This is a genomic window from Isoptericola sp. NPDC057653 (genome assembly GCF_042799955.1).
Classification (GTDB): Bacteria; Actinomycetota; Actinomycetes; order Actinomycetales; family Cellulomonadaceae; genus Isoptericola.
Genome location: NZ_JBHVHP010000003.1, coordinates 478,780 through 533,356, shown reverse-complemented (window position 1 = coordinate 533,356; position 54,577 = coordinate 478,780). Strand labels below are relative to the sequence as shown.

53 protein-coding genes and 2 pseudogenes (2 of these 55 running past the window's edge) are annotated in these 54,577 nt (G+C 75.4%); 29 read left to right on the top strand and 26 right to left on the bottom strand.

Annotation, left to right across the window (positions count from 1 at the left end):
• The 5 genes from ACFU9A_RS19520 to pgi all read right to left on the bottom strand — a co-directional run.
• On the bottom strand, window positions 1–621 hold the 5' portion of the coding sequence (locus ACFU9A_RS19520) for a SpoIIE family protein phosphatase (protein ID WP_430576946.1). 423 nt of this gene lie to the left of the window's left edge; only the first 621 of its 1,044 coding nucleotides appear in the window; its start codon is at window positions 619–621; its stop codon lies beyond the left edge, outside the window.
• Window positions 618–1,037 carry an ATP-binding protein gene (locus ACFU9A_RS19515; protein WP_430576945.1) on the bottom strand — a complete coding sequence of 140 codons (420 nt, stop codon included), beginning with the start codon at window positions 1,035–1,037 and terminating at the stop codon, window positions 618–620. The genes ACFU9A_RS19520 and ACFU9A_RS19515 overlap by 4 nt, the downstream gene beginning before the upstream one ends.
• Window positions 1,034–1,438, bottom strand: coding sequence for an STAS domain-containing protein (locus tag ACFU9A_RS19510; protein WP_430576944.1), 405 nt, complete (start codon window positions 1,436–1,438; stop codon window positions 1,034–1,036). Before ACFU9A_RS19510 ends, ACFU9A_RS19515 begins: the two co-directional genes overlap by 4 nt.
• Entirely contained in the window at window positions 1,435–2,268 is an 834-nt protein-coding gene (locus tag ACFU9A_RS19505; RefSeq protein ID WP_430576943.1) for an STAS domain-containing protein, read from the bottom strand. The genes ACFU9A_RS19510 and ACFU9A_RS19505 overlap by 4 nt, the downstream gene beginning before the upstream one ends.
• Before the next feature lie 141 nt (window positions 2,269–2,409).
• Window positions 2,410–4,119 carry a glucose-6-phosphate isomerase gene (gene pgi, locus ACFU9A_RS19500; RefSeq protein WP_430576942.1) on the bottom strand — a complete coding sequence of 570 codons (1,710 nt, stop codon included), beginning with the start codon at window positions 4,117–4,119 and terminating at the stop codon, window positions 2,410–2,412.
• A gap of 184 nt (window positions 4,120–4,303) precedes the next feature.
• Between pgi and ACFU9A_RS19495 the strand changes: the two genes are divergently transcribed.
• The gene (locus tag ACFU9A_RS19495) at window positions 4,304–4,789 is read left to right on the top strand and encodes a DUF1269 domain-containing protein (protein WP_430576941.1); all 486 of its coding nucleotides are present in this window, start codon (window positions 4,304–4,306) and stop codon (window positions 4,787–4,789) included.
• A gap of 72 nt (window positions 4,790–4,861) precedes the next feature.
• On the opposite strand, the gene ACFU9A_RS19490 is transcribed toward ACFU9A_RS19495, so the two are convergent.
• Entirely contained in the window at window positions 4,862–5,149 is a 288-nt protein-coding gene (locus ACFU9A_RS19490; protein ID WP_430576940.1) for a hypothetical protein, read from the bottom strand.
• A gap of 211 nt (window positions 5,150–5,360) precedes the next feature.
• Here ACFU9A_RS19490 and ACFU9A_RS19485 point away from each other — a divergent pair, with 211 nt between their 5' ends.
• The 3 genes from ACFU9A_RS19485 (at window position 5,361) to ACFU9A_RS19475 (ending at window position 7,331) form a co-directional block, all read left to right on the top strand.
• Window positions 5,361–6,080, top strand: coding sequence for a copper homeostasis protein CutC (locus ACFU9A_RS19485; RefSeq protein WP_430576982.1), 720 nt, complete (start codon window positions 5,361–5,363; stop codon window positions 6,078–6,080).
• A gap of 86 nt (window positions 6,081–6,166) precedes the next feature.
• Entirely contained in the window at window positions 6,167–6,790 is a 624-nt protein-coding gene (locus ACFU9A_RS19480; RefSeq protein ID WP_430576981.1) for a DedA family protein, read from the top strand.
• Between the two features lie 22 nt (window positions 6,791–6,812).
• A complete protein-coding gene (locus ACFU9A_RS19475; RefSeq protein WP_430576939.1) occupies window positions 6,813–7,331 on the top strand; it encodes a hypothetical protein in 519 nt (172 codons plus the stop codon).
• A 21-nt stretch (window positions 7,332–7,352) separates the two neighbouring features.
• Here ACFU9A_RS19475 and ACFU9A_RS19470 read toward each other — a convergent pair whose 3' ends face one another.
• Window positions 7,353–8,402 (bottom strand): LacI family DNA-binding transcriptional regulator, encoded by a 1,050-nt coding sequence (locus tag ACFU9A_RS19470; RefSeq protein ID WP_430576938.1) that lies wholly within the window; start codon window positions 8,400–8,402, stop codon window positions 7,353–7,355.
• A gap of 196 nt (window positions 8,403–8,598) precedes the next feature.
• On the opposite strand from ACFU9A_RS19470, the gene ACFU9A_RS19465 reads away from it, so the two are divergent.
• Genes ACFU9A_RS19465 through ACFU9A_RS19440 form a run of 6 tightly spaced genes read left to right on the top strand, consistent with a single transcriptional unit; the run spans window position 8,599 to window position 15,516 of the window.
• Entirely contained in the window at window positions 8,599–9,918 is a 1,320-nt protein-coding gene (locus ACFU9A_RS19465) for an ABC transporter substrate-binding protein (protein ID WP_430576937.1), read from the top strand.
• A gap of 7 nt (window positions 9,919–9,925) precedes the next feature.
• Complete coding sequence (locus ACFU9A_RS19460) at window positions 9,926–10,897, top strand: carbohydrate ABC transporter permease (RefSeq protein ID WP_430576936.1); 972 nt, start codon at window positions 9,926–9,928, stop codon at window positions 10,895–10,897.
• Window positions 10,894–11,727, top strand: coding sequence for a carbohydrate ABC transporter permease (locus ACFU9A_RS19455; protein WP_430576935.1), 834 nt, complete (start codon window positions 10,894–10,896; stop codon window positions 11,725–11,727). Before ACFU9A_RS19460 ends, ACFU9A_RS19455 begins: the two co-directional genes overlap by 4 nt.
• A complete protein-coding gene (locus ACFU9A_RS19450; protein WP_430576934.1) occupies window positions 11,724–14,207 on the top strand; it encodes a beta-glucosidase in 2,484 nt (827 codons plus the stop codon). The genes ACFU9A_RS19455 and ACFU9A_RS19450 overlap by 4 nt, the downstream gene beginning before the upstream one ends.
• Before the next feature lie 50 nt (window positions 14,208–14,257).
• Window positions 14,258–14,755 carry a nitroreductase family deazaflavin-dependent oxidoreductase gene (locus tag ACFU9A_RS19445; protein ID WP_430576933.1) on the top strand — a complete coding sequence of 166 codons (498 nt, stop codon included), beginning with the start codon at window positions 14,258–14,260 and terminating at the stop codon, window positions 14,753–14,755.
• A 26-nt stretch (window positions 14,756–14,781) separates the two neighbouring features.
• Entirely contained in the window at window positions 14,782–15,516 is a 735-nt protein-coding gene (locus tag ACFU9A_RS19440) for a class I SAM-dependent methyltransferase (protein WP_430576932.1), read from the top strand.
• Here ACFU9A_RS19440 and ACFU9A_RS19435 read toward each other — a convergent pair.
• Window positions 15,464–16,060, bottom strand: a complete 597-nt coding sequence (locus ACFU9A_RS19435; RefSeq protein ID WP_430576931.1) for a TetR/AcrR family transcriptional regulator — start codon at window positions 16,058–16,060, stop codon at window positions 15,464–15,466. The genes ACFU9A_RS19440 and ACFU9A_RS19435 overlap by 53 nt on opposite strands.
• On the opposite strand from ACFU9A_RS19435, the gene ACFU9A_RS19430 reads away from it, so the two are divergent.
• Together ACFU9A_RS19430 and ACFU9A_RS19425 are read left to right on the top strand one after the other, a co-directional pair.
• Window positions 16,008–17,756, top strand: a complete 1,749-nt coding sequence (locus ACFU9A_RS19430; RefSeq protein WP_430576930.1) for an MFS transporter — start codon at window positions 16,008–16,010, stop codon at window positions 17,754–17,756. The two genes, ACFU9A_RS19435 and ACFU9A_RS19430, sit on opposite strands and share 53 nt — an antisense overlap.
• An 89-nt stretch (window positions 17,757–17,845) precedes the next feature.
• Window positions 17,846–18,094, top strand: a complete 249-nt coding sequence (locus tag ACFU9A_RS19425) for a DUF2630 family protein (protein ID WP_430576929.1) — start codon at window positions 17,846–17,848, stop codon at window positions 18,092–18,094.
• A gap of 10 nt (window positions 18,095–18,104) precedes the next feature.
• Here the strand turns inward: ACFU9A_RS19425 and ACFU9A_RS19420 are convergent, their stop codons facing one another.
• From ACFU9A_RS19420 to ACFU9A_RS19410, 3 genes are all read right to left on the bottom strand, one after another.
• Window positions 18,105–19,091 carry an aldo/keto reductase gene (locus ACFU9A_RS19420; RefSeq protein WP_430576928.1) on the bottom strand — a complete coding sequence of 329 codons (987 nt, stop codon included), beginning with the start codon at window positions 19,089–19,091 and terminating at the stop codon, window positions 18,105–18,107.
• A gap of 55 nt (window positions 19,092–19,146) precedes the next feature.
• Window positions 19,147–20,589, bottom strand: a complete 1,443-nt coding sequence (locus tag ACFU9A_RS19415) for a DUF2252 domain-containing protein (RefSeq protein WP_430576927.1) — start codon at window positions 20,587–20,589, stop codon at window positions 19,147–19,149.
• A gap of 86 nt (window positions 20,590–20,675) precedes the next feature.
• Window positions 20,676–21,041 (bottom strand): DUF2255 family protein, encoded by a 366-nt coding sequence (locus ACFU9A_RS19410; RefSeq protein ID WP_430576926.1) that lies wholly within the window; start codon window positions 21,039–21,041, stop codon window positions 20,676–20,678.
• On the opposite strand from ACFU9A_RS19410, the gene ACFU9A_RS19405 reads away from it, so the two are divergent.
• Complete coding sequence (locus ACFU9A_RS19405; protein ID WP_430576980.1) at window positions 20,931–21,230, top strand: glycine zipper domain-containing protein; 300 nt, start codon at window positions 20,931–20,933, stop codon at window positions 21,228–21,230. The two genes, ACFU9A_RS19410 and ACFU9A_RS19405, sit on opposite strands and share 111 nt — an antisense overlap.
• On the opposite strand, the pseudogene ACFU9A_RS19400 reads toward ACFU9A_RS19405, so the two are convergent.
• The 3 genes and pseudogenes from ACFU9A_RS19400 to ACFU9A_RS19390 form a co-directional block, all read right to left on the bottom strand.
• Window positions 21,206–21,886: pseudogene (locus tag ACFU9A_RS19400) on the bottom strand (carboxymuconolactone decarboxylase family protein); the annotation flags it as partial. The gene ACFU9A_RS19405 and the pseudogene ACFU9A_RS19400 sit on opposite strands and share 25 nt — an antisense overlap.
• Window positions 21,887–21,889: 3 nt before the next feature.
• Window positions 21,890–22,780, bottom strand: a complete 891-nt coding sequence (locus ACFU9A_RS19395; protein WP_430576925.1) for an aldo/keto reductase — start codon at window positions 22,778–22,780, stop codon at window positions 21,890–21,892.
• Window positions 22,781–22,854: 74 nt separating this feature from the next.
• Window positions 22,855–24,261, bottom strand: coding sequence for an MFS transporter (locus tag ACFU9A_RS19390; protein WP_430576924.1), 1,407 nt, complete (start codon window positions 24,259–24,261; stop codon window positions 22,855–22,857).
• Between the two features lie 102 nt (window positions 24,262–24,363).
• Here ACFU9A_RS19390 and ACFU9A_RS19385 point away from each other — a divergent pair, with 102 nt between their 5' ends.
• Entirely contained in the window at window positions 24,364–25,275 is a 912-nt protein-coding gene (locus ACFU9A_RS19385) for a helix-turn-helix transcriptional regulator (RefSeq protein WP_430576923.1), read from the top strand.
• Window positions 25,272–25,688, top strand: a complete 417-nt coding sequence (locus ACFU9A_RS19380) for a cupin domain-containing protein (protein WP_430576922.1) — start codon at window positions 25,272–25,274, stop codon at window positions 25,686–25,688. Before ACFU9A_RS19385 ends, ACFU9A_RS19380 begins: the two co-directional genes overlap by 4 nt.
• A 7-nt stretch (window positions 25,689–25,695) precedes the next feature.
• On the opposite strand, the gene ACFU9A_RS19375 is transcribed toward ACFU9A_RS19380, so the two are convergent.
• A complete protein-coding gene (locus ACFU9A_RS19375; protein WP_430576921.1) occupies window positions 25,696–27,003 on the bottom strand; it encodes an anaerobic C4-dicarboxylate transporter in 1,308 nt (435 codons plus the stop codon).
• Between the two features lie 131 nt (window positions 27,004–27,134).
• Window positions 27,135–28,580: pseudogene (gene aspA / locus ACFU9A_RS19370) on the bottom strand (aspartate ammonia-lyase); the annotation flags it as partial.
• A 162-nt stretch (window positions 28,581–28,742) separates the two neighbouring features.
• Between aspA and ACFU9A_RS19365 the strand changes: the two are divergent.
• From ACFU9A_RS19365 to ACFU9A_RS19345, 5 genes are all read left to right on the top strand, one after another.
• Window positions 28,743–29,684 (top strand): hypothetical protein, encoded by a 942-nt coding sequence (locus ACFU9A_RS19365; protein ID WP_430576920.1) that lies wholly within the window; start codon window positions 28,743–28,745, stop codon window positions 29,682–29,684.
• 192 nt (window positions 29,685–29,876) lie between these two features.
• The gene (locus ACFU9A_RS19360) at window positions 29,877–30,113 is read left to right on the top strand and encodes a hypothetical protein (protein WP_430576919.1); all 237 of its coding nucleotides are present in this window, start codon (window positions 29,877–29,879) and stop codon (window positions 30,111–30,113) included.
• A gap of 12 nt (window positions 30,114–30,125) precedes the next feature.
• Window positions 30,126–30,386 carry a hypothetical protein gene (locus ACFU9A_RS19355; RefSeq protein WP_430576918.1) on the top strand — a complete coding sequence of 87 codons (261 nt, stop codon included), beginning with the start codon at window positions 30,126–30,128 and terminating at the stop codon, window positions 30,384–30,386.
• On the top strand, window positions 30,383–30,982 hold the full coding sequence (locus ACFU9A_RS19350; protein ID WP_430576917.1) for an NADPH-dependent FMN reductase: 600 nt from the start codon (window positions 30,383–30,385) through the stop codon (window positions 30,980–30,982). Before ACFU9A_RS19355 ends, ACFU9A_RS19350 begins: the two co-directional genes overlap by 4 nt.
• Window positions 30,983–31,039: 57 nt before the next feature.
• Window positions 31,040–31,402 carry an RNA-binding S4 domain-containing protein gene (locus tag ACFU9A_RS19345; RefSeq protein ID WP_430576916.1) on the top strand — a complete coding sequence of 121 codons (363 nt, stop codon included), beginning with the start codon at window positions 31,040–31,042 and terminating at the stop codon, window positions 31,400–31,402.
• Between the two features lie 21 nt (window positions 31,403–31,423).
• Here ACFU9A_RS19345 and ACFU9A_RS19340 read toward each other — a convergent pair whose 3' ends face one another.
• Window positions 31,424–33,358 (bottom strand): GTP-binding protein, encoded by a 1,935-nt coding sequence (locus ACFU9A_RS19340; protein WP_430576915.1) that lies wholly within the window; start codon window positions 33,356–33,358, stop codon window positions 31,424–31,426.
• Window positions 33,359–33,546: 188 nt separating this feature from the next.
• On the opposite strand from ACFU9A_RS19340, the gene ACFU9A_RS19335 reads away from it, so the two are divergent.
• Both ACFU9A_RS19335 and ACFU9A_RS19330 read left to right on the top strand, forming a co-directional pair.
• Window positions 33,547–34,752 carry a dipeptidase gene (locus ACFU9A_RS19335; protein WP_430576914.1) on the top strand — a complete coding sequence of 402 codons (1,206 nt, stop codon included), beginning with the start codon at window positions 33,547–33,549 and terminating at the stop codon, window positions 34,750–34,752.
• A 68-nt stretch (window positions 34,753–34,820) separates the two neighbouring features.
• On the top strand, window positions 34,821–35,501 hold the full coding sequence (locus tag ACFU9A_RS19330; protein ID WP_430576913.1) for a response regulator: 681 nt from the start codon (window positions 34,821–34,823) through the stop codon (window positions 35,499–35,501).
• A gap of 8 nt (window positions 35,502–35,509) precedes the next feature.
• On the opposite strand, the gene ACFU9A_RS19325 is transcribed toward ACFU9A_RS19330, so the two are convergent.
• The gene (locus ACFU9A_RS19325) at window positions 35,510–37,210 is read right to left on the bottom strand and encodes a GAF domain-containing protein (protein ID WP_430576912.1); all 1,701 of its coding nucleotides are present in this window, start codon (window positions 37,208–37,210) and stop codon (window positions 35,510–35,512) included.
• Between the two features lie 168 nt (window positions 37,211–37,378).
• Here ACFU9A_RS19325 and ACFU9A_RS19320 point away from each other — a divergent pair, with 168 nt between their 5' ends.
• Entirely contained in the window at window positions 37,379–38,266 is an 888-nt protein-coding gene (locus ACFU9A_RS19320) for a universal stress protein (RefSeq protein ID WP_430576911.1), read from the top strand.
• Window positions 38,267–38,333: 67 nt separating this feature from the next.
• Here ACFU9A_RS19320 and ACFU9A_RS19315 read toward each other — a convergent pair whose 3' ends face one another.
• On the bottom strand, window positions 38,334–38,621 hold the full coding sequence (locus ACFU9A_RS19315) for a hypothetical protein (RefSeq protein WP_430576910.1): 288 nt from the start codon (window positions 38,619–38,621) through the stop codon (window positions 38,334–38,336).
• Between the two features lie 144 nt (window positions 38,622–38,765).
• Here ACFU9A_RS19315 and ACFU9A_RS19310 point away from each other — a divergent pair, with 144 nt between their 5' ends.
• Window positions 38,766–40,880, top strand: coding sequence for a hypothetical protein (locus ACFU9A_RS19310; RefSeq protein ID WP_430576909.1), 2,115 nt, complete (start codon window positions 38,766–38,768; stop codon window positions 40,878–40,880).
• Here the strand turns inward: ACFU9A_RS19310 and ACFU9A_RS19305 are convergent.
• Window positions 40,764–41,342, bottom strand: a complete 579-nt coding sequence (locus ACFU9A_RS19305; RefSeq protein ID WP_430576908.1) for a GNAT family N-acetyltransferase — start codon at window positions 41,340–41,342, stop codon at window positions 40,764–40,766. The genes ACFU9A_RS19310 and ACFU9A_RS19305 overlap by 117 nt on opposite strands.
• 10 nt (window positions 41,343–41,352) lie before the next feature.
• Complete coding sequence (locus ACFU9A_RS19300; RefSeq protein WP_430576907.1) at window positions 41,353–41,916, bottom strand: TetR/AcrR family transcriptional regulator; 564 nt, start codon at window positions 41,914–41,916, stop codon at window positions 41,353–41,355.
• Between the two features lie 83 nt (window positions 41,917–41,999).
• Between ACFU9A_RS19300 and ACFU9A_RS19295 the strand changes: the two genes are divergently transcribed.
• On the top strand, window positions 42,000–42,902 hold the full coding sequence (locus ACFU9A_RS19295; RefSeq protein WP_430576906.1) for an SDR family oxidoreductase: 903 nt from the start codon (window positions 42,000–42,002) through the stop codon (window positions 42,900–42,902).
• Window positions 42,903–42,930: 28 nt separating this feature from the next.
• Here the strand turns inward: ACFU9A_RS19295 and ACFU9A_RS19290 are convergent, their stop codons facing one another.
• Window positions 42,931–43,512, bottom strand: a complete 582-nt coding sequence (locus tag ACFU9A_RS19290; protein ID WP_430576905.1) for a 1-acyl-sn-glycerol-3-phosphate acyltransferase — start codon at window positions 43,510–43,512, stop codon at window positions 42,931–42,933.
• 83 nt (window positions 43,513–43,595) lie between these two features.
• On the opposite strand from ACFU9A_RS19290, the gene ACFU9A_RS19285 reads away from it, so the two are divergent.
• The 3 genes from ACFU9A_RS19285 to ACFU9A_RS19275 all read left to right on the top strand — a co-directional run bounded on the left by ACFU9A_RS19285 (window position 43,596) and on the right by ACFU9A_RS19275 (window position 45,929).
• Window positions 43,596–44,255: a TetR family transcriptional regulator gene (locus ACFU9A_RS19285; RefSeq protein ID WP_430576904.1), complete on the top strand. Its 660-nt coding sequence runs from the start codon at window positions 43,596–43,598 to the stop codon at window positions 44,253–44,255.
• A complete protein-coding gene (locus ACFU9A_RS19280) occupies window positions 44,252–45,277 on the top strand; it encodes a formyltransferase family protein (protein ID WP_430576903.1) in 1,026 nt (341 codons plus the stop codon). The genes ACFU9A_RS19285 and ACFU9A_RS19280 overlap by 4 nt, the downstream gene beginning before the upstream one ends.
• Window positions 45,278–45,548: 271 nt before the next feature.
• Window positions 45,549–45,929, top strand: coding sequence for a VOC family protein (locus ACFU9A_RS19275; RefSeq protein WP_430576902.1), 381 nt, complete (start codon window positions 45,549–45,551; stop codon window positions 45,927–45,929).
• Between the two features lie 18 nt (window positions 45,930–45,947).
• On the opposite strand, the gene ACFU9A_RS19270 is transcribed toward ACFU9A_RS19275, so the two are convergent.
• A complete protein-coding gene (locus tag ACFU9A_RS19270; protein WP_430576901.1) occupies window positions 45,948–47,135 on the bottom strand; it encodes an SLC13 family permease in 1,188 nt (395 codons plus the stop codon).
• Window positions 47,136–47,237: 102 nt separating this feature from the next.
• Between ACFU9A_RS19270 and ACFU9A_RS19265 the strand changes: the two genes are divergently transcribed.
• Window positions 47,238–47,825 carry a hypothetical protein gene (locus ACFU9A_RS19265; protein ID WP_430576900.1) on the top strand — a complete coding sequence of 196 codons (588 nt, stop codon included), beginning with the start codon at window positions 47,238–47,240 and terminating at the stop codon, window positions 47,823–47,825.
• A gap of 54 nt (window positions 47,826–47,879) precedes the next feature.
• On the opposite strand, the gene ACFU9A_RS19260 is transcribed toward ACFU9A_RS19265, so the two are convergent.
• The 3 genes from ACFU9A_RS19260 to ACFU9A_RS19250 form a co-directional block, all read right to left on the bottom strand.
• Window positions 47,880–48,743, bottom strand: a complete 864-nt coding sequence (locus ACFU9A_RS19260) for a phosphotransferase family protein (protein WP_430576899.1) — start codon at window positions 48,741–48,743, stop codon at window positions 47,880–47,882.
• A 9-nt stretch (window positions 48,744–48,752) separates the two neighbouring features.
• Window positions 48,753–52,124: an ATP-binding protein gene (locus ACFU9A_RS19255; RefSeq protein ID WP_430576898.1), complete on the bottom strand. Its 3,372-nt coding sequence runs from the start codon at window positions 52,122–52,124 to the stop codon at window positions 48,753–48,755.
• 92 nt (window positions 52,125–52,216) lie between these two features.
• A protein-coding gene (locus ACFU9A_RS19250) for an FG-GAP-like repeat-containing protein (RefSeq protein ID WP_430576897.1) crosses the window boundary here: on the bottom strand, window positions 52,217–54,577 show its 3' portion. It continues 570 nt past the right edge of the window; 2,361 of the gene's 2,931 nt are visible here — the last part of the coding sequence; the start codon falls outside the window, past its right edge; the stop codon is at window positions 52,217–52,219.

Here is a 54,577-nt window from a genome sequence, read left to right as displayed (position 1 = left end):
CCGGACGGCGGCCTGCGACGCGGCGGCGGCCAGCGGGCCGTGCCCGAGCCCGTCGGCGACGAGGACGGTCGTCGCCCCCGCGTCGTGCCGGATCGCGTGGGCGTCGCCGCTGACCGGCTGCCCGGTCATGGCGCGGACGAGCCCGGCGGGCTCGGCGGGGTCCGGCCGGGCGCCGGGAGAGGCGAAGGTCGCCGCGACCACCGTGCCCTGGCCCGGCGACGACCAGGCGTCCCACGTGGTCGTGAGCCGCGGCAGCGTCCCCAGCCCGATGCCGAGCGTGCCGCGCGACGAGACGCCGTCCCGCATCGCGGCGCCGAGGTCGCGCATGCCCGGCCCCGCGTCGACGGCGAGCACCTCGAGCGCCGCGTGGCCGTCCCAGCGCCGGACGCGCAGCAGCACGGAGCCCGAGCCCGCGTGGCGCGACTGGTTCGTCGCGAGCTCCGACACGACGAGACCGGCCTCCGCGGCCCGGGCGTCGCCGAGCCCCAGCCGGGTGGCCGCCGTCGTCGCCGCGCGGCGCACCGCTCCCACCGCCGACGCGTGGTCGACGGTGTGCCAGACGCCGGCCTCGGAGGCGATCGTCGTCGCGTCCGTCGCGGCACTTCCGGGCCCCGACGTCATCGCGACCAGGTCGCGATCTCGACCCGTGTCCCGGCGCCCGGGCGGGTGTCGATCGAGAAGTGCTCGACCAGCCGGCGGGAGCCGGACAGGCCGAGACCCAGCCCGCTCCCGCTCGTCCAGCCGTCGGTGAGCGCCAGGTCGAGGTCGGGGATCCCCGGCCCCTCGTCGGAGAACACCGCGCGGACGCCGGAGCGCCCGCCGTCGGCGAGGAGCTCGACCTCGACCTCGCCGCCGCCCCCGTACACGAGCGTGTTCCGGGCGAGCTCGCTCGCCGCCGTCACCAGCTTGGTCTGGTCGACGAGCGACAGCCGCGCCTGCTGGGCGACGGCACGGACCAGCTGCCGCACGCGGACGACGTCGGCGTCCGCCCGCACCGCCAGGGTCTCCACGGTCGAGACCGCGGGGGCCGTCGTCATCTCGCCTCGCGCTCGGCGGCGGCGAGCAGGATGTCCTCTGCCGACTCCTCCTCGGGCGCGAGCAGGGCGAGTCCACGCTCGACGTCGAGCGCCGTGCGCACCCCCCCGAGGGAGAGGCCCAGCTCGACCATGGTGATCGCCACGGCGGGACGCATGCCGACGACCACCGTGCGGGCGTCGAGCACGCGCGAGATCGCCGCCACGGCCGCCAGCATGCGGCCGATGAAGCTGTCCACGATCTCCAGGCCGGAGATGTCGATGACCACGCCCCGCGCCCCGGTCCGCGTGATGCGGTCGGCCAGGTCCTGCTGCAGGGCGAGCGCCGTGTCGTCCTGGAGGTCGACCTGGATCGAGACCAGCAGCGTCGACCCGATCTTGAGGATGGGGACCGCGTCGCTCACGCGAGCACCCCGGCGGGGGAGCGGCGACCCTCCCGCAGCGCGTCCACGAGGGCGTCCGCCAGGGTGGCGCGCGTACGGATGTCCCCGAACTCGATGCCGAGGGCCACGATCGTCTGCGCGATCTGGGGCCGGATGCCGCTGATCGTGCACTCCGCGCCCATGAGCCGGGCCGCGACCACGGTCTTCAGGAGGTGCTGCGCGACCTGCGTGTCGACGGCCGGGACGCCCGTGATGTCGATGATGGCCTGCGTGCTGCCGGTCTCCACGAGGGAGTTGAGCAGCTTCTCCATGACGACCTGGGTGCGCGCCGAGTCGAGCGTGCCGACGAGCGGGACCGCGACGATGCCCTCCCACAGCTTCACCACGGGCGTCGAGAGCTCGAGGAGCTGCTCGGCCTGCTCGCTGATGATCGCCTCGCGCGCCGCCGCGAACGTCTCGAACGTGAACAGCCCGAGCTCGTCGACCAGGCGCAGGAGCGGCAGGAGGTCGGTGGAGCCGCCGGAGCCGTCCGCCAGGGCGTACAGGCCCTCCTTGAGGGCGAAGACGCCGACGGCGGTCTCCCGGGGCGTGAAGCCGAGCCGGGCACGGGCCGCGGAGACGTCCGACAGGATGCCGCGCAGCTGGTCGAAGGCCTCGGCCCCGACCGTCGTGGCGCCGGCGCGGAGGCCGTCGACGAGGGCGTCGAAGATGTCCGACTGCTCTCGCTCGAGCTCGCCGCGCGTCGTGCGTCCGCGCAGCTCGTGCGCGGCGGCGTCCAGCCAGGCGGAACGGACGGTCTCCGCGCGGTCGGTGAGGGACTGTGCCAGGTCGGCGGGCGCGAGAGTGGGCATCGCGGATCCTCCCGGAGGTGCAGGGGGGTGGCGGCCGGCTGCTCGACCGCGGATCAGTGTACGCAGCGGCGGGCGGGGTGCCGCACCGTGCACGGCACCCCGCCCGCCCCCTGCCGGGATTTCACCCGCCCGCGACGTGGCTCAGGCGCGGTGCTCGCGGTAGTAGCGGATCAGCGCCTGGGTGGAGGAGTCCTGCGCGGCGAGGGCGGCGTCGTCGCCGGAGACCGCCGGCGCGATCTCGAGGGCGAGCTTCTTGCCCAGCTCCACGCCCCACTGGTCGAAGCTGTCGATGCCCCACACGACGCCCTGGACGAACGTGATGTGCTCGTACAGGGCCACGAGCTGGCCCAGCACCGACGGCGTGAGCGACGGCGCGACGATCGACGTCGTGGGCCGGTTGCCGGAGAAGACGCGCGCGGCGACGATCTCCTCGGGCGTGCCCTCGGCGCGCACCTCGTCCGCCGTCTTGCCGAAGGCCAGGGCCTTGGTCTGGGCGAAGAAGTTCGCGAGGAACAGCTCGTGCACGTCGGCGCCCGGCGCCACGGCCTTGCCGTCGCCCTCGGCGTCCGCCAGCGGGTAGGCGGGGGTCGCGACGGCGATGAAGTCGGCGGGGATGAGGCGCGTGCCCTGGTGGATGAGCTGGTAGAACGCGTGCTGCCCGTTGGTGCCCGGCTCGCCCCAGAAGACCTCGCCCGTCTGCGTCGTGACCGGGGAACCGTCCGAGCGCACGGACTTGCCGTTCGACTCCATCGTGAGCTGCTGCAGGTAGGCCGGGAACCGGTGCAGCTGCTGGGCGTAGGGCAGCACGGCGTGCGTGTGCGCGCCGAGGAAGTTGCCGTACCAGACGTTCATCATCCCCATGAGGACGGGGACGTTGGCCTCGAACGGCGTGCTGCGGAAGTGCTCGTCGACGGTGCGGAAGCCCGCGAGGAGGTCGCGGAAGACGTCGGGGCCGAACGCGATCGCGAGCGACGTGCCGATCGCGGAGTCCACGGAGTAGCGGCCGCCCACCCAGTCCCAGAAGCCGAAGGCGTTGGCCGGGTCGATGCCGAAGGCCGCGACCTTGTCGAGCGCGGTGGAGACGGCGACGAAGTGCTTCCCGACGGCGGCCTGGCGGGCCTCGTCCGTGTCCTCGATGGCGCCCGCCGCGACCAGGCCCTCCCAGAGCCAGGCGCGGGCGAGGCGTGCGTTGGTGAGCGTCTCGAGGGTGCCGAACGTCTTCGAGGCCACGATGAACAGCGTGGTCTCCGGGTCGAGGTCGGCCGTCTTCTGCGCGACGTCCGTCGGGTCGATGTTCGACACGAAGCGGGCCTCGAGGTCCGCGCGGCCGTACGGCTTGAGCGCCTCGTAGACCATGACCGGCCCGAGGTCGGAGCCGCCGATGCCGATGTTCACCACCGTGCGCACCGGCTTGCCGGTCACGCCCGTCCACGACCCGTCGCGGACCTGGTCGGCGAACGCGCCGAGCTTGTCGAGCTCGGCCTGCACGTCGGCGTCCACGTCCTGCCCGTCGACCACCAGCCGCGGCTGCGTGCCCGGCGCGCGGCGCAGCGCCGTGTGCAGCACCGCACGGTCCTCGGTGACGTTGATGTGCTCGCCGGTGAACATCGCCTCGATGCGCTCCGGCAGGTGCACCTCGTGGGCGAGCCGGACCAGCAGGTCCAGGGTCTCGTCCGTCGCGAGGTTCTTCGACAGGTCGACGTGCAGGTCGCCCGCGACGTGGGTCATGCGCTCGGCGCGGCCCGGGTCGTCGGCGAACCAGCCGCGCAGGTCGCCCCGGAACTCCTGGTAGTGGGCGTAGAGGTCGCCCCAGGAGGTCGTGGTGGTGGGATCGACGGGGGAGGAGGTCATGGGCTCAACGGTACTGACCTCCCCGGCGGCCAGCCACGGCGACCGCCTGTCGGCCGCGCCCCGGGGGCGGCGCCGCTTGGAACGGTTCAGGAGTCCACCCGCCGCAGCGGTTGCGCGGCCCGCGCGCGCTGCCAGGATGACGACCAGCCGGGAACGGGCCCGGCCTGGCGTAGGAGAGGGACGCATGGCGAATTTCACGGTCTGGAAGTTCGACGACCCGGACGGCGCCGACCGCGCCTTCAAGGCCCTCAAGGGCGGCGAGGCCGACGGCCTCGTGAAGGTCGTCGACCACGCGGTGGTGACCTGGCCGGAGGGTGCGGCGAAGCCGGACACCCACGGCTCGCACGACGACACCGCCAAGGCCACCGGCTGGGGCGCCGTCTGGGGCCTCCTGCTCGGCGCGCTGTTCTTCCTGCCGGTCCTGGGCGCCGCTGCGGGCGCCGTGATCGCCGGCATCACCCGGTCGCTGTCCGACGTGGGCATCACCGGCAAGGACCTTGAGACGATGAAGAAGGAGATCGTGCCCGGCACGTCGGCGCTGTTCGTCGTGACCGAGCCGATCGACCCCGACCGCCTGGGGGAGCGCCTGCACGGCATCAATGCGACCCTGGTCAGCACCAACCTCACGGACGAGGAGCGCAGGATCCTGCTGGAGTCCTTCGGCCAGTGAGGCCCGGCCGGCCCTCGCGCCGCCCGGCCGACGAGCCCGCCGCGCCCCTCGGGGTCGGCGGGCTCGCCCGCGTCAGGCGGGCTGCCAGCGGTTGCCCCACCGGCGGGTGAGCACGGCGCCGAAGGTGTCCGCCAGCGCGTCGACCCGGTCGTGCACGGCGTCCGCCACGCGGTGCGCGGCCGCGTCGTCGTCGGCCGTGAAGCGCACCGTCACGCGCGCCCGCCCGCGCACGACCCCGACGTCGAACGCCTCGACGGTCACGAGGTCGCGGGCCGCGCCGGCCGCGGCCGGCAGCACGTCGGCAGGGTCGACGCCCGGTTGCAGGAGGCCGACGCCGAGCGTCACGCGGTAGGAGGGCACGCGGCGATCCTGCCACCCGGGGACGACGGCGGACCTCCCGGCCACCCCGCGTCGCGACCCGTCCGACGCGCACCGTCCCGTCACAGGTCGCCCCGGTCGCCGACACGCCCGCCCCCGTAGACTCGCCGCCGTGACTGCCGACCCGTCGACCTCACCCTCCCCCGCGCCGGTCCCCGGCCCGGCGACCGGCCCCCGGGCCGTCGCCCTCGAGATCGCCGTGCAGGACGTGGCCGGCGCGCGCGTCGCCGCCGCGGGCGGGGCCGACCGGCTCGAGCTGTGCGCGGCGCTCGCGGGCACCGGCGGCCTCACCCCGTCCACGGGGATGGTCGCCGCCGTCGCCGACGCGCTGCGCGGCACCGGCGTGGGCGTGCACGTGCTCGTGCGGCCCCGCGCCGGCGGGTTCGTCTTCTCGGCCGAGGAGACCGACGTCCAGGTGCGCGACGTGCGCTCCGTGCTCGACGCCGGCGCCGACGGCGTCGTCGTCGGCGCGATGACCCCGGCCGGCGAGGTCGACTCCGCGGCGCTCGCGGCGTTCGTCGCCGCGGCCGGCGACGCCGAGGTGACCTTCCACCGCGCGATCGACCAGGTCGCGCGGCCCGTCGACGTGCTGGAGGTGCTCGCGTCCGCCGGCGTGCGGCGCGTGCTGACCTCGGGCGGGGCGCCGCGCGCGGGAGAGGGCCTGGACGCGCTCGCCGCCCTCGCCGGCCGCGGCCGCGAGCTCGGCGTCGAGATCATGGCCGGCGGCGGCGTCCGGGTCGAGGACCTGCCCGCCCTCGTCGCGGCCGGCGTGCACGCCGTCCACCTCTCCGCGCGTCGCACCGTGGTCGCCGACGGCGGCCCCGGCGGCGGCGGAGCCAGCGGCTACGACGTCACCGACCCCGACGTGGTCGCCGCGACCCGTGCCGCCCTCGACGCCGGGACCGCCCCGTGAGCGGCGCCGTCCAGGCCCTGGCCGTCGCGGCGACGACCGACCCCGCCCAGGGGTACGACGGCTTCATCGGCTGGGTGCTCGGCCTGATGACCACGCTCGGCGAGGTCGGCGTCGGCGCCGCCGTCCTGCTCGAGACGTTCATCCCGCCCATCCCGTCCGAGGCCGTGCTGCCCGCCGCCGGCTTCCTCGCCTACGACGGCCAGATGAACGCCTGGCTCGCCATCGCCGCGGCGACCGCGGGCGCCGTCGTCGGCGCCTGGATCTGGTGGGGCCTGGGGCTCGCGCTGGGCCGCCACCGCACCCGCGCCATCGTCGACGCCATCCCCCTGATGGACGGGACCGACTTCGACAAGGCCGAGGCGTTCTTCGCCAGGTGGGGCCGCATCGCCGTGCTCGCCGGCCGCTGCGTGCCGCTGGTGCGCAGCTTCATCTCCATCCCCGCCGGCATCGAGCGCATGCCGTTCTGGTCGTTCACGCTCTACACCGCCATCGGCTCCGGCGTCTGGAACGCCATCTGGGTGGGCCTGGGCTACGCCTTCGGCCCCGCCATCGAGCCCGTGCTGGAGCAGTGGAGCGGCATCATCTCCAACGCCGTGCTCGTGGTCATCGGGCTGCTCGTGCTGTGGTTCGTCGTGGTGCGGCTGCGGCAGCGCTACCTCGCCCGCCGCGGCCCGCGCGAGCCCGAGCGCCGGCACGGTCGCACGCGCTGACGCAGCGTCCTACGCTCCCGTCATGCGGAGCACCGGTGCGCGCGTGGTGGGCGGCGTCCTCGGACTGACGGCGCTGCTGGCCGGCTGCGAGCTCCTCGACGACGACGCCCTGGACGACGAGGCCGTCGGCTTCGGCACGCCGCAGGTCGGGGCCCTCGACGAGCCCGAGCTGCGCCCGCACTTCCAGGCGGACCCTGTGCCGCTCGACGGCGAGCTGCGTGCGCCGGAGGACGGGTGCCTGGTCGCCGCGATCGACGGCGTCGAGCACGTGGTGTTCTGGCCGGACGGGACGGAGGCCGTCGACAGCGCCGAGCCCGTCGGCCGCTACGTCGTCACCCTGCCCGACGGGACGGTGCTCGAGGCCGACGCCACCGGCGGCGCCCGGTTCTCCGCGGCCGGCGTCGTGGCCGACGCCGGCGGTGTGGTCGCCGTCGACCCCGAGCATCCCGACGGCGGCTACGCCCGCAGCTACCTCTCGTTCTGCGGCGTCGACGCGCCGCCGGTGATGTTCCCGGACGCCGCGACGTTCGTCGTCCGCTGACCTACCTCGGCACGATCGGGACTAGCTCGGCGGGGGCGCCGTCGAGGAGCGGACGACGAGGGACGTGGGCAGGCGCAGGTGGCGCTCGCGGGCGGTGCCCTCCAGGAGGTCGAGGACGAGGCGCAGGGCCTCGGCACCCATGCGGTGCATGGGCTGCGCGACGGTGGTGAGCGGGGGAGTGCTGCCCCAGGACTCGGGGACGTTGTCGAAGCCGACGACGGACAGGTCGTCGGGGACGCGCAGGCCCAGCTCCTGGGCGACCTCGAGCACGCGGATGGCGGACAGGTCGTTGGCGGCGAACACGGCGGTGGGCCGGTCGGGGCGGTCGAGCAGGGAGCGGACGGGCGCGTCGGCGAGGTCCGGGCGGTAGCCGCCGACCTTGACGAGCAGCGGGTCGACCGGGATGCCCGCGGCATCCAGGGCCTGCCGGTAGCCGAGCTCGCGCAGGCGGGCGGACTCCAGGTCCGGGCGGCCGCCCAGGTGGGCGATGCGCCGGTGCCCGAGGGCGATGAGGTGCTCGACGGCCTCGCGGGCGCCGGTCGTGTTGTCGGAGTCGACGGTGGGGGTGCCCTCCGGCCCGGTGTGCGGGTCGACCGCGACGACGGGGACGGGGGAGTCGGGCGACATCACCATCGTGGGCGTCACGACGATCGCCGCGTCCACGAGCGTCCCGGCGAGCCGGGACAGCGACCGCCGCTCCCAGCCGGCCTGCGCGCCGCCGTCGGTGCGGCCGGCGTAGGCGAGGAGCTCGTACCCGGTGCCGTCGACGGCGGCGGAGATGCCCTTGAGCAGCTCGGTGGAGTACGGCTCGAACTCGGCGACGAGGACGCCGATGACGTTGGTGCTGGTGCGGCGCAGGCTGCGCGCCACCAGGGAGGACTCGTAGCCGAGGTCCTCGACGACGGCCAGCACCCGCTCCGAGGTGGCCGCCGCGACGCCGTACCGGCTGTTCACCACCTTCGACACGGTGGCCACCGAGACGCCGGCGACGCGCGCCACGTCGGAGATGGTGACGCGACCCGGTGCGGGGGCGGGGACACCCGCGGCGGGCGGGTCGGCGGCGGTGCTCACGAGTCGACAGTATGCGGCACGGGCGCGCCCGTCACGCGGCTCGCCCGCCGTCTGGAGGGCGAAGGGGTGAGGTTTCGAAATCGTTATCGACAACGATTGACGAATCGGCCGGGCGCCTGCCACTCTCGTGCTCAGGCACTCACCACCTCGCGGCAGCGCCGCTGCCGTGCCCGTCGACGAAGACAAGGGATCGATGATGACGAGGACGAGGATCATGCGCGGCGCCACCGCGGTCGCGCTCGGGACCACCGTGGCGCTCCTGGGCGCCGCCTGCGCGGGCCAGGGCAGCGGCTCCCAGGGCGGCGACGACGGCGGCAGCACGGCCGACGCCAGCACGATCACGTGGTGGCACAACTCGAACACCGGCGAGGGCAAGGAGTACTACGACAAGGTCGCCGCCGACTTCGAGAAGGACCACCCCGGCACGACCGTCAAGGTCAGCGCCATGCAGCACGAGGACATGCTGACCAAGCTCGACGCCGCCTTCCAGGCCGGCGACGCCCCCGACGTGTTCATGGAGCGCGGCGGCGGCGAGCTCGCCTCCCACGTCGAGGCCGGCCTGCTCAAGGACATCTCCGAGCCCGCCGCCGACACGATCAGCACCATCGAGCCGTACATGTCCGGCTTCCAGGTGGACGGCGCGTCCTACGCGCTGCCGTTCTCCATCGGCGTCGTCGGCTTCTGGTACAACAAGTCGCTCTTCGACAAGGCGGGGATCACCGAGACCCCCACCACGATGGACGAGCTGTACGCCGACTTCGACAAGCTGAAGGCCGCGGACGTCACGCCCGTGTCCGTGGGCGCCGGCGACAAGTGGCCGGCCGCGCACTACTGGTACTACAACGTGATCCGGCAGTGCTCCGCGGACACGCTCGACGCGGCGATCAAGGACGTCGACTACTCCGACCCGTGCTTCGTCAAGGCCGGCGACACCCTCGACGAGCTCATCGCCACCCAGCCCTTCAACAAGGGCTTCCTCACCACCCCGGCGCAGTCCGGCCCGACGTCGGCGTCCGGCCTGCTCGCCACCGGCAAGGTCGCGATGGAGCTGGCCGGCCACTGGGAGCCCGGCGTCATGCAGGGCCTCACCGAGGACGGCAACGGCCTCGGCGACGACACGGGCTGGTTCCCGTACCCGTCCATCGAGGGCCAGCAGGGCACCGACGGCGCCCAGATGGGCGGCGGCGACGCGTGGGCCGTGTCGAAGGACGCGCCGGACGTGGCGGTCGACTTCGCGCAGTACCTGCTGAGCGACGAGGTGCAGAAGGGCTTCGCCGAGCTCGACATGGGCCTGCCGACCAACCCGACGGCGTCGTCGTCGGTCTCCGACCCGGCGCTCGCCGAGCTCCTCGACGTGCGCGACAACGCCCCGTCGATCCAGCTCTACCTGGACACGCTGCTCGGCACCTCCGTGGGCGGCGCGATGAACGACGAGATCGCCCTGCAGTTCGCCGGCAAGGCGACCCCGCAGGACGTCGTCGACGCGGTGCAGTCCGCGGCCGAAGCGGACCAGTGACCGGCCGATGACGGACACCGTCCTCCGGTCCGCCGACCGTGCCTCCGCACGGTCGGCGGACCGCCGTCCGCACGGGCACCGCAGCACGGCCGCGGTGTGGCGCAAGCGGGCGGAGATCGCCCTCTTCGTGACGCCGGCCCTCGCGCTCCTGGTGGCCTTCGTGGTGGTCCCGATCGCCACGGCCGTGCAGATGTCGCTGTACAGGTGGAAGGGCTTCGGCCCGATGGTCGACTTCGTCGGCCTGCGCAACTACGTCTCGGTGCTGACCAACGAGGTCTTCACGGACGCCGTCGTGCACAACCTCGTCATCGTGGTGGGCTCGATCCTGCTGCAGCTTCCCCTCGGCCTCGCGATCGCGCTGCTGCTCAACCGCAAGATGTGGGGCCAGGGCCTGCTGCGCACCATCATCTTCGTCCCGTTCGTGCTGGCGGAGGTCATCGCGGGCGTCGTCTGGTTCCAGCTGCTGCAGCCGGAGTACGGCGTCATCGACACGATGCTCGCGGCCGTCGGGCTGCACGGGCCGGAGCAGGGCTTCCTCGGCACCCCCGAGTACGCCCTGTGGACCGTGCTCGTCGTGCTCACCTGGAAGTACCTGGGCCTGGCCGTGATCCTCTTCCTCGCCGGCCTGCAGGGCGTGCCCGAGGAGCTGTACGAGGCCGCCCAGCTCGACGGCGCCACCTGGTGGCAGGTGCAGCGCCGCATCACCATCCCCCTGCTCGGGCCGACCATGCGCACGTGGGGGTTCCTGTCGATGATCGGCTCGCTGCAGCTCTTCGACATGGTGTGGATCCTCACCGGCGGCGGCCCCGCCAACGCGACCACCACGATGGCCACGTTCCTGGTCAACGAGGGCACCAAGCGGCAGAACTTCGGCATCGCCGGCGCCGCCTCGGTGGTGCTGTTCGTCGTCGCCCTGGTGCTCGCCCTCGCCTACCAGCGCTTCGTGCTGCGCCGTGACACCCAGGAGGCCGACCGATGAGCCGCAGACGCGCCGGCGGCGGCAACGTCCTCGTCTACGCGATCGCCCTCGTGGTGGTGGCCGTGACCCTCGGCCCCGTGCTCTACGGGGTGCTCGGCGGGTTCCGCACCAACGCGCAGATCGCCGAGGACCCGGCCGCGATGCCCAGCCCCTGGGTGCTGTCCAACTACGCGAAGGTGCTCGCGCCCGGGTCGCCGTTCTGGGGCTACTTCCTCAACTCGACGATCATCGCCGTGCTCACCACCGCCGTCGTGGTCGTGTTCGGCGTGATGGCCGCGTACCCGCTGGCGCGCTACCGGTTCAAGGGGCGCGAGGCGCTGTTCCTGGTGTTCGTCATCGGGCTGCTGTTCCCCGCCACGGTGGCGATCATCCCGCTGTTCATCCTCGTGACGCAGAACTACCAGATGGGCAACACCTGGTGGGGCGTCGCGCTGCCGCAGGCGGCGTTCGCGCTGCCCATGACGGTCGTGATCCTGCGCCCGTTCCTCATGGCGCTGCCCGCCGAGCTCGAGGAGGCGGCGCAGCTCGACGGCGCCAGCCGGATCGGGTTCTTCTGGCGGATCCTCGTGCCCCTGTCGGGGCCCGGGATGGTGACCGTCGGCGTGCTCGCGTTCGTCGGGTCCTGGAACGCCTACCTCCTGCCGCTGCTCCTGCTGCAGGGCGACATGCGGACGCTGCCCCTCGGCGTCGCCGACTTCTCCTCGGAGCACTCGGCCGACACCGCGGGAGTGTTCGCCTTCACGACGCTGGCGATGATCCCTGCGCTGGTGTTCTTCCTCGCGATGCAGAAGCGCATCGTGAACGGCCTGCAGGGAGCCGTGAAGGGATGACCGAAGGAGAGCACGTGACCCACGCCCCCGCGACGCCCGCGCCCGCCGCGCAGCCCCCGCTGCCCGCGACGCCCGTCGTGACCGAGCGCGTCCGCGCGCTGCACGCCCGGATGACGCTCGAGGAGAAGCTCGCGCAGCTCGTCGGGTACTGGCTCGACCAGGGCGGCGAGGTGGTGGCACCGATGCAGGGGGAGATGGCGGCCGGCGACGGCGGCCGGCTCGAGGAGATCACCCGCCACGGCATCGGCCACTACACCCGCGTGTACGGCACCCGGCCGGTGGACCCGGCCGAGCGGGCCGCCTGGCTGTGGGCGGAGCAGCAGCGCCTGCGCCGCGAGACCCGGCTCGGCATCCCCGCCCTCGTGCACGAGGAGTGCCTCACCGGCCTGTCCGCGTGGAAGGCCGCGACGTTCCCGACCCCGCTGGCGTGGGGCGCGTCGTTCGACCCGGAGCTCGTGGCCGAGATGGGCCGCGTCATCGGCGCCTCGATGCGCGAGCTGGGCGTGCACCAGGGGCTCGCCCCCGTGCTCGACGTCGTCCGCGACCCCCGCTGGGGCCGCGTCGACGAGTGCATCGGCGAGGACCCGTACCTCGTCGGCACGGTCGGCACCGCCTACGTGCGCGGCCTGCAGGACGCCGGCGTGCACGCCACGCTCAAGCACTTCGTCGGGTACTCCGGCTCCCGCGCCGGGCGCAACCACGCGCCCGTCTCGGCGGGCCCCCGCGAGATGGCCGACGTCTACCTGCCGCCGTTCGAGATGGCGGTGCGCGACGGCGGCGTGCGGTCCGTCATGGCGTCGTACGTCGACGTCGACGGCGTGCCGATGCACGCCAGCGCGGAGCACCTCACGGAGATCCTGCGCGAGCGGTGGGGCTTCGACGGCACCGTCGTCGCCGACTACTTCGGCGTCGCCTTCCTCGAGGTGATGCACCGCGTGGCCGCCGACCGTGGCGAGGCCGCCGCCCAGGCGCTCGAGGCCGGCCTCGACATCGAGCTGCCGTCGGGCGACGCGTACCTCGAGCCGCTCGCCGAGCTCGTCCGCGCGGGCGGGCTCGACGAGCGGTACGTGGACCGCGCCGTGCTGCGCGCCCTCGCGCAGAAGGAGGAGCTCGGGCTGCTCGACGAGGACGCCTTCGCCGGCGAGCCGCCGGCGGTCGTCGACCTCGACTCGCCCGCGCACCGCGACGTGGCCCGCCGCCTCGCCGAGGAGTCGCTCGTCCTGCTCACCAACGACGGCGTGCTGCCCCTGAAGGGATGGAGCGCCGCGCCCGCGCGCGTCGCCGTCGTCGGCCCCAACGCGCACCGCAGCGACGCCCTCATGGGCTGCTACTCGTTCGCCAACCACGTGCTGGCGCACCACTCCGAGGTGCCGAAGGGCTTCCACATCCCCACCGTCTTCGAGGCGGTCGGGGGCGCATTCCGCTCCGCGGGGCTGCCCCAGCCGGAGCTGGTGCACGCCGCCGGCTGCGACGTCGAGGGCGAGGACACGTCCGGCTTCGCGGAGGCCGTCGCGGCCGCCGCGTCCTCGGACGTGGCCGTCGTCGTGGTGGGCGACCACGCGGGCCTCTTCGGCCGCGGCACCGTGGGCGAGGGCAACGACGCGGAGTCGCTGGAGCTGCCCGGCGTGCAGCGGGGCCTCGTCGAGGCCGTGCTGGCCACCGGCACCCCCGTCGTCACGGTGGTGCTCAGCGGCCGCCCGTACGCGATCGACTGGGCGCTCGACGTCGCCGGGGACGACGACGACCGCCGTCCCGGCGCCGTGCTGCAGGCCTTCTTCCCGGGGGAGGAGGGCGGCACGGCCGTCGCCGCCGTGATCGCGGGCGCCGTCAACCCGTCCGGCCGCCTGCCCGTCTCGCTGCCCCGGTCGGCGGGCGCGCAGCCCTACTCCTACCTGCACCCCGTGCTGGGCGGGCCGTCCGACGTCACGTCCACCGACTCGACGCCGCTGCGGCCGTTCGGGTTCGGCCTGTCGTACACGTCGTTCGCGTACACCGACCTGGACGTCGACGCCGAGGTGGCCGCGGGCGGCGACTTCGCGGCCGCCGTGCGCGTCACGAACACGGGGACGGTCGCCGGGTCGGACGTCGTGCAGCTCTACGGGCGCGACGTGCACGGGTCGGTCACCCGGCCCGTGGCGCAGCTCCTCGCCTACCACCGGGTGGCGCTGGAGCCGGGGGAGTCGGCGGTCGTGCGGTTCGACGTCCCCACGACGCGGCTCGCGTTCGCCGACCGCCGCCTCGTGCGCGTCGTCGAGCCCGGCGACGTCGAGGTGTGGGTCGGGTCGCACGTGGCCGCCACGCCCGACGCCGACGCCGAGGACGTGCAGCACGCGACCGGCGGCGCCATCACCAGCTCGCGCCGCTCGGAGAAGCGGGACCTGCCGGGCACCGCGACGCCCCGCGCCACGCTGCTCGTCACGGGCGAGACGTACGCGGTGACCGTCGCCGACCGCCGGGTGGTGACGTCCACGCTCGCGTGACGTCGCCCGACGTGCCGCGCAGGGTGGCCGTGCCCCGGTGAGGATGGGGCATGGCCACCCTGCTGCACGTCGTCCGGTCCGCCGTCGCGCCCGTGACGCGCACGCGCGCCTTCCGGGCGGTGGCGCCGCGGGCGCTGCCGCCCGTCGAGCGGGCGCTGGCGCGGCTCACCCGCGGGCGGTTCCAGCTCAGCGCGGTGCTGGTGCCGTCGCTCGTGCTGCACACGACCGGGGCGCGGTCGGGGGAGCCCCGCGACACCTACCTCATGTACACGCCGCTGGGCGCGGGGCGGCTCGTGGTGGCGGGCACGTCGTTCGCGCGCGACCGGCACCCGGCCTGGACGTACAACCTGCTCGCCCACCCGGACGCGGCGGTGAGCATCCGCGGCCGGCGCTACCCGGTGCGGGCCACGCTGGTCGAGGACGACGCGGAACGGGACGCCGTGTGGGAGCGCATCGAGGCGCAGTGGCCGGGCTACCGCGCGTACGAGCGGGACTCCGGGCGGGTGGTGCGCCTGTTCCGGCTCGAGCGCGCCGGTCGCCCGGTCTGACGGCGACGAGCGACGGGGGACGGGGCGTGTCCGGGACGCACTTCGAGCAGATGGCGGACGCCTACGCGGCCGCCCGGCCGCCGTACTCCGCCGCGCTGTACGACGCGCTCGTCGCCGAGGGGGCCGCCGGGCCGGGCGTCCGCGCGCTCGAGGCGGGTGCCGGGTCGGGGCTCGCCACCGCGGAGCTGGTCCGCCGGGGGACGGACATCGTCGCGCTCGAGCCCGGCGCCAGGCTCGCCGCGCTCCTGCGCGAGGCGGTGCCCGGCACGGAGGTGCTGGTGTCCCGGCTGGAGGACGCCGTCTTCCCGCGGGCAGGGTTCGACGCCGTCGTGGCGGCCACCGCGATGCACTGGGTGGACCTCGACGCGGTGCTGCCGAGGCTGCACGACGCGCTGCGCCCGGGCGGTCGCCTCGCCGTCTGGCGCAACGTCTTCGGCGACGACGCCGTGCGGACCGCCTTCCGGGACCGTGTGGGCGAGATCGTCGCCCGGCGCCGTGGCCCCGACGACGCCCCCGCCCGCGAGGCGCGCCCCACGATGGCGGAGCTCGGTGCCGGCGGCTGGTTCGAGCCGGTCCGCACCGAGCGGTGGCGGTGGTCGGTCGAGCTCACCGGGGACCAGGTGCGCCGCCTCTTCCGCACCTTCAGCGACTGGACCGCGGACGAGGCCGAGGAGGCGGGCGCCGCGGCGGACGAGCTCGGGGGACGCGTCACCGAGCACTACCGGTCGGTGCTGCACCTCCTGCGCCGCCGAGACCGGTGACCACCGCGTGCACCGTCGCGGCGACGAGGCCGCGGTCCAGGGGCTCGTCGTCGGACGCCCGGTGCATGGGCCAGCCCTCGATCAGCGCGTCGAGGGCGCGGCACACCGGCTCGGCGAAGTGCAGGCCGAGGCTCGCGCGGCTGCGCAGCAGCCAGGCGCGCATCGTCGCGGCCACGGCCGGGTGGTGGTTGGCGTACGCGTACATCTCGAACAGGAGCGTCACCTCGCGGGCCGTGGCGTAGGCGGGCCCGCAGACGAGCTCGACGACGGCGGCCTCCGCCTCGGCGGGCGTCGCGGCGTCGGCGAGGGCTCGGTGGTACTGGACCGACATCGTGTCGGCCAGGCGCGCGAACGCCTGGGCGAGCAGGTCGTCCATGCCGTCGAAGTAGTAGGTGACGGACCCGAGCGGCACCTGCGCGCGGGCGGCGATCCGGCGGTGGGTGGTGCGGTGCACGCCGACGTCGCCGACGACGTCCAGCGCGGCGTCGAGGATGCGGTCCCGCCGCCCGGGGTCGTTGGGGACCTCTCGCCGTGTGCCGCTCACGCGGCCATCCTCCCCGACATCGCCGCCCTCCCCAAGTGTGTACGCTTGTACAACTCGCCTTCGTGACCCGGGAGCCCCCCTCGTGACCGCCAGCCTCCGCGCGCGCCGCAACGCGCTGTACGCGCTCTTCTTCCTCAACGGCATCGCCATCTCCTCGTGGGTCACGCGCACCCCCGACGTGCGCGACCTCGTCGGCGCCACCACCGGGCAGATGGGGCTCATCCTGTTCGGCCTGTCCGTGGGGTCGATGATCGGCATCCTGGCCTCCGGCCCGCTCGTGGCGCGCTGGGGCACCCGGCCCGTCACGGCGGTGGGGGTCGGCGCGATGGCGGTCGGCGTCGGGGTGGTCGGCGTGGGCGCGGCGCTCGGCTCGGGCGCCGTGGTCGCCCTGGGGCTGGGCCTCGTCGGGTGCGGCATGGGCGGCGGCGAGATCGCGCTGAACGTCGAGGGCGCGGAGGTCGAGCGGCTCCTCGGCCGCTCCGCGCTGCCCGCCATGCACGGGTTCTTCAGCCTCGGCACCGTCGTGGGCGCCACCGTCGGGATGGTGCTCACGGCCGTCGCGTCCCCGGTCGTCGTGCACCTGCTGGCGGCCGCCGCGGTGATGCTCGCCGGGCTCGCGGTCGCGATCCGGCCGATCCCCGCGGGCGTCGGCCGGCGGGACCCCGCCGCGCGGCGCGCCGACGTCGTCGCCGGGCCGCCCGTGTGGAAGGACACCCGGCTGCTGCTCATCGGCGGCATCATCCTCGCGCTCGCGCTGGCCGAGGGCGCCGCCAACGACTGGCTGCCGCTCGTCATGGTCGACGGGCACGGATTCGACGCGGCCCTCGGGTCCGCCGTGTACGCCGTGTTCGCCGCCTCCATGACGCTCGGCCGGTTCGTGGGCGGGCGGTTCGTGGACCGGTTCGGGCGCGCGGCCGTGCTGTGCGCCAGCGCGGTCGTGGGGGCGGCCGGTCTCGCGCTCGTGATCTTCGCGGACCAGCAGTGGGTCGCGGCGGGCGCCGCCGTCCTGTGGGGGCTCGGCGCGTCGCTCGGCTTCCCCGTGGCGCTGTCGGCCGCGGGCGACTCCGGCCCGAACCCGGCCGCGCGGGTGTCCCTCGCCGCCACCCTCGGCTACGTCTCGTTCCTCGTGGGGCCGCCGGTGCTCGGCTTCCTCGGCGACCACTACGGCCTGCGTTCCGCGCTGATCGTCGTCCTCGTGCTGGTCGCCGCGGCCGCGTTCCTCGCGCCCGCGGCGGGGACCCCGCACCCGACGGCCGTCGTCGACCGGGACCTGCCCCGGGACCCGCGCGCCGTCGAGGCCGCGCTCCGCGCCGGCGGGGGCACGGACCGGCTGGTCGCGATGGTCCACGGGTCCGAGGCGTTCGCCGACGACGCCTACGTCCGGACCCTGCTCGCCGTCGTCCGCGACCCGCGCCAGGAGGACCTGCTGCGGCAGGAGGCCGTCACGACCGCGGCGCTCGCCGTCGCGCCCGGTGCCGGGGACCTGGAGGACGAGCTCGTCGACGCCCTGCTCGTCGCGGCGCACGACGACGACTGGTGGCCCACCCAGGTCGAGGCGCTCGACCGGCTGCGCGGGCGCGCCCTGCCGCCGTCCGCGGTCGCGCGGCTCGACGCCCTCGCCCGCGACGAGGCGACCTTCGAGCTGGTGCGCGACGCGGCGAGGGCGGCCCTGCCGACCGCGGAGGAACCGGCCTGACGTCCGTCGCCCTGCCGGTACGGCCCGCGCGCGAGAGGATCGACGTCGGAGCCGGGCACCGCGCCCGGGAGAGCGGCAGGAGGGCCGGCATGACCACCGACGGCGACATCCAGCAGACCATCGGCGACCTCATCGCCCGCGAGCGCGAGCTGCGCGCCCGGCTCGCGCAGGGGGAGATCGACGCGAGCACCGAGCACGAGGAGCTCGCCGCGACCGAGACCCGCCTCGACCAGTGCTGGGACCTGCTGCGGCAGCGGCAGGCGGCGCGCGAGTTCGGCGGCGACCCGGCGCAGGCGAAGGTCCGCCCGGCCGACGTCGTGGAGCACTACCGGGGGTAGCCGGGCGGCGTCAGCGCCCGACCATGCTCATGCCGGCGTCGTCGTAGCGGTTCCCCCGCACGCCGAGGCGGGTGGCGAGGGCGTCGAGCCCGGCGCGCTCGTCGGCCGACAGCGGCACCTCCGTGGCGGCGGCGTTCTCCTCGACGCGCTCGATGCGGCGGGTGCCCGGGATCGGCACGACCCAGGGCTGCTGGGCGAGGAGCCAGGCGAGCGCGATCTGGCCGGGGGTGGCGCCCTTGGCCGCGGCGAGCGCGCGCACGTGGTCGACCAGGGCCTGGTTCGCGGACCGGTTCTCCGCCGTGAACCGGGGGATGGTGCGGCGGATGTCCCCCTGGGCGAACGACGTGCCGGTGTCCACGGTGCCGGTGAGGAAGCCCTTGCCCAGCGGGCTGAACGGGACGAACCCGATGCCGAGCTCGGCGAGCGTGGCGAGCACCTCGGTCTCCGGGTCGCGGGTCCACAGGGAGTACTCGCTCTGCACGGCGGTCACGGGGTGCACGGCGTGCGCCCGGCGGATCGTCGCGGCGGACGCCTCGGAGAGCCCCAGGTGGCGCACCTTGCCCTCCGCGACCAGCTCGCCGACCGTGCCCGCGACGTCCTCGATCGGCACGTCCGGGTCCACGCGGTGCTGGTAGAACAGGTCGATCCGGTCGGTGCGCAGCCGCCGCAGCGAGGCGTCGGCGACGCGACGGATCTGCTCGGGCCGGCTGTCGAGGCCGGCCACGCGGCCGTCGCGGATGTCCCAGCCGAACTTGGTGGCGACCACCACCTGGTCGCGGACGGGCTCCAGGGCCTCGCCCACGAGCTCCTCGTTGACGTAGGGGCCGTACACCTCCGCGGTGTCGACGAACGTGACGCCGCGCTCGACGGCGCCGCGCAGCACGCCGATCATGTCGTCGCGGCTGCCCGGGTTGGGGCCGTAGCTCTGGGACATGCCCATGGCGCCGAGGCCGATCGCCGAGACGTCGAGGCCCTGTCCGAGGGTGCGGGTGTGCATGGGTGGCTCCTGATCTGCAGGTGGTCCGGTCGGTGGTCGGTGGGTCGGGACCCGGTCACGCGTCGGAGGCCGTCAGCCGCCCGGAGGCGACGGCGTCCAGGAAGGCGGCGTAGTCGCGGTCGTTCTGGTCCGCGTAGTCGGCGGCGAAGTCGGCGACCGCCACGTCGAAGCGGTCGCTGGCGCCGAGGTAGGCGGCGAGGGCGACGCGGTCGCCGGAGCGGGCGTGCGCCCGGGCCAGCGCGTCGCCGCAGAGCTGGGCGTAGGTGCGCGCCCCGGCGGCGCTCATCGCCTCCACGTCCACACCGCCCTTCCAGTCGTAGAGCTGGCGGAGGTAGTAGTCGCGGGCGACGCCGTCGACGCCCGCGACGCGCTGCCAGCCGAGGAAGACGTCGCCCGCCGCCTGCATGAGACGCTGCCCGCGTACCACCCGCTCGCCGTGGTTGTCGTACCGGCTCCGCGGCAGGAAGCGCTCCAGGACGGAGGCCTCCGCCTGCTTGGCCTGCAGCACCAGGGTGTCCGCGTCGTCGCGGCCGCGCAGCAGCACCACCCACGCGCGCGTCCCGACGCTGCCGACGCCGACCACCTTGCGGGCCATGTGCAGGTACGTGTACTCCGCCATCGGGTGGTGCTCCTGCTGGAGCGTCGGCAGGTAGGAGGAGATGAGGCCCCGCATCCAGTCCTCCGCCCGCTCGCGGTCGCGGGCGAGGGGGAACAGGTCCTCGATCGGCACGACGAGGGGCGGGCTGGCCGCGATGCGCAGCTCGCCGCCGGTGACCTCGACGAGCTTGGCCGTGGCGCGCGTGCTGTCCTTGGTCCGGGCCTTCGCGAGGTCCGCCTCCAGCCGTTCCACCTGCTTGCGGCCGACGCGCCTGGCCCGGTGCTCCGCCTCGACGTACGCCACGACGCGGTCCGTGTCGAGGCGGTCGTACCACCCCTCGAGCACGCCGGTGCCGGCCAGCTGCAGCATGCGCTCCCGGTAGGCCCGCACGGCGGCGAGGTCGATGTCGCGGCGCTCCGCGTCGCCGAACCCGCGGTGCCGGCCCGCCACCTCGACGCTGGCCGCCAGGCGCTTGACGTCCCACTCCCACGGGCCCGGGAGGGTCTCGTCGAAGTCGTTGATGTCGAACACCATGGCCCGCTCCGGCGTGCCGAAGACGCCGAAGTTCGACAGGTGCGCGTCGCCGCAGACCTGCGTGACGATCCCCGACACGGGGGTGCGCGCCAGGTCGGTGGCCATGAGCAGCGCGGCGCCGCGGTAGAACGTGAACGGCGAGACCATCATCCGCCGGTGCCGGATCGGCACGAGCTCCGGCACCCGCGTGGCCTCCTGCTCCTCGAGGAGCGCCACCGGGTCGGCGCGGTCGGGCGGGGGCGCCCACCCCGCGTGGGACGTCCGCGGGGTGCGGCGCCGGGCGGCCCTCCCGTGCTCGGCCCGGCGCGCGAAGTCGGTGGGCGGGGGCGGCGCGAGCTCCTCGGTCACGTCCTCACGGGTGCCCACGGGACCACCTCCCTGCCTCCTCGTCCGATCGTGGGCCTCGCCGCCGGGGGTCGCACCCGGGCGGCCGCGACCGGGGGGCGCACAGGTCAGCGCGGGTCCACGCGCAGGGTGGTCGAGGTGGCGGTCGCGCTGGTGATCGACCGCACGGCCGAGCCGTCGCCGTACTTGGCGTGGTAGGCGGCGTCGATCGCGTCGTCGTGGGTGTCGTCGCGGGTGAAGGTCACCTCGGCGCGCACGCCGCCGGCGTCGATCTCGCCGGTCCCGGTGCGCTGCACGCCCCGGTACCAGGCGCCCTCGGTCCCGCGCACGGAGCGCAGGTAGAGCGCGCCGTCGACGACGACGTGCCACACGATCCGGGGCGTGCGCAGCGTGCCGTCGGGGCGGTGCGCGGCGACGCGGAGCTCGCCGTCGCCGTCGATCGCCGCCAGGTCGGCGGGGTTCCAGTCGGTCATGACTCCTCCTCGGTGGTGGGCTCGGTGGTGGGCTCGGTGGTGGGCTCGGTGGTGGGCTCGGTGGTGGGCTCGGTGGTGGGCTCGGTGGTGGGCTCGGTGGTGGGCTCGGTGGTGGGCTCGGTCGTGGGCTCGGCAGGGGACGGCGCGACGCCGTCGAGGGCGCGCAGCGCGTTGAGGGTGCGCGGGTAGCCGACGACGGGCAGCAGGTGGGTGACGACCGCGACCAGCGTGGCGCGGTCGTTGCCGACGTTGAGGTTCGCGCGCACGTGCCCGGCCACCTGCGGGTCGGCGCCGCCGAGCGCGACGAGCAGCGCCAGGGTGACGAGCTCGCGGGTCGGCACGTCCAGGCCGCCGCGGGTGTAGTGGTCGCCGAAGCAGTGCGCCGCCAGGGCGCGCTGCACGTGCTGCTCGTCGGCGGGGGTGCTCGCGTGCATGGCGTCGACGGTGTCGCCGCCGACGATCCGCCGCTGCACGGCGAGGCCGTCGGCGGCCCGCGTCTCGGGGGTCACCGTGGCCTGCCCGGGCAGCGGCAGCTCGACGTCGTGGTCGGCGAGCAGCTCGTTCGCCACGACCAGCGCGTCGACAGCGCGACCGAGCCCCGCGTACGGGACCGCCTGGTAGAGGACCTCCTTCAGCTCGACCGGTGTGACGCCGGCGGCGAGGGCGTCGTCGAGCTCCACCCGCAGGACGGCGGTGCCGCCCGTCGCGACGACGGCGGCGACCCGGAGCAGGGCCCGGAGGCGGGGGGCGAGCGGTGCGTCGCGCTCGACGTCCTCGGCGAACCGGTCGGCGATCGCGACCAGCTCGGGGTCGGTGGCCGCGAGCGAGGTGTCGGCGAGGGGCACGGGTCAGGCCTCCGGGATCTCGCGACCGAAGGTCTCGAGGGTGACGACCTCGGGCTCGGGGCCGCCGCGGCGGCCGGTGTCCAGGGCGTCGATGGCGGCGAGCTCGGCGGCGGTGAGCTCGAAGTCGAGCACGTCGAAGTTCTCCGCGATGCGGTGCGGGGTGACGGACTTGGGGATCGCGGAGCGGCCCTGCTGCAGGTGCCAGCGCAGCATGACCTGCGCGGCGGACTTGTCGTGCGCCTCGCCGATGCCCAGGATGGTCGGGTCCTGCAGGGTGCTGGTGTGCTCGCCGTCGCGGTAGAAGGTGATGCCGCCGATGGGCGACCAGGCCTGGGTGAGGATGCCGTGCGCGGCGTCGGCGGCCAGGACGTCGGGCTGGCGGAAGTACGGGTGCACCTCGACCTGGTTGACGGCCGGCACCACGGACGTCTCGGCCAGCAGCCGGTCCAGGTGGTCGGGCATGAAGTTGCTGACGCCGATCGCGCGGACCCTGCCGTCGGCGAGGAGGGTCTCGAGGGCCTTGTAGGCGTCGACGGTGAGGTCGAACCGCGACGGCAGGGCCTGGTGCAGGATCAGCAGGTCGAGGGTGTCGACGCCCAGCTTGCCGGCGGACTTGTCGAACGCGTGCAGCGTGGCGTCGTAGCCGTAGTCGCTGATCCAGACCTTCGTCTCGAGGAAGACGTCGGACCGGTCGACACCGGAGCGGCGGAGCGCCTCGCCGACCTCGCGCTCGTTGCCGTACGCGGCGGCGGTGTCGATGTGCCGGTAACCGACGCGCAGCGCCTCGGCCGTCGCCGCGACCGTCTCGTCCGGCGGGGTCTGGAAGACGCCGTACCCGAGGGCGGGCAGGGTGACGCCGTTGTTCAGGGTGAGGGTGGGGACGGGGTTCGTCATGTCCTTCACGCTAGGCACGCGACGCCGGTCCTGGGAGACCCTGCTGGTACCCCGCTGGCCCGTCCCCCGCACGGTCATCGCCGCGCCCGCCGGGCGGCGGGCAGCACCAGGAGCGCCGCGGCGGCGAGGGCGCCCAGCAGCAGGACGGCGCCCGCGGTCATCGCCGCCGCGTACGTGCCGGTCAGGGCCAGCACGAGGCTCATGCCGAGCGCGCCACCGAGCTGGTGCACCGCGTTCACGACGCCCGACGCCGCACCGGCCTGCGACCTGTCGACGCCCGCGATGCCCGACGCCGTGAGGGGCCCGAAGGCCAGGCCCTGCCCGGCGCCGATCAGCATCATCGGCAGCGCGATGCCGACGGCGTACGAGGTGCCCGCGTCGAGGGTGCCCAGCCACGCCGTGCCCGCGACGGCGAGCACCAGCCCGGCCACGAGCAGCACCGCGCCGCTCGCCCGGCGCTGCAGGCGCGGCACGGCGAGCGCGACCACGAAGTTCACCGCCGTCATCGGGAAGTACGCGAACCCGGCCGCCAGGGCGGAGAACCCGCGCTCGTCCTGCAGGTACTGGCTGGTGAACAGGAAGAAGCCCATCATCGCGCCGATGAAGAGCAGGCGGGCCACGTAGGCGCCGACGCGCTCGCGGCTCGCGAACAGGCCGAGCGGCAGCACGGGCTGTGCCGCGCGGCGCTCGACGACCACGAGGGCGGCCAGGAGCGCGACGCCGAGCGCGAGCGCGGCGACCGTGGCGGGATCCGACCAGCCCTCGTCGCCGGCGCGGACGAAGCCGTACACCAGCGCCGCCGGGCCGAGCGTGGCCAGCAGCGCCCCCGGCACGTCGAAGCGGCCCGGGGACCGGGGCGTCTCCGGCAGCACCCGCAGCCCGGCGACCAGCATGACGACGCCGACCGGCAGGTTCACGAGGAAGCCCGCGCGCCAGGACACGAGGTCGGCGAGCAGGCCGCCCACGACGAGCCCGACGCTGGCGCCGATGCCCGCCACCGCGCCGTACGCGGCCGTGGCGCGGGTGCGCTCGGGTCCCTCGGGGAAGCTCGCCGTGAGCAGCGCCAGCGTCGACGGCGCGAGCACCGCCGCACCCACGCCCTGGAGGGCGCGGGCGCCGACCAGCCATCCGCCCGTGGGCGCGAGCCCGACGGCGACGGACGCCAGCGTGAACAGCGCGAGCCCCACGACGAACATGCGGCGGCGGCCGAGGACGTCGCCCGCGCGGGCGCCGAGCAGCAGCAGGCCGCCGAACGTCAGCAGGTAGGCGTCCTGCACCCAGGCGAGCGCCGTCGCGGACATGCCGAGCTCGGCGCGGATGTGGGGCAGACCGGTGATCACGATCGAGTTGTCGAGGATCACCATGAAGTAGCCGACCAGGATGATCGCGAGGACGGCGGCGGTGCCGCGGCGTGCGGCCGGCACGGGGGGAGGCGTCGCCGCGACGGGTGATGCGGCGGGAGCGAGGGGTGCGCTGGTCATGGCGTCCATCTGACGGCGGCGCGGGCCGGCGGGGGAGTCCCGGGCGTCCCCGGTCCTGCCAGTACCTCCCACGGCCGAGCGTGCCGACGTACCGTCGTGGGCATGGACCTGAAGGCGGAGACGCGCGAGTTCCTCGCCACGCGCCGGGCGCGGATCACCCCGGACAAGGCGGGCCTGCCGGCGTACGGCGGCAACCGGCGCGTGCCGGGGCTGCGGCGCGAGGAGGTGGCGATGCTCGCGGGCGTGAGCGTCGACTACTACACCCGGCTGGAGCGCGGGAACCTCGGCGGGGTGTCGGAGGAGGTGCTGGAGGCGCTCGCGGAGGCGTTGCAGCTCGACGAGGCGGAGCGGCTCCACCTGTTCGACCTCGCGCGCGCCGCGAACGCGTCCGGCGCCGCGCGGTCACGCGCCCGCCGGACACCGCCCGGCACCCTGCGCCCCGCCGTGCAGCGGATCCTCGACGCGATGGGCGACGTCCCCGCCTTCGTCCGCAACGGCCGGCTCGACGTGCTCGGCACCAACGTCCTGGGCCGCGCGCTGTACGCGCCGCTGTACGACTCGCCCGAGCAGGCCGCGGGCAAGCCGGTCAACAGCGCCCGGTTCCATTTCCTCGACCCCGGTGCCGCCGCCGCGTTCTTCGGTGAGAAGTCGCCGCGGATGGCGCACGACGCCGTCGCGATCCTGCGCGCCGAGGCGGGCAGGAACCCGTACGACAAGTCCCTCACCGCCCTGGTCGGGGAGCTCTCCACCCGCAGCGAGGACTTCCGCCGGCTGTGGGCCTCTCACGACGTGCGGCTGCACCGCACGGGCACCAAGGTGTTCCACCACCCGGCGGTCGGCCTGCTCGAGCTCGACTACGAGGCGCTCCTGCTGCCCGCCGACCCGGGCCTGCAGATGAACGTGTACACCGCGCAGCCCGGCTCGCCGTCGGAGGACGGGCTCAAGCTCCTGGCGTCGTGGGCGGCGACCACGCTCGCGGCGCCCACCTCCCCGGAAGGGATCACCGGACGATGAGGAAGCTCCCCCGCCCCGCCACCACCAAGAACCCGCCCGAGCAGTTCCGGGGCGACGTCTGGCTCGACCCGATCGCCGTCCCGCAGGAGGGCGACCAGCGGATGGTGGTGGCGCTCGTGCGGTTCGCGCCCGCGGCGCGCACGGCGTGGCACTCGCACGCCCGCGGGCAGACGCTGCACGTGGTGTCCGGGGTGGCGCTCGTCGGCACGCGCGACGGCGTCGTCGTGGAGGCCCGGCCGGGCGAGACGGTGTACTGCCCGCCGGGGGAGGAGCACTGGCACGGCGCGTCGCCGGACGACTTCATGGAGCACCTGGCGATGCTCGAGAACGCCGACGACCCCGCCGCCACGACCACCTGGCTGGAGCACGTCACGGACGAGCAGTACGACGCCGCGCCCTGGCTGGACGTCTGAGACCCGCTCAGATCAGCAGCGGCGCGATCCCGAAGCCGAGGGCGACGGCGGTCCCGACGGCCACCAGCCCCGGCACCATGAACGAGTGGTTGAACAGGTACTTCCCGATGCGGGTGGTGCCGGTGTCGTCGAGCTCGATCGCCGCGACCACGGTGGTGTAGGTCGGCAGCAGGAACAGCCCCGTGACGGCGGGGAACGACGCGACCATCGTCGTCGCGGCCACGCCCATGCCGGCCGCGACGGGCATCAGCGCGATCGTCGTCGCGGCCTGGGAGTAGAGCAGCGCGGAGGCCAGCAGCAGCACGACGGCGAGCATCCACGGGTACTGGCGGATGAGGTCGCCGCCCAGCTCCTCGATCTCGGCGGTGTGGCCCTGCACGAACGTGTTGCCCAGCCACGCGACGCCGATGATGCAGACGGCGGCGCTCATGCCCGAGCGGAACGTCTGCTGCGTGATGACCGTGCTCACGTCGATCTTGCAGAAGACGGCGATGAGCAGCCCCGCCAGCAGCATGAACGTCATGATGGCGCCGCTGCGGGTGATGGTCGGGTCCTCGATGAGGCCCACCGAGTCGGACACCGCGGTCGAGTACAGCACCACGACGAGCAGCGCGGCGGCGAAGATGACGAGCGACAGCAGAGCCCGCGGCTTGGCGACGAACTCGGTGCGCTCGCGGCGCTTCACGAGCCCCTTGGCGAGTCGCTCCTGGTAGACCGGGTCGTCCTGCAGCTCGACGCCCTGCCGGGACGCGACGACCGCCCCGACCATGCAGCCCACCAGCGTCGAGACGCCCGCCACGGTGAGCAGGGTGATGTAGTCGACGCCCAGCGGCTCCACGACGGCGGCCATCGCCACCACCGCCGCGGAGATGGGCGACGCCGCGATCGCCATCTGCGACGCGACCACCGCGATCGACAGCGGCCGTGACGGGCGCACGTTCGACTCCTTCGCCACCTCGGCGATCACCGGGAGGGTGGAGAAGGCGACCTGGCCCGTGCCGGCGAACACGGTCATGAAGTAGGTGACGAGCGGCGCGAGGAAGGTGATGTTGCGCGGGCGGGCGCGCAGCAGCACCTCCGTCTTCGCCACCAGGTAGTCGAGCCCGCCGGCGGCCTGCATCGCGGCGATGGCCGCGATGACGCACATGATGATGCCCAGCACGTCCCAGGGGACGCCGGTCGCGGGGTCGACCTCGAGGCCCAGCAGCCCGAGGACGATGACGCCGGCGCCGCCCGCCAGCCCGATCCCGATCCCGCCGATGCGCGCACCGATGAAGACGAAGACCAGGACGACGACGAACTGGACGACGATCACCGCGCGGCCTCACCCTCCTCGTCGGCCGCATGGTGCTCGTGCTCCGGGTCCGAGGGGGCGCCCGTGGCGTCGTCGGACTCCACGACGGTCGACGACCCGCCGTCCTCGCCGGGCGCAGGGATGCCGCGCTCGTCCGGCGCGTAGAAGCGGCCGGAGTAGCGCGGGTGCAGGAAGTTCTCCGTGGTGAGGATCGCGTCCACCTCCTCGGCCGTGAGCAGGCCGCGGGCGACGACGACGTCGCGCACGGAGCTGCCCGTGCGGGCGGCCTCCTTGCCGACCAGGTCGCCGTTGTGGTGGCCGATGACCTCGTTGAGATAGGTGACGATGCCGATCGAGCCGAGCACGTGCTGCCGCATGACCTCCGCGTTGGCGGTGATCCCGACGACGCACTTGGTGCGCAGCGCGTCGCAGGCGTTGGTCAGCAGGCGGATCGACTCGAACATCGACTCCGCGAGCACGGGCTCCATGACGTTGAGCTGCAGCTGCCCGGCCTCGGCGGCGTGCGTGATGGTGACGTCGTTGCCCATCACCTTGAAGCAGACCTGGTTGACCACCTCGGGGATCACCGGGTTCACCTTGGCGGGCATGATCGACGACCCGGCCTGCAGCTCGGGCAGGTTGATCTCGTTGAGCCCCGCGCGCGGCCCGGAGGACAGCAGGCGCAGGTCGTTGCAGATCTTCGACAGCTTGGCCGCGAGCCGCTTCACCGCGGAGTGCACGGCCAGGTACGCGCCGTTGTCGTAGGTGGCCTCGACCAGGTTCTCCGCGGGCACCGTGCCGAGCCCGCTGACCTCCGCGAGGCGTCGCGCCGCGACCTTGGGGTAGCCGGGCGGGGTGTTGAGGCCCGTGCCGATCGCCGTCGCGCCCAGGTTCACCTCGAGCAGCAGGTCGGCCGCGTTGCGCAGGCGCTTGACCTCCTCGGCGACGTTCACCGAGAAGCCGGCGAACTCCTGGCCCAGGCTCATGGGCACCGCGTCCTGGAGCTGGGTGCGGCCCATCTTGGGCAGGTCCGCGAACTCGGAGGCCTTCTCGTCGAACGCCCGCGACAGCCGCCGCACCGCCACCACGAGCGCCTCGGTCAGGGCGTGCACGGCCAAGCGGAAGCCGGTGGGGTAGGCGTCGTTGGTGGACTGCGACTTGTTGACGTGGTCGTTCGGGTTGATGACGTCGTAGCGGCCGCGGGGGAAGCCGGACAGCTCCAGCGCGAGGTTCGCGATCACCTCGTTGGTGTTCATGTTGACGCTGGTGCCGGCACCACCCTGGAACACGTCGATGGGGAACTGGTCGAGGCAGCGGCCCTTGACGAGCACCTCGTCGCACGCGCCGATGATGGCGTCCGCGATGTCCCGCTGGATGGCGCGCAGCTCGCGGTTCGCGAGCGCCGCCGCCTTCTTCACCATCACCATGCCGCGGATCATCTCCGGCACGTCGCTGATGGTGGTCCCGGAGATGGGGAAGTTCTCCATCGCCCGGACGGTGTGGATCCCGTAGTACGCCTGCGCAGGGACCTCTTTCGGTCCGAGCAGGTCTTCCTCGACGCGTACGCCGGCCTGGGGTGCGGCCGGGGTGCCTGCCATGGGTTCAGCCATGGGGCAGACGCTAGCAACGCCGGTACCCCGGCACCCGGCGAGGGCCCGAGTGCGTGCATCCGAGGTCGGGCGTGTCCTGGAAGGGCACGAGTCGTCAGGGGGCATCACCGGTGGTCGTCGCACGGCTGCCCGACGAACGAGGAGGAGCCCATGACGAGGTCCAACCCGATGGCCTGGCTGGGACGGCAGGCGCGCCGGGGCCTGACGGACCTGCCGCGCAACGTGCGGTGGGCGCTGGACGCGGGAGTGACGAACCCGGCCCGGTCGGCGGGCCGCACCGTCCAGTCCGCGGGCCGCACCGTCCAGGCAGCGGGGCAGCACGCGGCCACGTCGCTCGCCGAGGCCACCCCGTTCCCCCGGGACGGCGACCGCCGTCTCAACCGGGTGGACGCGGCGATGGAGCGGGCGCACGAGCTCGAGGTGCGCGCCCACGAGGAGGCCCGGAACGCGAAGGAGCAGGCGGACGCCGTCGCCGCCGCCGAGGCGGAGAGCGACCGCCAGGTCGCGGAGGCCCGGCAGGAGGGCGACCGCGAGGTGGACCGCGTGGTGGCCGAGGCGCAGCGCGAGGCCGACGAGTACGTGGCCGCGAAGCGGGAGCGGGCGCAGGAGATCACCGCGCGGCACGTCGAGGAGACGGAGGCCGAGACCGGGAAGCAGGTGGAGCAGGCCCGGGAACGGGCGGACAAGGCGCGAGCGTCGGCCGAGCAGGCGATCGAGCGCGCGCGAGAGCAGATGAGGCATGCGCGCGAGCTCGCCGAGGAGGCGGCGGACGACGCCCGGAGGGCTGCGGACGAGGCGCGTGCCCGCGCGGACCGGCTGGCGGGCGAGGCGGAGGACGAGGCGCAGCAGGCGCGCCGGAGGGTGGAGGAGGCCGACCGCCGGAAGCAGGAGACGGCTGCGGAAGCCCGCCAGCTCGGCGGGGACGCCGACACGGGCCCGATGGACCTCGACGACATGACCAAGGACCGGCTCCGCGCGCTGGGCACCGAGATGGGGCTCGACCTCCCGTCCTCGCTGCGCAAGCCGCAGATCGTCGCCGCGATCCGCAGGCACAAGGAAGAGGACAGGCGGAAGGCGGGAGCACGATCATGACGTGGTGGCGCAGGAAGGCGACCTTCGCCGACCGGGTCGCGGAGGCGCTCGGGCGCAGGCCGCGACGTTCTGGCGGCCCGGCGCTCCGAGGCGGTTTGGTCGCGCTCGGCGCGGCCGCGGGCGTGACGGCCGCGAGCGCGGCCGTGTCGGCCATCCGGTCCCGGCAGGACCGGTCGGGAGAGGAGGGCCAGGATGATCGGTCGTAGGACGGTCGGTCGTGCCCTGTTCTTCGGCCTGGGGTACGTCCTCGGCACGCGGGCCGGGCGAGAGCGGTACGCCCAGATCCAGGCGGGCGCCCGGGCCGTCATGGTCGGCCTGCGGTCCCGCCTCGACGGCGGCGACGGGGCAGACTCGCCGTCGGGGTCTCCGTCGTCGAGGCCGCCGCGTGGCGCGGCGGACCCGTACGACGACATCCGCCTCGGCGGGTAGGCGGCAGCGGCCATGATCATCAGGATCCAGCTCCTCGCACGGTTGCTGCGCATCCGGCTGCTCCGGGTGGAGGGCGTCGTCGCGATCAGCGACGACGTCCGCCCGGAGCAGCCCGGGGCGGGAACACCCCTCGTGGACGTCCGTGCGGACCGCGCGGCGGCGCTCGGCTCCGGGCGACCGCAGGTGCCCGTGTACGGCCGCGACCTCGCGGAGGCAGAGACCCTTCTGGCGCAGGTGTCGCCACCGGAGCGAAGGAGCAGGGAGTCGTCATGACCTACCAGATCGGCTACATCGTCGGGAGCCTCGCGAAGGCGTCCATCAACCGCACGCTGTCCCGGGCGCTCGTCCGGCTGGCGCCCGCGGACCTCGAGTTCACGGAGATCCCCATCGGGGACCTCCCGCTCTACAGCTGGGACTACGACACCGACTACCCGCCCGAGGGCCGGGCGTTCAAGGCGGCGGTGGAGGCGTCCGACGGGCTCCTGATCGTGTCACCGGAGTACAACCGGTCGATCCCGGGCGCCCTGAAGAACGCCATCGACTGGGGCTCGCGGCCCTGGGGCCAGAACTCGTTCGCGCGCAGGCCCGTCGGCATCATCGGGGCCTCGCCCGGCGGCATCGGCACCGCGGTGATGCAGTCGTCGATGCGCGGCGTCCTCAGCTTCCTCGACGCGCCGCAGCTCAACGCCCCGGAGGCCTACATCACCTACGTCGCCGACGACTTCGGCCCCGACGGCGAGGTGACGAACGAGAGCACCGCCGGCTTCCTGCGGCACTACATGGACGAGTACTGCGCGTTCGTGCAGCGCGTGCTCGCCGTGACCGCGCCGGGGCACATCGGCGACAGCGACCCGGCGTCGGCCAAGTAGGCGCGGACCCTGCGGACGGCCCCCCGGGCGAGGGGCGCGGCGTGAGAGGCTGACGACGTGCGCGTGGACGTGTGGTTGTGGGCGGTGCGGCTCTTCAAGAGCCGGTCGGCGTCGGCCGCCCTGCTGCGGTCGGGCCGCGTGCGGGTGAACGGCACGGTGGCCAAGCCCTCGACGCACGTGGCGGTGGGCGACACGGTCACCTGGCGCGACCCGTTGCGCGACCGCAAGGTCGTGGTCGTCGAGCTGCTGCCCAAGCGGGTGGGCGCGCCGCTGGCCGTCAAGGCCTACCGCGACGAGAGCCCGCCGGTGCCCACGCGCCAGGAGCGGGAGGCCGTCGGGGTCCGCGACCGCGGCGCCGGCCGCCCCACCAAGCGCGAGCGCCGCGACATCGACCGGCTGCGCGGCGCCCGGCGCGACTGACCGCCCGCGCCGGACGCCCGCTCAGGCCTGCCGGCCGACCGACCGCAGGTACTCCTCCCGGTGCAGCGGGTCGCCGTCCCGCCGCCGGCGGCGGGGGACCTCGCCCCGGACGGGGCGGTACCGCGCGAACCGCGACTCCAGCACGCCCTCGCCGCGCGTCGCGCCGGGGAGCTGCTGGTGCAGCCGGTGCAGGTGCGCCGCCGGCACCTCGCCCTCGACCACGACGCGCCGGCCGCGCGTGACGGTCGACAGGGGGACGGCGTCCTCCCGCGCGAGCAGCGGCAGCACCGCGGCGAGCGTGTCGGCCGGGGCGTCGAGCGTGAGCGTGTGCAGCGGCTCGAGCACCGTGGTCCCCGCGCGGCGCAGCGCCGCCATGAGCACCAGGGGCGTCAGCCGGCGGAAGTCGCTCGCCGAGCTCGACCAGATGCTCCAGCCGTAGGGCGGGGGCGGCACGTACCCGGACTCCGTCAGCACGACGGTGCAGTCGGTCACCTGCCACCCGGCGAGCCCCTGCCCGAGCGTCGCGACCACCGTCTCCTCGACCGCGCGACGGAACGCCAGGGTGAGCGAGCCGGGCTCGATGCCGAGCCGGAAGCGCACGCCGGAGCCCTCCGGCCCGGGCTCGACGCGCAGCCCGACGGTCGCGTTGAACGGGTTGCCGTCGGCGCCCATGCGCTCGGCCGCCTCGCCGACGCCGACGGGCCGTTCCACGTGGAACGTCGTCGTCTCGCGGAACGACACGGCGACGCCGAACTCCTCGGCGAGCGTCGCCCCGACCACCTCCTTCTGCACCTCGCCGTAGAGCGAGAGGGCCGCGTCGCCGGCGTCGTCGAGCCGGAGCCCGATGAGCGGGTCCTGCTCGGCGAGCTGCGTGAGCGCGGCGTGCAGGGCGGCCCGCTCCCCGGGCTCGTCGGCCACGACGACGGTCTCCAGGACCGGCGGCGAGAAGCGGAAGCCGTCGGTGCCGTGCGGCGCGCCGAGGTCGTCGCCGACGCGGACGCCGGCCAGGCCCCACACCTGCGCCACCTGCCCGGCGTGGGCCTCCGCGCGCTCCACGGCGGCACCGCGGTGCACGACGCGCACGGCGGTGACCTTGTCGTCGCCGACCCGGTCCCGCTCGCGCAGCGTCCCGGACCAGAGCCGCACGGAGGCGACACGCTCGCCGGCGGGTCCCCGCTCGACCTTGAACACCCGCCCCGAGAGCGGCCCGTCGGGGTCGCCGTCGGCGCTGGGCAGCAGCTCGGGCAGCGCCGCGAGCAGGTCGTCCACGCCCGCGCCGGTGACGGCGGAGCCGCCCAGCACCGCGTGCAGCAGCCCGCGGCGCGACAGCGCGGCCAGCGCCGCGCGGAGGCGGCCCTCGTCCACCGCCCCGGTGCGGACGTACTCCGCGAGGACGGCGTCGTCGTGGTCGGCCACCGCGTCGAGGGCCCGGTCGCCGTCGAGCCCCGCCCGCCACGTGGCGGCCCGCGTCCCGGCGCCCTCCGCCGCGCCGAGGGGCACGAACGGCAGGTCGTCGAGCGCCGCGTCGTCGAGCGCCAGGTCCGCGCGGGCGCCGGCCCGGTCGACCTTGTTGACGAACACGACGGTGGGGACGCCGGACCGGCGCAGGGCCCGCGCGAGGACGCGCGTCTGGGCCTGCACGCCCTCGACGGCGGAGACCACGAGGACGGCGCCGTCGAGGACGCCGAGGGCGCGCTCCACCTCGGCGACGAAGTCCGGGTGGCCGGGGGTGTCGATCAGGTTGACGGTGACGTCGCCGACGGCGAACGAGGCGACCGCGGAGCGGATCGTGATGCCCCGCCGCCGCTCGAGGTCGAGGGTGTCGGTCTGGGTGCTGCCCGCGTCGACGCTGCCGACGGCGTCGATCGCCCCGGCCGCGTGCAGCAGCCGTTCCGTGAGGCTGGTCTTACCCGCGTCGACGTGCGCGAGGATCCCGAGGTTGAGCGTGCGTGCCAAATGTCCTGTCCTTTGCGTGGGCCGTGACGTGCTCGTGGGGGGACACGACGGCTGCACGCATCGCAGGCTCCTTCGCTCGGGTCGATCGGACGGACGGCGCCCAGTCCACCAGCGTCGCGGTGCGCCGCCAAGGTGTTTTCGGGCCGAGCGAGTGTTTTCGGGCGATCGTGGGTGGATAGGGTCGCCGGATGACGACCGAGCAGACCGACAGGATCGCCGCCCTCCTGCGCGAGCACCCCGTCTGGGACGGGCACAACGACCTGCCGTGGGAGGCGCGCGACCAGGTCGCCTACGACTGGTCCCGGCTCGACCTGGAGGCCGGCACCGAGGGCCGCACCCACACGGACGTGCCGCGGCTGCGCGCCGGGGGAGTGGGGGCCCAGTTCTGGTCGGTCTACGTGCCCTCCAACCTGCCCGGCAGCGCCGCCGTGACCGCCACGCTGGAGCAGGTCGACGCCGTGCACCGGATGGTCGCGCGCTGGCCGGAGCACTTCCGGCTCGCGACCGGCGCCGACGACGTCGTGGCCGCCTGGGCCGAGGGCCGCGTCGCGTCGCTCATGGGGGCCGAGGGCGGGCAGTCGATCGACTCGTCGATGGGCGCCCTGCGCATGCTCTACGAGGTGGGCGTCCGGTACATGACGCTCACGCACAACCACCACAACCCCTGGGCGGAGTCCGCGACCGACGCGCCCCCCGCCGACGGCCGCTTCGCGGACGGCGGCCTCACCGCCTTCGGGCGCGAGGTGGTGCGCGAGATGAACCGCCTCGGGATGCTCGTCGACCTCTCGCACGTCTCCGCGGGCACGATGCGCGCCGCCCTCGACGTCTCCGAGGCGCCGGTGATCTTCTCGCACAGCTCGGCCCGCGCCGTCTGCGACGTGCCGCGGAACGTGCCCGACGACGTCCTCGCGCGCCTCGCCGCCAACGGGGGCGTGTGCATGGTGACGTTCGTGCCGAGCTTCGTCACCCCCGCGATCGGGGAGTGGCGGGCCGAGGCCGGCGAGGCCGCGAAGGCCGCGGGGATCGCGCCGAACGACTACGCCGAGTTCGACCGGTTCGCCACGGCCTGGGCCGAGACCCACCCCAAGCCCCCGACCACGCTGGCCGACGTCGTCGCGCACGTCGAGCACGTGCGCGAGGTCGCGGGCGCCCGGCACGTGGGCCTCGGCGGCGACTACGACGGCGCGGGCGGCTTCGCCGACGAGCTCCGCGACGTCTCCGGCTACCCGAACCTGTTCGCGGCCCTCGCCGATCGCGGCTGGTCGGACGCCGACCTCGCCGGCCTGGCCAGCGGCAACGTGCTGCGGGCGCTGCGCGAGGCCGAGGACGTCGCCGCCCGGCTGCAGACCGAGCGCGAGCCCAGCGTCGCCCGCATCGAGGACCTGGACGGCTGAGGACTGCCCCGACCGTCGCCCCTGACCACCGCCCCGCCGGGAGCCCCCGGGAGGGCTAGGTTGAGGCCATGACCGGCGCGCCCGTGCGGGTGTTCCTCGTCGACGACCACGAGGTGGTGCGTCGCGGCGTGGCCGACCTGCTCGGGATGGAGGGCGACCTCGAGGTCGTCGGCGTCGCCGGGACGGCGGCCGAGGCGCTCGCGCGCGTCCCGGCGCTGCGGCCGGACGTGGTCGTCCTCGACGTGCGGCTGCCCGACGGCGACGGCGTCAGCGTGTGCCGGGAGCTGCGCTCGCGCACCGACGTGGCGGTGCTGATGCTCACGTCGTTCGACGACGACGAGTCGCTGTTCGACGCGATCCTCGCAGGCGCCTCCGGGTACGTGCTCAAGCAGGTGCGGGGCACCGACCTCGTCGCCGGGATCCGCACGGTCGCGGCGGGCGGCTCCACGCTGGACCCGAAGGCCGCGGGCCGGCTCATGGAGCGGATGCGCCACCAGGGGGAGGACGACGACCCGCTCGCGGACCTCACGCCGCAGGAGCGCCGCATCCTGGGACTCGTGGGCGAGGGGCTGACGAACCGGCAGATCGGGGCGGAGCTGTTCCTGGCCGAGAAGACGGTGAAGAACTACGTGTCCAGCCTGCTCGGGAAGCTGGGCCTCGAGCGGCGGGTCCAGGCCGCGGTGCTGGCCGCGCGTCTCGAGCGGGCGGGTCGTCCGCTCGAGCCCGAACGGCCCCCGGCCGAGCACTGACCCCGCCGTCAGGGCTCCGTCGGCAAGGGGGCCAGCGGCACGCGCCAGCGCAGCGAGGTGCCGCCCGTGCGGCCGGGCAGCACCTCGAACGACCCGCCCAGCTCCGACGCCCGGCGCTCGAGGTTCGCCAGCCCGCTGCGGGGCGCGTCCGTGGCGATCCCGGTGCCGTCGTCCACCACCGTCAGCACCAGGTCGTCGCCCGCCCGCAGGCTCACGTGCACCTGCGTGGCCCGGGCGTGGCGGGCGGCGTTCGACAGGCTCTCGCGCAGCACCGCCACCAGGTGCGCCGTCGTCGTGGACGGGACCTGCGCGTCGATCGGCCCCTCGAACCGGACCGTCGGCGCGAAGCCCAGGGCGTGGGTCGCGGCCTCCGCCTCCGCGAGCAGGAGGGACCGCGTCGCGAGCCGGCGCGGGCCGGCGACGCCCGGGTCGCGCAGGCCGCGGATCGTGGTGCGGATCAGGTCGATCGTCTCGTCGATCTGGTCGATCGACTCCCCGACCCGGGCGGCGATCTCGCCCCGGCCCGCGGAGCCGAGGGGCCGCACGTCGGCGAGCCGCCGGTCCACGGCCTGCAGCGACAGGCCCGTCGCGTACAGCCGCTGGACGGCCAGGTCGTGCAGGTCGCGGGCGATCCGGTCGCGGTCGCGCACCACCGCCAGGCGGGCGGCGTCCGCGCGCCGCTCCGCGAGCTCCAGCGCGACGGTCGCCTGGTTCGCGAACGCGCCGAGGGCCTCGACGACCACCGTCGGGAAGGGCTCGGCGCCCCGGACCCGCGCGACGACCAGCACCCCGAGGACCCGCTGCCCGCGACCGACCAGCGGGAGCGCGGCGAGCGGGCCGAGCGTGCCCTCGGGGTGGAGCACCACCTCCGCCCGGTCGTCTGAGGTCGCGTCGGGCGAGACGATGACCCGGCGCTCCAGGAACGCCTTGGCCGTGAACGACCCGGGGTTGCGCATCAGGCGCCCGCGCAGCATGTCCGCCCGGATGCCGACCGCGGTCCGCACGACGAAGACCGGCTGCCCCGCGGTCCCCTCGTCGTCCTCGACCGGGACGGCGAGCCCCGCCGTGTCGGCCGCCGCCACGTCGATCGCCTCGGACGCGACCAGGTCCAGCACCGTGTCCGGGTCCTCGCCCGACAGCAGGCGCCGGGCGATCTCGTCGTCGGCGCGCGACCACCGCTCGCGCAGCCGGGTCTCCTCGTACAGCCGGGCGTTCTCGACGGCGAAGCTCGCCGCGGACGCGAACCCCTCCAGGAGGCGCTGGTCGTCGTCCGTGAACTCCCCGCCGCCCCGCTTCTCCGTGAGGTACAGGTTGCCGAACGGCGCCCCGTGCACCTGCAGCGGCACCCCCAGGAAGCTGCGCATCGGCGGGTGGTGGGGCGGGAAGCCGACCGACCGCTCGTCGGCGGCGATGTCCGGCAGGCGCAAGGGGTGCGGGTGCCGGATGAGCTCGCCCAGGAGCCCGTGCCCCGTGGGGAACGGGCCGACCGCACGGATCTCCGCCTCCGTCATGCCCGCCGTGATGAACCGCGCGATGCGCTGGTCGCCGCCGAGGACGCCGAGCGCGGCGTAGCGCGCGTCGACCACCGCGGCGGCCGCCTTCACCACCCGGTGCAGCGTCGTCTCCAGCTCCAGGCCCCGGCCCACGGAGACGACGGCGTCCAGCAGGACGTCCATGTCCCGGTCCCGGCGGCCCTGTCGCGGGCTCACCATTCCCACGGTAGTACGGATTGCCCGGGAATTCCGGGTGATCCCCGAAGGTCACGATCGGGACCTTCGGCCTGTGGGTGAAGGGCCCGCCGTCCCGGGCCCCGGGGCGTTCGGCTCTGCCGGGCGCGCACGCCGCCGTGGCGCACTGGTGGCGAACGGAGGTGGCCCATGAGCAGCAGTGTCGGTACGCCCGTCCGGGACGTCGTGGTGGGCGTCGACGGGTCGGAGGGCGGCTACCACGCGATGGCGTGGGCGGCCGGCGAGGCCGCGCGCCTGGCGGCACGGCTGGTCGTGCTGCACGCGTACGCCCTGCCGATGGGGGTGGGGGCGATCGCCGCGCCGGCCGGCCACCCGGACCCGCGGGCCGAGGCCGAGGTGCTCCTCGCGCGCGCCCGGGCCCGCTTCGACCGCACGACGCGGATCGGAGCGCTCGCGGCCGAGCCCACGGAGGTGGGCTACGCGACGGTGCGCGGCGACGCCAGCGCCGTCCTCGTGCACCACGCGCGGCGCGGCGCCGTCGTCGTCGTCGGCCGCCGTGGTGTCGGGACGTTCGACCGGGTGCTCATGGGCTCCGTGTCGTCGGCGGTCGCGGCGCTGGCGCCCGGCACGGTGGTCGTCGTGCCGCGCGCGGCCCGCGCGCAGGAGCCGCGGCGGGTGGTCGTGGCCGTCGCCCCCGGCGAGCCGCTCGACCGCGTGCTCGAGGCGGGGTTCGACGAGGCCGACCGCGCCGGCGCCGAGCTGCTCGCGGCGCACGCCGCCGACCGGGGGATGTTCACCGGCGTCACGGAGGGCGACCTGGACTGGCTCGAGCGGCTCCGCGCGGAGGCCCGGGCGGACCTGGAGGCCCGCGTCAGCCTCTGGGGCGAGAAGTACCCCCGGGTGCGCTGGTCCGTCGAGGGGCGTGGCGGTCACGCGCCGGGCGCGCTGCTCGCGGTGCTCCGCTCCGACGACCTCGTCGTCACCAGCGGGCACGACGTGCGGAAGGTCGTCCGCGGCTCGATGCCCGACCGGCTCGTGCGGCACGCGCCGTGCGCGGTGACGGTGGTGCACCCCTGAGGCTTGCGGCCGCGCGCCCGTCGACTCCCCCGAGCGGGTGCACGGCCGCAGGAGGCCGCGCGTCGCCTCAGGCGCTCAGCGAGCGCTGCGACCAGCTCACGCCGAGGGTGCGCAGCACGTCCTGCGGGTCGCGCCGGGTGGCGTCCGTGTAGGCGCGCAGCGACATGACCGACGCCGTGAGCATCGTGGTGAGCACCTCGCGGGCGAGCCGGGCGTCGTGGCTGGCCTCGTCGAGCAGCTCCTGGACCACCCGCGAACGGATGCCGAGGTCGGGCTCCGAGCAGGCGGTCAGCAGTGCGATCGTCATGGACCCGGCGTCGGCGCCGGGGCGGATGCTGTCCTCGTCAGTGCTCATGGCGTCCCCCTCCGCGGCCCGACCCCTTTGGTCTACCGCACGGGGCGCGCACCCGCACGCGGAACCGTCGCCCCACCAGGGCGGACGCGGGGCGTCGGGAGGCGGCTTGCGGCGCACGCGCGCCGCGCGGAAGGATGCGGCGCGATGAGCCCGCCGCCCGCGTCCCGCCGCCGTCCCGCCCTGCTCGCCCTGCTGGGCGCGGGCCTCGTCGGGGCGCTCGTGCTCGCCGGCCCGGCCGCCGTCGCGGACGAGGGGCTCACGGAGGAGTCGCACAGCCGCTACGAGCTGCTGGCGTCCGGCAGCGAGGTCCGCGCCACGGTGACCACCACCATCGGCAACGTGACCCCCGACCGGGGGCTGACGTACTACTTCTACACGTCGTACGCGATCCCGGTCCCGGCCGGCGCCGAGCGCGTCCGGGCCACCAGCGGCGGAGCACCGCTGAGCGTGTCGCTCGAGTCGACCGAGGACCCGAGCACCCGGTACGCGGTGGCCTCGTTCGCGCCGCTGCGCTACGGGCGCACGCGCACCATCGAGTGGAGCTTCGACGTCCCCGGCGAGCCCGTGCGTTCGAAGGACTACACGCGGGTGGGCGACGGCTTCGCCACGTTCGCCGCGTCGGGCGTGGGCGACGTCGGCCGCACGACGGTCGAGGTGGTGCTGCCCGCCTCGATGACGTTCGACGCGACGTCCGACTCCTTCGCCGAGAAGCGCACCGGCAAGACCGTGACGTACACGGCCACCGAGAACTCGGACAAGGACGGCATCTGGGCCGTGGTCTCGGCCCGCGACCCGAAGAAGGCGGACGAGAAGCGCGTCGACGTCGCCGGCACCACGCTCACGCTGCAGAGCTTCCCGGGCGACAAGAAATGGACGACGTTCGTCTCGCGCAAGCTGACGAAGGGCCTGCCGGCGCTGGAGGACGTGGTGGGGCGGCCCTGGCCGGGCGGTCTGGAGACGATCCGCGAGGACGTGTCGCCCAAGGTGCTCGGGTACGCGTGGTTCGACCCGGGCAAGGACGAGATCGTCATCCCCGAGGACCTCGACGACGTCACGCTCTACCACGAGCTCGGGCACGCCTGGCTGAACCCGGACCGGCTGAAGGAGCGCTGGCTGTCGGAGGGGATGACGGAGGTGGTGGCCCACCGCGTCGTCGCGCGCACCGGCGGCACCAGCGACCCGTGGAGGGCGCCCGACCGCGGCTCCGACGTCGCCCTGCCGCTCTCGGACTGGGAGGCGAGCCCCGGCGAGCTCGACGCGGACGTCGAGGCCTACGGGTACGCCGCCTCGTACACGGCCGTCCAGCGGCTGATCGGCGGGCTCGACGACAACGCGTTCACGGCGGTCGTCTCGGCGTCCCAGGCGGGGGAGAGCGCCTACGAGCGGCCGGGGTCGACCGACGAGAACCACGGCCGCACGGACTGGCGGCGCTTCCTCGACCTCGTCGAGACGCGCGGCGACGTGGCCGGGGCGCCGAAGGTGCTGCGCACCTGGGTGCTCACCGGCGACCAGCAGGCGAAGCTCAAGGCCCGCTCCGCGGCGCGCGACGCGTATGCCGCGCTCGACGAGGCGGACGGCGCGTGGGAGCCGCCGCTGGGGCTGCGCACCGCGATGACGGACTGGGAGTTCGGCGACGCGAAGGCCGCGCGGTCGGCGCTCGACGGCGCGGCCGCGGACGCCGGCGCCGTGCAGGCCGCCGCCGACGCGGCGGGGCTGGAGGTGCCGGCCACCGTCCGCGCCGCCTACGAGGACGCGTCCGACGACGCGCAGTACGCCGAGCTCGCGACCCTGCTGCCGCGCGCCGCCGACGTCACGACGCAGGTCGGGGAGGCCGTGCGCGCCGCGGAGGCGGACCGGGACCCGGTGTCGGGGCTGGGGGCGTCGGTGCTCGGCGTCGAGCGGTCGGCCGAGCGCGCGCGGGACGACCTCGCCGCCGGCGACCTGGACGACGCCGCCGCGCACGCCGGTGCGGCCTCCGACCGGGCCGGGGTCGCGACGGCCGCCGGCGCCGGGCTGGTCGTGCTCGTGCTCGCGGCGGGCGGCGGCGTGGTCACCCTGGTCGTGCGTGGACGGCGGCGCGCGCGGCGTCGCGCCCAGGAGGCCGCGGCCGCGGGCCCCGCGCAGCCGTCCGTGGTGGCGGGGTCAGTCGTGGAGGATCCGCTGGAACAGGGCGTGGTCCTGCCAGCGGCCGGCGATGCGGAGGTACCGCGGCGCGGTGCCGATCCGTTCGAAGCCGGTCCGCGCCAGCACCCGCTGTGACGCCTCGTTGTGCAGCAGCGTGGCGGCCTGCACGCGGTGCAGGGCCAGGTCGTCGCGCGCGTGGGTGCACGCGGCCTCGACCGCCGCGGTCATGATGCCGCGGCCGGCGAGGGCCGCGTCGACCCAATAACCGAGGTGCGCGCTGCGGAACGCGCCGAGCACGACGTCGCTGAGGTTCACCCGCCCGACGACGTCCCCGTCGCGCTCGAGCACGAGGGGCGCGGAGCGCCCGGAGCCGTGCGACAGCAGCTCCACGGGGATGCGCTCCGCGTGGTAGTCCGCCTCGTAGAACGCCGCCGGCCGTTCCGGCTCCCAGGGCGTCAGGTGGTCGCGGTTCCGGGCGTACGCCGCGGCGAGCGCGGGGCCGTCGTCGCGGCGCAGGAGGCGCATGACGACGCCGTCGGGCAGGTCGGCGGGCAGGGTGGGGGGCGGGGTGGGGGCTGGGTCTCCGGGCGCGGGCACGACCGCGAGCCTAGACCCGGGCCTGGGCGCGCAGGGCGGCGAGCGCGTCGCGCACCTCGTCCGCGACGGGCCGCGCCTGACCGGAGGCGATCCACGCCTCGAACCCCACCCGGAACGCCGCGACCCCGGCCTCCGCGACCATCGACGCGGCGGGCTCCGCGGAGCCACGGTCCCGCAGCGCCGCCGCGGCGGCGTCGCGCAGCGCGGAGAGCTTGAGGAGCTCGCGCTCCTGCAGGCGGGGCGTGGCGGCGACGACCGCGGCGCGGCGGGCCGCGAAGTCGCGACGCTCGTCGAGCGCCGACGCCGCGGTGCAGAACGCCGTGCCGACGACGTCCAGCGGGTCGGCGTCGTCGGGCGCCTCGCGGACGGAGGACACCACGGCCTCCTCGAGCTCGTGCGAGCCGTCGAACAGCACCTCGCGCTTGTCCGCGAAATGGCGGAAGTAGGTGCGCTCGGTGACGCCGGCGCGCTCCGCGATCTGCGCGGTCGTCGTCTGCTCGAACCCCTGCTCGGCGTACAGGTCGAGGGCGGCACGCGTCATGCGTCCGCGGGCGTCGGGTTCCCATCGGGCCATGCCGGACAGTCTAGTGATGACAGTGCCAGACATCAGGTGTAGCGTGAGTGATGTCAGCAACTGACATCACCTGAGGAGAACCCATGCGCGTCTTCGTCACCGGAGCCTCCGGCTGGATCGGCTCCGCCACCGTCCCCCATCTGCTCGCCGCGGGCCACGAGGTCGTGGGGCTGGCCCGGTCCGACGCCTCCGCCCGTGCGGTCGAGGCCCTGGGCGCCACGGCCTACCGCGGCACCCTCGACGACGTGGCCGGCCTGCGGGCCGGTGCCCGCGACGCCGACGCCGTCGTCCACCTCGCGTTCAAGCACGACTTCTCGGACTACGCCGGCGCGGGCCGCACCGAGCGGGCCGTCGTCGAGGGCTTCGTCGACGAGCTTGCCGGCAGCGGGCGGCCGCTGCTGCTGGCGTCCGGGCTGGTCGGGGCGCCCGGGCAGGTCCTCACCGAGCGTGACCCGTCCACGTTCGCGGGGCCGGACGCGCCGCGCGGCGGCTCCGAGGGGCTGGCGCTCGACGCCGTGGAGCGCGGCGTCGGGTCGGTGGCCCTGCGGTTCTCGGCCACCGTGCACGGCGCGGGCGACCACGGGTTCACGTCGGTGCTGGTGCGGACGGCGCGCGAGCGCGGCGTCTCCGGCTACATCGGCGACGGGGCGAGCCGGTGGCCCGCCGTCCATGTGGACGACGCCGGGCGGCTCGTCGCCCTCGCGGTCGACAAGGCGCCCGCGGGCTCCGTGCTGCACGCCGTGGGCGAGGAGGGCGTCGTCCACCGGGAGATCGCCGAGGCGATCGGTCGTCTGGTGGGCGTGCCTGCCGTCTCCGTGGACCCGGCGGACGCGGCCGAGGACTTCGGCTGGCTCGGCACGTTCTGGGGCATGGACGCCGTCGCGTCGAGCGCCCTGACGCGCGAGCTGCTCGGCTGGGAGCCCACCGGCCCGACCCTGCTCGAGGACCTCGCCGCGGGGGCCTACGACCACGCGGCGCGCGGCTGACGCCGCGCGGTGGGCCGGGCGGGCCGGGTCAGGCCTGCCGGTCCTCGTCGGCCAGCCGCGGCTCGGTGCGCAGGGCCGGCCGCAGGCCCGCCTTGTCGGCGTAGAACGCGCGGATGTCGTCCATGTCGGCGCGCACGTCGCCGGTGAGGCGGAGGGTCGGGCCGAGGCCGGTGGTCATGGTGGTGCGGTCCACGTAGCCGAGCGTCACGGGGAGGTCGGCGGCGCGGGCGATGCGGTAGAAGCCGGACTTCCAGCCGTCGCCGGACCGTGTGCCCTCCGGCGTGACGACGAGGTGGAAGACCTCGCCGGCCCGGACGCGGGCGAGGACGTCGTCGACGACGCGGCTGGGGTCGCGGCGGTCGACGGCGATGCCGCCGAGCGCGCGCATCAGCGGCCCCCGCCAGCCGGCGAACAGGGTGTGCTTGCCCAGCCAGCGCACGTCGAGCCCGAGCCGCCACGCGATGGCGAGCATCAGCACGAAGTCCCAGTTCGACGTGTGCGGCGCGCCCACGAGCACGCCCGCCTGTGCCGGAGCGGGCTCGCTGCGGAGGGTCCAGCGGCTGAGCCGCCAGTAGGTGCCGGCGAGCGCCCGCCGCAGGGTTCTGAGCATCGGGCGACTCTACCGGCCGGCCCGGGGATGTGATGGAATCTGAACATGTTCAGCCTGAACGTGTTCAGAATCGGCCCGACGCGATGACGGGGCCGGAGGAGTCGACGCGGGACCTCGTCCGCCGCACGGCGCTGCGGATGTTCCGTGAGCGAGGCTTCGCGGCGACGACGATGCGGGCGATCGCCGCCGAGGCCGGGGTCGCGACCGGCGTCGCGTACTACTGGTTCGGGTCCAAGGGCGACCTGGTCCAGGAGCTCTACCTGGAGGTCAACGAGGACCACGCCCGGCGCGCGGCCGGCGCCCTGGAGGGGGCGGGCGGCGGCCTCGGGCCGCGGCTGCGCGCGCTGTGGCACGCGGGCATCGACGCGTTCGAGCCGTCGCACGACCTGGGTGCGGAGCTCGTCGCCGTCGCGATCCGTCCGGGTGCCGCCGAGAGCCCGTTCTCGTCCGCCTCCGCGGAGACCGCGCGCCTCAGCCGGGCCCTTCACGAGCAGGTCGTGGAGGGTTCGTCGACCCGGGTCCCCGCGGCCGTGCGCGAGGAGCTGCCGCGCCTGCTCTGGCTGGCCTGGCTGGGCGTGACCCTGTTCTGGGTGCACGACGGCTCGCCCGGGCGGCGCCGGACCCGCGCGCTCGTCGACGGCGCGGCGCCCCTGGCCGCCCGGCTGGTGCGGGTCGCGGGCCTGCCCGGCGTGCGGTCCGTCGTGGACGACGTCGTCGGCCTGGCGCGGCAGGTGGAGGCGTGAGCCGCGAGGCGGCGGCCGTCGCCGCGCGCACGTGCGCGTGGGCGTGCGTCGTCCTCCTCGCGGTCGTCGTCGTGGCGGCCTTCGTCGTGGGCATCGTGACGGCGGTGTCGGGGGACGACGGGACGGCGGGAGTGGGGACGGCGTTCTTCGGCCTCATGCTGTGGGCCGTCGTCGCGGCGGTGGCGTGGGCGCTGGGTTGGCCGCTGGGGATCGTCGTCGAAGGGCTGCTCGCGCGGGCGGGCGCCGGGACGGGATCGCGGGCGGTGGCACTCGCCGCGGCGGCGGGTGCGGTGGCCCTTGCGGCCGCGGCCGCCATCGGCTTCCTTCCCGAGGGGTGGGTGGTCGCGGTCGTCCTCGCCGTGGTGGGTGCGGCTGCTGCCGGGATCGGGCGTGTCGTGGTCGCCGCCCGCGACCGGCGCGCCGGCACGGACAGGGCCGATGCCCCGCTCCGCGTCGCGCTGGTGGGGTCGGGGGCGGGCAGCACCGCCGCGCACGTGCTGGAGGCGGCGCGCGCACCGGGGGCCGGGCTCGACGTGCGTCTGGTGGTGGGCAACAACAGCGGGTCGGGGATCTTCGACGTCGCCCGCGCGCACGGGGTGCCGACGGCGCACCTCAGCGGGGTCACGCACCCCGACCCGGTCGCCCTCGATGCCGCCCTCCTGTCCGCGCTCGAGGGTGCGGGGGTCGAAGTCGTCGTCCTCGCCGGGTACATGAAGAAGCTCGGGCCCCGGGTGCTCGCGCGTTACGAGGGCCGCGTCCTCAACACCCACCCGGCGCTCCTGCCGGAGTTCGGCGGCGCGGGCATGTACGGCGACCGCGTCCACGCGGCGGTGCTCGCGGCAGGGCGCCCGACGTCGGGGGCGACGGTGCACCTCGTGACGGCGGGCTACGACGAGGGCCCGGTCGTGGCGCAGGCCGAGGTCCCCGTGCTGGCCGGCGACGACGTGCCCGCGCTGCGGGCGCGCGTCCAGGCCGCGGAGAAGGGGCTCCTCGTCGACGTGCTGCGGGGCTGGACGCGCTGAGCCGGCGTGCCGCCGGGCGTGTCGTCGCCTCGCGCGGGCTGTCGTTTCGTGGTGAGTCGGCCAGACCGGATCGGTGACGGACAGGCCGCACCGGGGCCGCCCCAGCGGGAGATGACGTCTCGGCCGGAGTGGTGCCGGCTGGGCGGGCGCTGCTCCTGACCTGCCGACAGGACGAAAGACCACGGTGTCGGGGCGGCGGGGACACGCCGTGGGACACGCCGGGTGCCGGGTGCAGGGACCCGATGTCGGAGGGTCGCGGGACGCTGCACGGATGAGCGAGCACGCGCACGGCGTCCACCACACCATCGACTACGTGGAGCTTCCGGTCACGGACCTCGCGGCGGCGCAGGAGTTCTACGCCGCGGCGTTCGGCTGGGAGTTCACCTCGTACGGCCCCGGGTACGCGGGTATCCGCACGGCCGCGGAGCGCGCCCCGGCGGAGGCGGGCGGGCTGCGTCTCGCGGAGGCGGGCGAGGTGTCGCGCGGCGGTCCGTTCGTGCTGCTGTTCTCCGACGACCTCGACGCGACCCTCGCCGCCGTCACGCGGGCGGGCGGGCGGGTCGCCGCAGGGCCCTACGAGTTCCCCGGTGGGCGCCGGTTCCACTTCCTCGACCCGAGCGGCAACGAGCTCGGGGTGTGGGCCACGTCCTGACCGGCGCTGCCGGCGGCCTCAGCCCGCCGCGGCGAGCGCCAGCACCCCCGCCGCGACGGCGAGGGGCGCGACGACGACGCCCTGGGCGACGACGCGGCGCACCAGCCCGGCGGGGGCCGAGAACGTGTGGCGCCGGTACTGCTGCAGCCACAGGAGCGTGGCGAGCGACGCCCACGGGGTGATCAGCGGGCCGGCGTTCACGCCGACGAGGAGCGCGGCGAGCCGGGCGTCGTCACCGGTGACCGTCGGCGCGAGCGCGAGGTAGGCCGGCAGGTTGTTCACCGCGTTGGCCGACGTCGCGCCGACGGCGGCGACCTGGGCGAGGCTGCCGGCGTCGTCGCCCGTGCCGACGAGCGGGGCGAGGAGCTCCGTGAGCCCGTGCGCGTGCCAGGTGCCGACGACGACGAACAGGCCCGCGGTGACCACGACCGTGCGCCACGGCACGAGCTCCCGCACCGGGACGGGCAGCGGGGCCCGTCGCCACGCCGTCGCCACGCCCAGGACGGCGGTGGCGCCGAGCGCCACGGGCAGCACGGGGAGCTCGGCCGCGAACCCGGCGCCCATGAGCAGCACGACGACCGCCGCGACGCGCAGCAGCACCGGGTCCGCCGCCGCACGCCGCGCAGGGACGGCGTACCTGCCGCGCAGGGCGGACGCGTGCAGGGCCGCGAGCGCGAGGAGCACGACCGCGAGCACGGCCAGTGCGGGCGCGGCCATCACCCCGAGGTAGCCCCCGTCGAACGACGGCGCCGCCATGAGGTTGGTCAGGTTGGAGACGGGCAGGAGCAGCGAGGCCGTGTTGGCGAGGGCCAGCACGGTGAGGGCCAGGGGGAGCGGGTCGCGGTCGAGGCGCCGCGCCACCGCGACGACGGCCGGGGTGAGCAGCACCGCCGTCGTGTCGAGGGACAGCACCACGGTGCACGTCGCCGCGGCGCCGGCCACGAGCAGCCACAGCACCCACGCGCGGCCGCGGGCGAGGCGGGCGGCGCCGTCCGCCACCGCGTCGAAGAGCCCGGCGCCCGCGCAGAGCTCCGACACGACCGTCAGCAGCACGACGAACCCCAGCACCGGGCCCGTCAGGGCGGCGAGGGAGCGGGCGTCCTCGGCGGGGAGCGCGCCCGTCAGCGGCAGGAGGACGACGAGCAGCAGCGCCGGCACCCACAGGGGCGGAAGGAGCTTCCGGACCCGGCGGCCGGGGCCGGTCATCGCCGGCTCGCGGGGCGTGTCACGGGCCGAGCGTAGTGCGCCGCCCCGGAGTTCCTCGGGTCGGGACGGTAAGGATCGGGCCCCTGCCGGCAACTGAGGGGTATGAGCACACGCCGACGACGCCCTGGGGACGCCTCCGCCGCGCTGCTCTTCGCCCTGGTGGCGGTGGGCTGCACGACCGTGTGGGTGGTCTGGGCCGGCGTGGTGATGCTCATGGCGCCGGACGCGCCGCGGGCCGCCGGCTGGGTGTGCACGGTGGCCGGCGTGGTGGTGCTCGTGGCCGTCGGGCTGCTGGTCGCGTCGCTGCTGCGCGGGCCGGTGCGGATCGTGCCCCTCGACGCGTCGGGCACGCACTGGTCCCTGCGGGCCGCGCCCGTGCCGCTGCGGATGGCGAGCTCCGCGTCGCTGGCCGCGGGGTCGCGCGGGGAGGCGCTCGCGGCGCAGGTGGTCCGGGCGGCGACCCGCGACGACGTCACGCGGCGGGCGAGCACCTCGCGGGCCGTGCTGGTGCTGCAGCAGGTCCTCGAGCTCGCGCGGCGCCCGCAGGACGAGCAGTGCTCCGCGGGGGGCGAGGCCGAGTGGGCGCGTGTGCGCGCGTCCGTCGTCGACCTCGCCCTGCGGGCGTCCGACCACCCGCCGCACCCCGTCACCCTGCTGCCGTGGGAGGAGCACCTGGCCGCCCCGCGCTGAGTGCTGCTGGCGGCGCCCGCCCGACCGGATCAGGGGCCGGCCGGGCGGGCGCCGTCAGCGTCCACGGGCCCCGGCCGCCGCCTCGGCCAGCACCTCGGCGACGCGGCGGTGCCCCTCCGCCTCGAACTCCTCGTCGCCCACCTGGTACGCCCACACGGCGGTGCCGATCGCCTCGCGCACCCGGGAGCGGAACCACGCCGCGGGCTCGCGGGGGTCGCGCCCGTACCCGGCGAAGAACGCCGCCTCCGCGTCCGGGTGCCGCCGGAACTCGCGTGCGGCGAGCCGGTCGAGGTCGCTGGCCGCGGGCCGCAGGTCGGCGCGGCCGAGGTCGATGACGCGTACCGTGCCGCCGTCGTCGACGAGCCAGTTGCGGGCCTGCCAGTCGCCGTGCGTGGGGACGAGGACGGCGGGCGGCGTGGGCCACGACCGGATCAGCGCCCGTAGCCGCGCCACGTCGCCGGGGGCGATGCGGTGCTCCTGCGCGAGCCGGCGCTCCGCGTTCGCGTCCGCACGGGCCTCGTGCTCGACGTCCTCGACGGCGAGCTGGCCGTGCAGCGCGGCGAGCAGCCGCCCCGCCTGCTCGTACGTGCCCGGGTCGGACGCCGCCGCCGGCACGTCCTGCACCAGCCGGCCCGGCTGGTAGGTGGTGACGAGCAGGCGGGCGTCCGCGTCGGCGTGCAGCAGCCGGCCCACCCGGTCGCCCGCGTCGGCGAGCCACGGCCCCGTCCACTCGCGGTGGGCGCGGATCTCCCGCGCGATGTGGTGGTCGCTCTCCCCGCCCGCCTTCGCGACGACCGTCCGCCCACCGGCGGCGACGCGCAGCACGGTGGTCTCCACCAGGCCCCAGCTCATGTCGGCCTCGACGCGCGCGCCCGGGAGCCAGGTGGCGAGCAGCTCGCGCTGCCGGTCGGTGAGCATCGCGCCAGGCTATCGACCGGCGAGCAGGCCCCGACGCGCCTCGGCCGCGGCGGCCGCGGCGGCCGGGTACGGCAGGGCGTCCGCCAGCGCGGCGGCACGGCCGAGCACCGCGTCGGCAGCGGCCGCGTCGCCGAGCCGGTGCAGGGCGACGGCCTGCACCACCTGGGCGTCGACCTCCGCGAGCCGCTCCCCGGCACCCCGCGCGCGGTCCGCCTCGGCCGCCGCGAGGTCCAGCGCCCGCCGGGGGTCGTCGGCGCCGAGAGCGCACCAGGCGGCGAGGACCGGGGCGGGCTCGTCGTCGTCCTCGAGCGCCCGGAGCGCGTCGGAGGGTCGGCCCTCGCGCAGCGCCAGCTCGGCGAGGGCGGTGCTGGCCTCGTGCAGGGCCTGCCGGTCGGCGAGGGCTCGGGCCGACGACGCCGCCCGGTCGAGCAGCGGCCGCGCGTCGGCCGGCCGTCCGGAGAGGGTCAGGACCCGGCCGAGGACCGCGAGCGCGTACGGCAGGATCCACTCCGCCTCGCCCTCGGCACCGGCCACGGCCTCCTCGGCCAGGTCGCGGGCGGCGTCGACCTCGCCGAGGAGCAGGTGCAGCTCGGCGAGGTTGGCGCGCTCGAACGCCGCCGAGACGGGGTCGCCGGACTGCGCGACGAGGTCGAGGGCGCGCCGGCCGATCGCCACCGACTCGTCGAGCCGGCCCGCCCGCCGGGCGTTCTCGCGCTGCGACGAGAGGAGGTTGCCGAGCAGGGTCGGGTCGCCGTACGCCTCCGCGTGGGGGAGGCCCGTGTCTGCGGCCTGGACCGCCTCGCGGACGCGACCCGACTTCCCGAGGTTCGTCGCGCGCAGGGCGTAGGCGCGCGCGAGCAGGCCCTCGCGGGCCGACTCCGGCACGCGGTCGACGATCAGCAGCGCGCGGTCCACCGCAGCGACGCCGTCGGCGTGCCGGCCGAGCCGGCTCAGCAGGGTGGCCCACGCCAGGTGGTGGGCGGCGGCCTGCTCGGGGGAGGTGCGGGAGCGGGCGGGGTGGCGCTCCAGCACCTCCACCGCGGGGCCCAGGTCCCCCGTCCGGGCGAGCATCTCGGCCAGCCGGGACGCCGCGAGCACCGTGCCGTCGTGGTCCTCCCGCCGCACGAGCTCCGCGAGGGCCGGCCGCAGCACCCCCACCGACTGCTCGAACTGGCCCATGCGACGCAGCACCTGCCCGTGGTCGAGGCGCGCCCGGGCGGCGTCGACGTCGAGCCGGGCGACGAGGTCCCGGTAGTACCGGTCGGCGGAGTCGTTCGCGTACAGGGCGGCGGCGCGCTCGGCGGCGCGGCGCAGGTACTCGGCCGCACGGGGGTCGTCCGTGCGTGCGAAGTGCGACGCCAGGACGTCCACGTCCTCGGGCCTGCGGCGCAGCACGGTCTGCGCGAACGCGGCGTGCAGCCGCCGCCGCCGGACGGCGCTGAGCCGGTCGTAGCAGGTGAGCCGCACCAGCGGGTGGCGGAAGGCGAGACCCGGCTCGGCCCGCCCGTCGACCACGACCACGCGCTCCTCGACGAGGGACGCCGCCAGGGCGCGCTCCACCGCGTCCGCGGCCGCGGGGCCGGTGAGCGGCGGGTGCAGGCCGGACGCGGCGACGTCGAGCAGCTCGGTCAGCGCGGCGTCCCCGCCCGCGGCTGACAGCGCCTCCACCACCTGCCGCGCGTCGGGGTCGAGCCGGCCCAGCCGCTCGTCGACGAGCTGCCGCACCCCGAGGGGCGCGACGCCGTCGGCGCCGTCGTCGGAGGGGCCCGCCGAGCGGTCGGGGTCGCCGAGCCCGCGCGCGAGCTCGGCGGCGAACAAAGGGTTGCCGAGGGACAGCTCCCAGACGCGCCCGAGCCCGTCGGCCGCCGTGCCGCCGCCGAGGGCGTCCGCGGCCACGGCGAGGCACGCGGCGCGGTCGAGCCGCCCGACCTCCTCGGGCGTCGCGAGCCCGGCCCGCTCCAGCGACGTCAGCCCGACGCGGCGGGCGTCGCCCTCGGGCAGCTCCTCCCAGCGCAGCGTCACGAGGAAGCGCACGGGCGTCCCGGCCCGGGCGGCCCGCCGGGCGAGGTGGCCGAGCAGCTGGAACGACCCGGCGTCGGCGGCGTGCAGGTCGTCCAGCACGACGACGACGGGGCGCGCGGCGGCGAGGTCGCCGAGCAGCGCGGCGGTACCGCGGAAGAGCCGGTCCCGCTCCTCCTCGGGGCTCCGGCCGGCGCCGTCCGCGCGGCCGAGCGACGGCAGGAAGGCCGCCAGCTCCGGGTGCTCCGCCCCGACGCGGGCGCGCGCGCCGGCGCTCTGCTCGGCCAGCCAGCCGTCGAGGGCCTCCGCGAACGCCCCGTACGGCGTGTGCCCCTCGGCGTCGTGCCCCCCGCCCCACAGCACGGCGGCGCCGTCCGCGGCGGCGCGCCGCGCGACCTCGGCGACCAGCCGCGTCTTGCCCACCCCCGCCTCGCCCGACAGCAGCCGCACCGGTGGCCCGTCGTCGGCGAGGAGCCGCGCGAGCTCGGCGTCGCGGCCGCGCAGGGGCGCCGCGGCGGGGACCCGCAGGAGCGCGGGGAGCGCGGAGCCGGTGGGCGTGCCGCTCGGGGAGGCGTCGAGGGCGAGGCGGTGCAGGCGCTCCGTCTCGGGGCCCGGCCGGACGCCGAGCTCCGCGTCGAGGGCCTCGCGGCACGCGTGGTACTGGTACACCGCCCGCCGCCGCAGGCCCTGGTGCAGGAACGCCTCGATGAGCACCCGGTGCGCCAGCTCCTCCGCGGGGCTGTCGGCCAGCACGGCCTCGGCCGCGGCCACCGCTTGCGCGACGTCCCCGGCCGCGAGGTGGGCGGCCGCGAGCGCGAGCCGCACCTGCTCGTGCAGCGCGGCCAGCCGGTCGCGGCGCGGCAGCGCCCAGGTGGCGTACCGGTCCTCGGGCAGCAGCTCGCCGGTGAACAGGGCGAGGGCGTCCGCCAGGGCGGTCGGCCCGCCGGACGCGAGCGCGTCGACGGCGGCGGCCTCCGCGTGGTCGGCGTCGATCCACACGGTGGCCGGGTCGAGCCGCAGCAGCGCGCCGTCGGCCACCAGGTACGACGACGCGGCGCGCGGCGCGAGCTCGGGCTCGAGGGCGTGACGTGCCGCGTGCAGGGCCACCCGCAGGCTCCCCACCTGGGCCGACCCGTCCGCGTCGGGCCAGCAGACGTCCATCGCCTCCTCGCGGTGCAGCCGCCGCTCGGGCGAGACGGCGAGCAGCTTCACGAGCGTTCGGGCGCTGGGGCGCGGCCAGCGCTCCGGGAGCTCGGGGCCGCCGTCGCGGGTCACCCGGAACGCGCCGAGGAGGTGCAGCCGCAGCAGCGGGACGGGTCGCGCACGCGCGGCCCTCTCCTCGGGAGCGTGCCGCACGGTCATGACGCCCGACTGTAGTCGGGAGGACCCCTCGGCCTGGTGGGCCGAGGGGTCCTCGCCGCGACGGAGCCGCACCGGTCAGGTGCGGCCCGCCGTCACGCGTTGTCGATCGACAGGGTGATCGCCCCGCGGATCGCCGTGTACGGCAGGAGCTCGGAGTTGCCCACCATGCCGGCCGTCCGGTCGGCGTTGGCGTCGTCGTAGGCGAGCAGGAGGATCTCGTCCTTCCCGTCGCCGTCCAGGTCGGCCACGAAGTGCTCGCGCGCCCCGTTCGCGTCGAAGCCGGTGTCGGCCTTCGGGTAGTCGACGCCCGCCGTCATCACGGCAGGGTCGAAGAGGGCGACGAACTGCACGCCGCTGCGCACCAGGACGCGGGCCCCGCCGGGACCGGTGGCGAACGAGCCGCTCCGAATCTCGGGCAAGGTGCGGAGCTTGCCGTCCACGCCGTCGGCTCCGTAGGTCCGCAGCGAGACGAGGCTGCCCTCGAGCAGGCCCTCCTGCCCGGTGAACCAGTTCGCGAGGGTGGCGTAGCCGCCGGCCTGCGCCTCGTGGAGCAGCGCGCCCGAGCGTCCGTCGCGGATCTGGACCATGTTGGTCAGCTGGTTCTTGGGCAGCTGCTGGGCGTTGCCGCGGACGATGTACGTGAAGACCACCGCGTGGCCGTCGGCGTAGGGGATGTCCGGCGACGCGAACGTGCCGGCACGCAGCGGGACGCCGAGGACGGCGCCCTGGCTGATGGGGGGCGCCTCCGGTGTGAACGACCAGACCATCGAGCCGTTCTTGCCGTCGAGTGCGACGCCGCCGGTCGCAACGGGCTCCGTCGGAAGCTTCCCGCGGGTCTGGAACTGGGCGTACACCTTGCCGTCGGCGGCCGAGAGGTCGGCGAACGCCGGCGTCCCGATCGTCGCCGGGACGGCGTACTCCCACTTCAGCGCGCCCGTGCCCTCGTAGGCGCGGACCTTGTCGGTGGCCACGGCCACCTCGGCGGCGCCGTCCCCGTCGAGGTCGGAGGCGACGACGTTGCGCACGTACTCGCCGGCCGGGGCCGTCATGACGCTGAGGACCTTGCCGGTGCGGGCGTCGACGACCGCGGCCGCCGTGGAGGCGGCGACGACCAGCTCGTCGCGGCCGTCGCCGGTGGTGTCGGCCGTGACGACCTGGACCACCCGGCCGGGCAGGGTCGCGGCCCACATGCGCTCGGGGGATCCAGCGACCATCGAGGTGCCCCGGTACGCGTACAGCCCGTTGGACCCGCCGCCGAGGACGGCGTCGTCCGCCCCGTCCCCGTCGACGTCGACGGCCGCGGCCGTGGTGGCGGGACCCTCCAGCGGCTGGAGGGAGGTCTGCTTGCCGCTGCCGAGGTTGTAGACCCTGACGTTCTGGTTCGTGTCGACGGTGCGGATCCGCCAGCCCTTGCCCTCGACGAACGGCTGCGCGTACATCACCGAGCCGACGACGCCGCTCGTCTCCCACTTCACGGCGCCCTTGTTCCCGCTCAGCGCCGTGATCCGGGCGTAGTTGTTCGAGTAGCGGTTCTCCGCGACGGTCGCGTCCTCGTCGGTGCGCGCGGAGGCGATGATCTTGCCGTCCACCGCCTCGAGCCCCCACACGGGCGCGACGTCACCGTCGGCTGCGGTCCGCTTGACGGTGCGCGACCACAGCAGGCTCGCGTCGTCGCCGTCGAGGGCGCGGACGCTGTTGCTGGTCATCCAGTAGTCGTCCTGCAGGGTCGACTCGCTGACGGTGTACTCCGGCGCGGAGTCGCCCTGGATGTTGCCGACCTCCAGCGCGATCGCCATCGCGTTGACCCGCCGGACGAGCCCGGTGCGGGCGCCGTCCGCGGGGTCGTATGCGGCGATCTCGTAGGCCACGCCGTCGGCGGTGTCCGCCTGCTCGAGCGCCACGACCCGTCCCCGGGCGGCGTCCAGGTGCAGCTGGCGCACGTAGTTCCCGCCAGGGGTAGCCCAGCGGACGCTGCCGTCGGCGGTGTCGAGCACGAGGGTGGTGCCGTGGGCCTGCCCGTCGGGGGCGTACCGGCGCGCCTGGTTCCAGGAGGCGGCGAGCAGCCCGCCGCCGATGGGCTGCAGTGAGCCCCACTGGGCGCCGGTGTAGGTGCCGGCGTCGTAGGTCCACGACTCCGCCGGGGTGAGCGCGCCGGCGGAGTGGTCGAAGCGGATGCCGTGCAGGGTGGTCGCGGAACCCGCCGGCGAGTTGAGGTTGGCGAACGCCGAGTCGGCGATCACGAGGGTCTTGCCGACCAGCTTCACGTTGTAGACGGCTGCGTACAGCTTCGACCACACGGTCTTCCCGGTCGCGCCGTCCAGCACCGTGACGAAAGTGCCGTTGGGGAGCGACGAGCCGGGCGAGGTGAACGGCCGGTACGGCTGCACACCGACCTCGGCCGTGAAGACGACGTCGTCGACGCCGTCGCCCGTGAGGTCACCGGTGGTGACGCC

Excerpts from the sequence above, each read along its gene's own strand:
- ACFU9A_RS19380 (WP_430576922.1), top strand. The coding sequence starts at position 25,272 with ATGAGGAAGCTCCCCCGCCCCGCCACCACCAAGAACCCGCCCGAGCAG.
- ACFU9A_RS19330 (WP_430576913.1), top strand. The coding sequence starts at position 34,821 with ATGACCGGCGCGCCCGTGCGGGTGTTCCTCGTCGACGACCACGAGGTG.
- ACFU9A_RS19295 (WP_430576906.1), top strand. The coding sequence starts at position 42,000 with ATGCGCGTCTTCGTCACCGGAGCCTCCGGCTGGATCGGCTCCGCCACC.
- ACFU9A_RS19390 (WP_430576924.1), bottom strand. The coding sequence starts at position 24,261 with ATGACCAGCGCACCCCTCGCTCCCGCCGCATCACCCGTCGCGGCGACG.
- ACFU9A_RS19475 (WP_430576939.1), top strand. The coding sequence starts at position 6,813 with ATGCGGAGCACCGGTGCGCGCGTGGTGGGCGGCGTCCTCGGACTGACG.
- ACFU9A_RS19425 (WP_430576929.1), top strand. The coding sequence starts at position 17,846 with ATGACCACCGACGGCGACATCCAGCAGACCATCGGCGACCTCATCGCC.
- ACFU9A_RS19420 (WP_430576928.1), bottom strand. The coding sequence starts at position 19,091 with ATGCACACCCGCACCCTCGGACAGGGCCTCGACGTCTCGGCGATCGGC.
- ACFU9A_RS19480 (WP_430576981.1), top strand. The coding sequence starts at position 6,167 with ATGACCACGCTCGGCGAGGTCGGCGTCGGCGCCGCCGTCCTGCTCGAG.
- ACFU9A_RS19260 (WP_430576899.1), bottom strand. The coding sequence starts at position 48,743 with ATGCTCACCGACCGGCAGCGCGAGCTGCTCGCCACCTGGCTCCCGGGC.
- ACFU9A_RS19450 (WP_430576934.1), top strand. The coding sequence starts at position 11,724 with ATGACCGAAGGAGAGCACGTGACCCACGCCCCCGCGACGCCCGCGCCC.
- ACFU9A_RS19355 (WP_430576918.1), top strand. The coding sequence starts at position 30,126 with ATGATCATCAGGATCCAGCTCCTCGCACGGTTGCTGCGCATCCGGCTG.
- ACFU9A_RS19455 (WP_430576935.1), top strand. The coding sequence starts at position 10,894 with ATGAGCCGCAGACGCGCCGGCGGCGGCAACGTCCTCGTCTACGCGATC.
- ACFU9A_RS19285 (WP_430576904.1), top strand. The coding sequence starts at position 43,596 with ATGACGGGGCCGGAGGAGTCGACGCGGGACCTCGTCCGCCGCACGGCG.
- ACFU9A_RS19430 (WP_430576930.1), top strand. The coding sequence starts at position 16,008 with ATGCGGTCCCGCCGCCCGGGGTCGTTGGGGACCTCTCGCCGTGTGCCG.
- ACFU9A_RS19310 (WP_430576909.1), top strand. The coding sequence starts at position 38,766 with ATGAGCCCGCCGCCCGCGTCCCGCCGCCGTCCCGCCCTGCTCGCCCTG.
- ACFU9A_RS19255 (WP_430576898.1), bottom strand. The coding sequence starts at position 52,124 with ATGACCGTGCGGCACGCTCCCGAGGAGAGGGCCGCGCGTGCGCGACCC.
- ACFU9A_RS19290 (WP_430576905.1), bottom strand. The coding sequence starts at position 43,512 with ATGCTCAGAACCCTGCGGCGGGCGCTCGCCGGCACCTACTGGCGGCTC.
- ACFU9A_RS19360 (WP_430576919.1), top strand. The coding sequence starts at position 29,877 with ATGATCGGTCGTAGGACGGTCGGTCGTGCCCTGTTCTTCGGCCTGGGG.
- ACFU9A_RS19465 (WP_430576937.1), top strand. The coding sequence starts at position 8,599 with ATGACGAGGACGAGGATCATGCGCGGCGCCACCGCGGTCGCGCTCGGG.
- ACFU9A_RS19300 (WP_430576907.1), bottom strand. The coding sequence starts at position 41,916 with ATGGCCCGATGGGAACCCGACGCCCGCGGACGCATGACGCGTGCCGCC.
- ACFU9A_RS19275 (WP_430576902.1), top strand. The coding sequence starts at position 45,549 with ATGAGCGAGCACGCGCACGGCGTCCACCACACCATCGACTACGTGGAG.
- ACFU9A_RS19410 (WP_430576926.1), bottom strand. The coding sequence starts at position 21,041 with ATGACCGACTGGAACCCCGCCGACCTGGCGGCGATCGACGGCGACGGC.
- ACFU9A_RS19315 (WP_430576910.1), bottom strand. The coding sequence starts at position 38,621 with ATGAGCACTGACGAGGACAGCATCCGCCCCGGCGCCGACGCCGGGTCC.
- ACFU9A_RS19395 (WP_430576925.1), bottom strand. The coding sequence starts at position 22,780 with ATGACGAACCCCGTCCCCACCCTCACCCTGAACAACGGCGTCACCCTG.
- ACFU9A_RS19460 (WP_430576936.1), top strand. The coding sequence starts at position 9,926 with ATGACGGACACCGTCCTCCGGTCCGCCGACCGTGCCTCCGCACGGTCG.
- ACFU9A_RS19365 (WP_430576920.1), top strand. The coding sequence starts at position 28,743 with ATGACGAGGTCCAACCCGATGGCCTGGCTGGGACGGCAGGCGCGCCGG.
- ACFU9A_RS19505 (WP_430576943.1), bottom strand. The coding sequence starts at position 2,268 with ATGCCCACTCTCGCGCCCGCCGACCTGGCACAGTCCCTCACCGACCGC.
- ACFU9A_RS19265 (WP_430576900.1), top strand. The coding sequence starts at position 47,238 with ATGAGCACACGCCGACGACGCCCTGGGGACGCCTCCGCCGCGCTGCTC.
- ACFU9A_RS19350 (WP_430576917.1), top strand. The coding sequence starts at position 30,383 with ATGACCTACCAGATCGGCTACATCGTCGGGAGCCTCGCGAAGGCGTCC.
- ACFU9A_RS19445 (WP_430576933.1), top strand. The coding sequence starts at position 14,258 with ATGGCCACCCTGCTGCACGTCGTCCGGTCCGCCGTCGCGCCCGTGACG.
- ACFU9A_RS19320 (WP_430576911.1), top strand. The coding sequence starts at position 37,379 with ATGAGCAGCAGTGTCGGTACGCCCGTCCGGGACGTCGTGGTGGGCGTC.
- ACFU9A_RS19270 (WP_430576901.1), bottom strand. The coding sequence starts at position 47,135 with ATGACCGGCCCCGGCCGCCGGGTCCGGAAGCTCCTTCCGCCCCTGTGG.
- ACFU9A_RS19335 (WP_430576914.1), top strand. The coding sequence starts at position 33,547 with ATGACGACCGAGCAGACCGACAGGATCGCCGCCCTCCTGCGCGAGCAC.
- pgi (WP_430576942.1), bottom strand. The coding sequence starts at position 4,119 with ATGACCTCCTCCCCCGTCGATCCCACCACCACGACCTCCTGGGGCGAC.
- ACFU9A_RS19495 (WP_430576941.1), top strand. The coding sequence starts at position 4,304 with ATGGCGAATTTCACGGTCTGGAAGTTCGACGACCCGGACGGCGCCGAC.
- ACFU9A_RS19515 (WP_430576945.1), bottom strand. The coding sequence starts at position 1,037 with ATGACGACGGCCCCCGCGGTCTCGACCGTGGAGACCCTGGCGGTGCGG.
- ACFU9A_RS19385 (WP_430576923.1), top strand. The coding sequence starts at position 24,364 with ATGGACCTGAAGGCGGAGACGCGCGAGTTCCTCGCCACGCGCCGGGCG.